General features: G+C 45.0%; 44 protein-coding genes and 5 pseudogenes. 15 read left to right on the top strand and 34 right to left on the bottom strand.

The annotated features are described in order from the left end of the window. The 10 genes and pseudogenes from D908_RS20325 to leuS form a co-directional block, all read right to left on the bottom strand. Positions 1-142, bottom strand: a pseudogene (locus D908_RS20325) (IS4/Tn5 family transposase DNA-binding protein); the annotation flags it as partial. A gap of 175 nt (positions 143-317) precedes the next feature. Then, positions 318-1,493, bottom strand: a complete 1,176-nt coding sequence (locus tag D908_RS17625; protein ID WP_000748298.1) for a serine hydrolase — start codon at positions 1,491-1,493, stop codon at positions 318-320. Between the two features lie 92 nt (positions 1,494-1,585). After that, entirely contained in the window at positions 1,586-2,377 is a 792-nt protein-coding gene (locus tag D908_RS17630; RefSeq protein ID WP_001080123.1) for a septal ring lytic transglycosylase RlpA family protein, read from the bottom strand. After that, positions 2,377-3,498: a peptidoglycan glycosyltransferase MrdB gene (gene mrdB / locus D908_RS17635; RefSeq protein ID WP_000781437.1), complete on the bottom strand. Its 1,122-nt coding sequence runs from the start codon at positions 3,496-3,498 to the stop codon at positions 2,377-2,379. The genes D908_RS17630 and mrdB overlap by 1 nt, the downstream gene beginning before the upstream one ends. Further along, on the bottom strand, positions 3,495-5,399 hold the full coding sequence (mrdA, locus tag D908_RS17640) for a penicillin-binding protein 2 (protein ID WP_005522307.1): 1,905 nt from the start codon (positions 5,397-5,399) through the stop codon (positions 3,495-3,497). Before mrdA ends, mrdB begins: the two co-directional genes overlap by 4 nt. 6 nt (positions 5,400-5,405) lie before the next feature. Next, positions 5,406-5,876, bottom strand: coding sequence for a 23S rRNA (pseudouridine(1915)-N(3))-methyltransferase RlmH (rlmH, locus tag D908_RS17645; protein ID WP_000701620.1), 471 nt, complete (start codon positions 5,874-5,876; stop codon positions 5,406-5,408). A 2-nt stretch (positions 5,877-5,878) separates the two neighbouring features. Further along, positions 5,879-6,196, bottom strand: a complete 318-nt coding sequence (gene rsfS / locus D908_RS17650; protein ID WP_001161140.1) for a ribosome silencing factor — start codon at positions 6,194-6,196, stop codon at positions 5,879-5,881. Positions 6,197-6,264: 68 nt separating this feature from the next. Further along, positions 6,265-7,293: a DNA polymerase III subunit delta gene (gene holA, locus D908_RS17655; RefSeq protein ID WP_005522304.1), complete on the bottom strand. Its 1,029-nt coding sequence runs from the start codon at positions 7,291-7,293 to the stop codon at positions 6,265-6,267. 5 nt (positions 7,294-7,298) lie between these two features. After that, complete coding sequence (locus tag D908_RS17660; protein WP_001246455.1) at positions 7,299-7,913, bottom strand: LPS-assembly lipoprotein LptE; 615 nt, start codon at positions 7,911-7,913, stop codon at positions 7,299-7,301. Positions 7,914-8,082: 169 nt separating this feature from the next. Beyond that, positions 8,083-10,659 carry a leucine--tRNA ligase gene (gene leuS / locus D908_RS17665; protein WP_005522287.1) on the bottom strand — a complete coding sequence of 859 codons (2,577 nt, stop codon included), beginning with the start codon at positions 10,657-10,659 and terminating at the stop codon, positions 8,083-8,085. A 129-nt stretch (positions 10,660-10,788) separates the two neighbouring features. On the opposite strand from leuS, the gene D908_RS17670 reads away from it, so the two are divergent. Continuing rightward, on the top strand, positions 10,789-11,259 hold the full coding sequence (locus tag D908_RS17670) for a zinc ribbon-containing protein (RefSeq protein WP_001125927.1): 471 nt from the start codon (positions 10,789-10,791) through the stop codon (positions 11,257-11,259). Between the two features lie 44 nt (positions 11,260-11,303). Here the strand turns inward: D908_RS17670 and lnt are convergent, their stop codons facing one another. The 5 genes from lnt to miaB form a co-directional block, all read right to left on the bottom strand. Further along, the gene (gene lnt / locus D908_RS17675) at positions 11,304-12,821 is read right to left on the bottom strand and encodes an apolipoprotein N-acyltransferase (protein ID WP_005522286.1); all 1,518 of its coding nucleotides are present in this window, start codon (positions 12,819-12,821) and stop codon (positions 11,304-11,306) included. Positions 12,822-12,862: 41 nt separating this feature from the next. Then, positions 12,863-13,738 carry a CNNM family magnesium/cobalt transport protein CorC gene (gene corC, locus D908_RS17680; protein ID WP_005522285.1) on the bottom strand — a complete coding sequence of 292 codons (876 nt, stop codon included), beginning with the start codon at positions 13,736-13,738 and terminating at the stop codon, positions 12,863-12,865. A gap of 69 nt (positions 13,739-13,807) precedes the next feature. Beyond that, positions 13,808-14,272, bottom strand: coding sequence for an rRNA maturation RNase YbeY (gene ybeY / locus D908_RS17685; protein WP_005522284.1), 465 nt, complete (start codon positions 14,270-14,272; stop codon positions 13,808-13,810). Then, on the bottom strand, positions 14,269-15,372 hold the full coding sequence (locus D908_RS17690; protein WP_000066200.1) for a PhoH family protein: 1,104 nt from the start codon (positions 15,370-15,372) through the stop codon (positions 14,269-14,271). The genes ybeY and D908_RS17690 overlap by 4 nt, the downstream gene beginning before the upstream one ends. Positions 15,373-15,439: 67 nt before the next feature. Beyond that, positions 15,440-16,864 (bottom strand): tRNA (N6-isopentenyl adenosine(37)-C2)-methylthiotransferase MiaB, encoded by a 1,425-nt coding sequence (gene miaB / locus D908_RS17695; RefSeq protein WP_000038551.1) that lies wholly within the window; start codon positions 16,862-16,864, stop codon positions 15,440-15,442. Positions 16,865-17,117: 253 nt separating this feature from the next. On the opposite strand from miaB, the gene D908_RS17700 reads away from it, so the two are divergent. Next, a complete protein-coding gene (locus D908_RS17700; RefSeq protein WP_005522283.1) occupies positions 17,118-18,284 on the top strand; it encodes a 2-octaprenyl-3-methyl-6-methoxy-1,4-benzoquinol hydroxylase in 1,167 nt (388 codons plus the stop codon). A gap of 98 nt (positions 18,285-18,382) precedes the next feature. Here the strand turns inward: D908_RS17700 and crr are convergent, their stop codons facing one another. The 5 genes from crr to cysZ form a co-directional block, all read right to left on the bottom strand. Next, positions 18,383-18,892, bottom strand: a complete 510-nt coding sequence (gene crr / locus D908_RS17705; protein WP_000522237.1) for a PTS glucose transporter subunit IIA — start codon at positions 18,890-18,892, stop codon at positions 18,383-18,385. Between the two features lie 108 nt (positions 18,893-19,000). After that, positions 19,001-20,722 (bottom strand): phosphoenolpyruvate-protein phosphotransferase PtsI, encoded by a 1,722-nt coding sequence (ptsI, locus tag D908_RS17710; protein WP_005522282.1) that lies wholly within the window; start codon positions 20,720-20,722, stop codon positions 19,001-19,003. Positions 20,723-20,856: 134 nt separating this feature from the next. Continuing rightward, entirely contained in the window at positions 20,857-21,114 is a 258-nt protein-coding gene (locus D908_RS17715; RefSeq protein WP_000273061.1) for an HPr family phosphocarrier protein, read from the bottom strand. Between the two features lie 295 nt (positions 21,115-21,409). Next, positions 21,410-22,378: a cysteine synthase A gene (gene cysK, locus D908_RS17720; RefSeq protein ID WP_005522281.1), complete on the bottom strand. Its 969-nt coding sequence runs from the start codon at positions 22,376-22,378 to the stop codon at positions 21,410-21,412. A gap of 126 nt (positions 22,379-22,504) precedes the next feature. Continuing rightward, positions 22,505-23,257, bottom strand: a complete 753-nt coding sequence (cysZ, locus tag D908_RS17725) for a sulfate transporter CysZ (protein WP_001167400.1) — start codon at positions 23,255-23,257, stop codon at positions 22,505-22,507. A gap of 228 nt (positions 23,258-23,485) precedes the next feature. On the opposite strand from cysZ, the pseudogene zipA reads away from it, so the two are divergent. The 5 genes and pseudogenes from zipA (at position 23,486) to cueR (ending at position 29,422) form a co-directional block, all read left to right on the top strand. Next, positions 23,486-24,344 (top strand): annotated as a pseudogene (zipA, locus tag D908_RS17730) (cell division protein ZipA). A gap of 136 nt (positions 24,345-24,480) precedes the next feature. Continuing rightward, the gene (ligA, locus tag D908_RS17735; RefSeq protein ID WP_005522279.1) at positions 24,481-26,493 is read left to right on the top strand and encodes an NAD-dependent DNA ligase LigA; all 2,013 of its coding nucleotides are present in this window, start codon (positions 24,481-24,483) and stop codon (positions 26,491-26,493) included. Between the two features lie 505 nt (positions 26,494-26,998). After that, positions 26,999-28,048, top strand: coding sequence for a chitoporin (gene chiP, locus D908_RS17740; protein WP_000359805.1), 1,050 nt, complete (start codon positions 26,999-27,001; stop codon positions 28,046-28,048). A gap of 75 nt (positions 28,049-28,123) precedes the next feature. Next, the gene (locus tag D908_RS17745; RefSeq protein ID WP_082320854.1) at positions 28,124-28,945 is read left to right on the top strand and encodes a DUF2057 domain-containing protein; all 822 of its coding nucleotides are present in this window, start codon (positions 28,124-28,126) and stop codon (positions 28,943-28,945) included. Positions 28,946-29,011: 66 nt separating this feature from the next. After that, positions 29,012-29,422 carry a Cu(I)-responsive transcriptional regulator gene (gene cueR, locus D908_RS17750; RefSeq protein ID WP_005522275.1) on the top strand — a complete coding sequence of 137 codons (411 nt, stop codon included), beginning with the start codon at positions 29,012-29,014 and terminating at the stop codon, positions 29,420-29,422. Positions 29,423-29,497: 75 nt separating this feature from the next. Here the strand turns inward: cueR and D908_RS17755 are convergent, their stop codons facing one another. The 5 genes and pseudogenes from D908_RS17755 to D908_RS17775 all read right to left on the bottom strand — a co-directional run bounded on the left by D908_RS17755 (position 29,498) and on the right by D908_RS17775 (position 34,167). After that, entirely contained in the window at positions 29,498-29,947 is a 450-nt protein-coding gene (locus D908_RS17755; protein ID WP_005522274.1) for an NfeD family protein, read from the bottom strand. Positions 29,948-29,954: 7 nt separating this feature from the next. Continuing rightward, entirely contained in the window at positions 29,955-30,875 is a 921-nt protein-coding gene (locus D908_RS17760; RefSeq protein ID WP_000963388.1) for an SPFH domain-containing protein, read from the bottom strand. Between the two features lie 265 nt (positions 30,876-31,140). Then, positions 31,141-31,994, bottom strand: a pseudogene (locus D908_RS17765) (co-chaperone YbbN). Between the two features lie 367 nt (positions 31,995-32,361). Beyond that, entirely contained in the window at positions 32,362-33,189 is an 828-nt protein-coding gene (locus D908_RS17770; protein ID WP_005522272.1) for an SDR family oxidoreductase, read from the bottom strand. A 63-nt stretch (positions 33,190-33,252) separates the two neighbouring features. After that, on the bottom strand, positions 33,253-34,167 hold the full coding sequence (locus tag D908_RS17775; RefSeq protein ID WP_005522271.1) for a TIGR01777 family oxidoreductase: 915 nt from the start codon (positions 34,165-34,167) through the stop codon (positions 33,253-33,255). 311 nt (positions 34,168-34,478) lie between these two features. Between D908_RS17775 and yfcE the strand changes: the two genes are divergently transcribed. Continuing rightward, positions 34,479-35,027: a phosphodiesterase gene (gene yfcE, locus D908_RS17780; RefSeq protein WP_005522270.1), complete on the top strand. Its 549-nt coding sequence runs from the start codon at positions 34,479-34,481 to the stop codon at positions 35,025-35,027. Positions 35,028-35,102: 75 nt separating this feature from the next. On the opposite strand, the gene D908_RS17785 is transcribed toward yfcE, so the two are convergent. The 4 genes and pseudogenes from D908_RS17785 to D908_RS23145 form a co-directional block, all read right to left on the bottom strand. Beyond that, on the bottom strand, positions 35,103-35,396 hold the full coding sequence (locus D908_RS17785; protein WP_005522269.1) for an Rdx family protein: 294 nt from the start codon (positions 35,394-35,396) through the stop codon (positions 35,103-35,105). Positions 35,397-35,490: 94 nt separating this feature from the next. After that, on the bottom strand, positions 35,491-36,012 hold the full coding sequence (locus D908_RS17790) for a regulatory protein ToxS (protein ID WP_001179927.1): 522 nt from the start codon (positions 36,010-36,012) through the stop codon (positions 35,491-35,493). Between the two features lie 9 nt (positions 36,013-36,021). Then, positions 36,022-36,369: pseudogene (locus D908_RS23150) on the bottom strand (transcriptional regulator); the annotation flags it as partial. Positions 36,370-36,506: 137 nt separating this feature from the next. Continuing rightward, a pseudogene (locus D908_RS23145) lies at positions 36,507-36,861 on the bottom strand (winged helix-turn-helix domain-containing protein); the annotation flags it as partial. A gap of 264 nt (positions 36,862-37,125) precedes the next feature. Here D908_RS23145 and htpG point away from each other — a divergent pair. From htpG to hemH, 3 genes are all read left to right on the top strand, one after another. Continuing rightward, positions 37,126-39,033 (top strand): molecular chaperone HtpG, encoded by a 1,908-nt coding sequence (htpG, locus tag D908_RS17800; protein WP_005522265.1) that lies wholly within the window; start codon positions 37,126-37,128, stop codon positions 39,031-39,033. A gap of 409 nt (positions 39,034-39,442) precedes the next feature. Next, on the top strand, positions 39,443-40,087 hold the full coding sequence (gene adk / locus D908_RS17805; RefSeq protein ID WP_001220225.1) for an adenylate kinase: 645 nt from the start codon (positions 39,443-39,445) through the stop codon (positions 40,085-40,087). 126 nt (positions 40,088-40,213) lie between these two features. After that, positions 40,214-41,182, top strand: a complete 969-nt coding sequence (gene hemH, locus D908_RS17810; protein WP_005522263.1) for a ferrochelatase — start codon at positions 40,214-40,216, stop codon at positions 41,180-41,182. A gap of 52 nt (positions 41,183-41,234) precedes the next feature. Here hemH and dtpA read toward each other — a convergent pair whose 3' ends face one another. Then, on the bottom strand, positions 41,235-42,716 hold the full coding sequence (gene dtpA / locus D908_RS17815; protein WP_000067592.1) for a dipeptide/tripeptide permease DtpA: 1,482 nt from the start codon (positions 42,714-42,716) through the stop codon (positions 41,235-41,237). 505 nt (positions 42,717-43,221) lie between these two features. Between dtpA and rfaH the strand changes: the two genes are divergently transcribed. Then, positions 43,222-43,719: a transcription/translation regulatory transformer protein RfaH gene (gene rfaH / locus D908_RS17820; RefSeq protein ID WP_005522260.1), complete on the top strand. Its 498-nt coding sequence runs from the start codon at positions 43,222-43,224 to the stop codon at positions 43,717-43,719. Positions 43,720-43,840: 121 nt separating this feature from the next. Here rfaH and asnB read toward each other — a convergent pair whose 3' ends face one another. From asnB to nagA, 4 genes are all read right to left on the bottom strand, one after another. Next, entirely contained in the window at positions 43,841-45,505 is a 1,665-nt protein-coding gene (asnB, locus tag D908_RS17825) for an asparagine synthase B (protein ID WP_000337018.1), read from the bottom strand. 195 nt (positions 45,506-45,700) lie between these two features. Then, positions 45,701-47,287 (bottom strand): cation:proton antiporter family protein, encoded by a 1,587-nt coding sequence (locus D908_RS17830; protein WP_005522256.1) that lies wholly within the window; start codon positions 47,285-47,287, stop codon positions 45,701-45,703. 94 nt (positions 47,288-47,381) lie between these two features. Next, positions 47,382-48,596, bottom strand: a complete 1,215-nt coding sequence (gene nagC / locus D908_RS17835; protein WP_005522254.1) for a DNA-binding transcriptional regulator NagC — start codon at positions 48,594-48,596, stop codon at positions 47,382-47,384. Between the two features lie 2 nt (positions 48,597-48,598). After that, on the bottom strand, positions 48,599-49,735 hold the full coding sequence (gene nagA / locus D908_RS17840) for an N-acetylglucosamine-6-phosphate deacetylase (RefSeq protein WP_005522252.1): 1,137 nt from the start codon (positions 49,733-49,735) through the stop codon (positions 48,599-48,601). Between the two features lie 482 nt (positions 49,736-50,217). Here nagA and nagE point away from each other — a divergent pair, with 482 nt between their 5' ends. The 3 genes from nagE to D908_RS17855 all read left to right on the top strand — a co-directional run. Next, positions 50,218-51,828 carry an N-acetylglucosamine-specific PTS transporter subunit IIBC gene (gene nagE / locus D908_RS17845; protein ID WP_005522250.1) on the top strand — a complete coding sequence of 537 codons (1,611 nt, stop codon included), beginning with the start codon at positions 50,218-50,220 and terminating at the stop codon, positions 51,826-51,828. Positions 51,829-52,027: 199 nt separating this feature from the next. Then, positions 52,028-53,698 carry a glutamine--tRNA ligase gene (gene glnS, locus D908_RS17850; RefSeq protein ID WP_001287122.1) on the top strand — a complete coding sequence of 557 codons (1,671 nt, stop codon included), beginning with the start codon at positions 52,028-52,030 and terminating at the stop codon, positions 53,696-53,698. Between the two features lie 226 nt (positions 53,699-53,924). After that, a partial coding sequence (locus D908_RS17855) for a FimV/HubP family polar landmark protein (RefSeq protein WP_005522247.1) occupies positions 53,925-57,057 on the top strand: 3,133 nt, incomplete at its 3' end.

The following is a 57,057-nucleotide window of genomic DNA, read 5'->3' as shown; positions in this document are numbered from 1 at the left end:
GGCTTGTGGCACAGATTTCCCCCGAATGAGCTGCCAGAGTTGCCGAGAGTTTAATCAAGCGGTTAACGCGTCGGCTATCACCTAAGTTGGCATGTTGAAAGACATGTTTAGCCCATTGTGCAGAGTTTGATATAAAGTTCATAGTGCTTGCCTGATGTTGTAATGAAGATCAGATCGACAACATCAAACAGAGTTCAAAAAAATCCCCCGTACTTGACGGGGGATTTGTGTATAAGAGACAGGCACAAAGCGGCTTTTCATCCTTTTCCTATTGGAAGCTATCACTTCAAATAGTTAGGTTAATATCAAGCGGTGAGTTAGAACCAACCTTTGAATAGAAGTACTAAATAGTCCCACAGACGGCTGAATAGGCTACCTTCTTCAACATCTTCTAGCGCCATCAATGGGTATTGAGCAATATCGTTGCCCGCTAATTGATAGTAGAGAGTACCGACCACATCGCCTTTTTTCAGCGGTGCTTTCAGCTCTTTCTCTAGTACAAAGCTTGCAGTGAGATCTTTCGCTTGGCCACGCGGTAATGTCACGTAAGTGTCTTTATCAACACCAAGTGCGATGGTGTCTTTGTCGCCCATCCAAATGGTTTCATTTACGAAAGTTTCGCCAGCTTTATGTGGAGCAACAGTTTCAAAGAAGCGGAAACCGTAACTCAGCAGTTTTTTGCTTTCTGCTTTACGAGCGTTTTCGTTATCTGTACCCATTACCACTGCGACTAAGCGCATGTTGCCTTCAGTCGCAGAGCTAACGAGGTTATAGCCTGCGCCGCTGGTGTGTCCGGTTTTAATACCATCCACATTCATGCTTTTATCCCACAGTAGGCCGTTACGGTTGTACTGGGTAATGCCGTTGTAAGTGAATTTTTGCTCAGAATAGATCGCATACTCTTCAGGCACATCGCGGATCAGCGCTTGACCAAGAAGAGCAAGATCATAAGGCGTCGAGTAAAGATTTGGATCATCTAAACCATGTGAGTTGGTGAAGTGTGAGTCTTTCATGCCCAGAGAGCTCGCCCAAGCATTCATCAAATCAACAAACGCATCTTCTGAACCGGCGACATGCTCGGCCATCGCAACACACGCATCATTTCCTGATTGAATGATGATGCCGCGGTTAAGGTCGCTCACTTTGACTGTGGTTCCGACTTCGATAAACATCTTTGATGAATCAGGGAAGTTTTTCGCCCAAGCATTTTTGCTGATTACTACATCATCATTGAGAGAGATGTTGCCACGCTTAACTTCTTGTCCAATCACATAGCTGGTCATCATTTTGGTCAAACTGGCAGGAGAGAGTTTCGTATTCATCTCTTTTTCTGCGAGTACTTTTCCTGAATGATAATCCATCAGTACATAGCCCTTGGCGGCGATTTGTGGTGCATCAGGTACCACAATAGGAGAGGCAAAGGCAGTGCTGCTTAATGTGATGGAGAGCGTAACAGAAGACGCTAACACGGATTTTAGGATTGATTTTTTCATGGTGAATGCTTAGTTCTACTTAAGTGTCCGTAATCTTAACAAAAATAAACGTCTCAAACCAGACCAGATATACTCAGGTCAGGTTTGAGTAGTCATTGAGAGCGTTTATTAATCGCTTTAATAAATGCGCTGTCGTAGCCCGCGGATTTTACTTGTTCAAGTAAAGTCTGCGTCAGGTCGTCGTCAGTAAATGGGCCTAGGAACAGGCGATGAGTACTATTTGTACTTTCTACGAAGCTAGGCGCCGATAAACTCTGACCTAAGTTCTGCGCCAAAGTTCGCACGCGTTCAATATGTTGTGACGAAACCACCTGAATCACGTATTCAAGCGCATTACTTTTGGGGCGAGGTTTAGCCGGCTTATCGACTGTGATGACTTCGATACGCACGTTTGCCGTACCTGCTTGAACGACACCAATCTTGTAAGCGGCGGCGTAACTCAGGTCAATGATTCGCCCGTCATGGAATGGTCCACGATCGTTCACTCGAACTATGGTCGACTTACCATTATCCGTATTGGTAACTTTGACATAACTCGGAATAGGGAGCGTTTTATGCGCTGCGGTCATGGAGTACATGTCATAAATCTCACCGTTTGAGGTGAGATGACCATGGAATTTTTTACCATACCAAGAGGCTTTTCCGGCTTCGGTGAACCCTTTTGGATTTTTAATGATGCGATAACTTTGGCCACGCAGATTGTAATCTTTATTACCCCCAAAGCTGTATGGCTCATACTGTGGATGGGCGTCTTCAATATGTTCGACAGACAGCGGTGTGTCCGGTGCTTGATCATCTGACATATCATAGCGACCACCAGAAGAGCTACAGCCAGCGAGGATCAAGACTGCACTCAGCAGTGTGTATAGATAAATTCGGTTCATTAAATCGTCTTCGAAAACGCTTTGCGGTGCGTATGGATGGACATCAAAATACCGAAACCGGCCATCAGTGTCACCATTGAGGTACCGCCATAGCTAATCAGAGGTAGTGGAACACCTACCACGGGTAAAATACCGCTCACCATACCGATGTTTACAAATACATAAACAAAGAAACTCAGTACGATACTGCCTGCCATCATGCGACCAAATGAGGTTTGCGCGTGAGCAGCGAGGTAAAGTCCGCGGCCAATAATAAATAAATACAGGCTCAGAAGAACCAGAATTCCGATCATACCCCATTCTTCGGCAATCACTGCAAAGATAAAGTCAGTATGTCGCTCGGGGAGGAATTCTAATTGGGATTGAGTACCGTGCAGCCAGCCTTTACCTGATAAACCACCAGAGCCAATCGCAATTTTACTTTGAATAATGTGGTAACCCGCACCTAGTGGATCGGATTCTGGGTCGAAAAGAGTGCGCACTCGCGTTTTCTGATATTCATGCATCAGGAAAAACCACAATACAGGCACAAACGCGCCCACAGCGACTGCAGCAGCAGTGATGAGCTTCCAACTGATACCAGCCAAGAAAATTACAAAAATTCCCGATGCTGCAATCAAAATTGAAGTGCCGAGGTCTGGCTGTTTCGCGATCAAAATCGTCGGGACAAACACCATGATGAGCGAAGCCGCTAAGGTTTTGAATGAAGGAGGTAGGGCATGTTTACCTATGTAGCGCGCCACCATTAGAGGTACGGCGAGTTTCAGTAACTCTGAAGGCTGAAAGCGGACAAAACCAAGATCCAGCCAGCGTTGTGCGCCTTTAGATATCTCACCAAACAACAATACACACACTAACAAAATCACACCGCAGAAGAACAATACAGGCGCGGCACTTTCGTAGGTGCGCGGTGGAATTTGCGCCAAAATTACCATGATGGCTAAAGCCATCGCCATACGCATGGCTTGACGATCCATCATGGCGAGGCTTTGACCACTTGCGCTATACATGACCACTAGGCCAAATCCCATCAGTGCAAGCACGCCTAACAGTAGAGGGAGGTCGATATGAAAACGCTCAAACAGCGCCCGGTTTTGCCCGGTTGCAGGATCCATCTTCATGGTTGCACTACCTCTTCTATTTTCTCTTCTTCTTTTTTACCCAAAATCACGTGGTCGAAAATTTGCCGTACGACTGGTCCACCATTACTGGAACCGCCGCCGCCGTTTTCCAGTACGAACGTGACGATCACTTTGGGATCTTTGACGGGCGCAAAGCCAGTAAACAGGGCATGGTCGTGTAAGTGCTCCGCCAATTCACTCGCATTGTATTTCTGGCCTTCGGCTAAACCAAATACTTGCGCAGTTCCTGATTTACCCGCAGTGTCATACGTCATGTTTTGGAAGGCGCGTCTTGCTGTACCTCTTGAGCCATGGTTCACCAGATACATACCTTGAATTGCCATATCCCAATATTTCTTAGGTACGCCCTCTATCGGAGGATAAGTGGTGTACTCCGTCTCTTTCTGGGTTGAAAATTGTTCACCATTATCAATGGTGGCACGCAGCAAATGGGGGGCAATCACTTTACCGTGATTGACCAACACTGAGGTGGCTTTGGCTATTTGCATCGGTGTCGCTGTCCAATAACCTTGACCGATCCCCACTGGAATGGTGTCACCTTGATACCAAGGCACTTTATGGCGAGCCATTTTCCATTCGCGAGTCGGCATATTGGCTTTGCTCTCTTCGTAAATATCAATACCCGTCAGATCACCAAAGCCAAAGCGCATCATCCAGCTGGAGAGTTTATCAATCCCCATGTCATAAGCGATTTGGTAGAAGAAGGTATCCACCGATTCTTCAAGAGATTTAATGATATCCACACGACCATGTCCCCAACGTAGCCAGTCGCGGAATGGACGAGTATCTGTGTTTGGGATGCGCCAATAACCCGGGTCATTACGTGTGGTATTTGGAGTAATGACGCCATCTTGTAACGCTGAAACCGCAATAAAGGGCTTGACGGTGGAGCCTGGTGGATAAATGCCGAGCGTGGTTCGATTCACCAAAGGGCGACGCTTATCATTGAGCAAATCGCTATAAGCTTTGCCAGAAATGCCATGCACAAACGCATTAGGGTCGTAGCTTGGACTAGACACCATCGCGAGTACGCCATTATCTTTCGGGTCTAGGGCGACCACCGAGCCGCGACGACCTTCCAATAGTTTATAGGCATAAAGCTGGAGATCGATATCTAGGTTAAGAACGATATCTTTACCCGGAATCGGTGGAACGTATTTGAGTGTGCGGATTACTCGTCCGCGGCTGTTCACTTCAACTTCTTGATACCCAGCCGTTCCGTGCAAAAGATCTTCGTAGTAGCGCTCAATGCCTAACTTGCCGATATCACGTGTGGCTTGGTAGTTGGCTTTTTTTCCTTCGCGATCCAGACGTTCTAAATCTTTGTCATTAATCCGTGATACATAACCGATTACGTGCGTCAGAACGTCACCGTATGGGTAATAACGCTTGAGGTTGGCAGCAACGGATACGCCGGGGAACTTATGTTGATTAACCGAAAATTTCGCAACATCCTCATCGGTTAACTGAGTGAGCAGAGGAACCGAATTAAAACGGCGAGTCTGTTTACGCTCTTTTTCAAATGCCGCAATTTTTTCTGGGCTGATCTCCAAAATTTTTTGTAAGCGCGCAATGGTATCTTCCATATTCGGCACTTTTTCTGGGATCACTTCTAAGTTGAAGACTGGACGGTTTTCAGCAAGGAGCATCCCATTGCGATCAAAAATTAGCCCACGGTTCGGTGCGATGGGTACTACTTTGATGCGGTTGTCGTTGGAGCGAGTTTTGTAATCCTGATACTGATTGATCTGGATGTTGTATAAGTTGGTGACCAGCAGCCCCATGCAGATCAAAATCGCTAAAAAAGAGACAATAGCGCGATTACGAAACAGGTGAGTTTCGGCTTGATGGTCACGGATAGGGGTGTGCTGGCGTAACATGGCACTCTATTCTCGATGATAAGGGTGGTTGGTGGTAATACTCCAAGCTCGGTATAAGCTTTCAGCCATAACCACTCTCACCAAAGGGTGAGGCAAGGTCAGCGGTGAAAGAGACCAGCTTTGGTCCGCCGCGGCTTTACAGGCAGGAGCAAGGCCTTCTGGACCACCAATCAGAATGGAAACATCACGTCCGTCGAGTTTCCAGCTCTCCAGTTGTACAGCGAGCTCTTCGGTATCCCAACGTTTGCCCGGAATATCGAGAGTGACGATTCGGTTGCCTTTCGGTACGGCGGCCAGCATTGCTTCGCCCTCTTTTTGCAGGATGCGTGCAATATCGGCATTTTTACCGCGCTTGCCTGCAGTAATTTCTACCAACTCCAGTGGCATATCATGCGGGAAACGGCGACGGTACTCTTGAAAGCCCTCTTCAACCCATTTAGGCATTTTGGTACCGACAGCGATCAGTTGAATCTTCACACTTAACCCCAGAGTTTTTCCAGTTGGTACAGCTCGCGTGGTGCTTCTTGCATCACATGCAACATCACTGAACCCATATCCAGAACTACCCATTCACCTTCATTTTCCCCGTTCATACCGAGCGGTTGCAGGCCAGAAAGTTTGGCTTCATTAGCTACATGATCAGCAATAGAGGCGACGTGTCTTTTTGATGTGCCGGTGCAGACAATCATATAATCCGTCACACTGGATTTGCCTTGTACATCAAGTGTGACGATATCGACTGCCTTCATGTCGTCGGCTTTGTCGGAAAGAAAGTCTTTAAGTGCTTCACCTTGCAAGAGAATGTCCTCTGAATGTCTTCAATAAAAAACAGCTTTCGCTTAAAACGGCGCAGTATATCACGCTTTTACTGTGGCAAAGGTACGTTTGCCTGAGGATTGCAGCATTCGAGGCTCAGTTGCTGCAAGATTGGCCAGACGGGCTGTTCATATTGAGTTTTTGCCAGAAGTTCAGCCTTGGCTAATATCCCAACCAACCGAAACAGTGCTGTACTGGGTAAGCGCTGCAAGGCAGCAGAGTAGAGTGGTCTTCGATTCTGCCAAACACGATAGCGATCAAATAGACTGCCGATGTTACCTAGCTGTTGGCGCTCTTGTTGCCATTTGAGCAGTTGAGTGAGTTCTTTTTGCGCCGTACGGATCAAAATAATTGGTTCGCTTTCTTCTAGCATTAACTGGCGAAGAATACGCTGCGCTCGGTTGGCTTTGCCTTCCAATAAGGCATCCATCCAATGATAGGGCGTGAAATGGTTATGACGGCTCAGTGACTCTTCCAAACGAACCAAAGTTAGCTGACCATCAGGGTAGAGGAGAGCCAGTTTCTCTAGACTTTGTGCTAAGGCAAAGAGGTTGCCTTCATGCCACTGCGCTAACATTTGCACCGCTTCTGCATCCGGTTTTAAACCGAGTGCAAAACAGCGCTGCTGAACAAACTGAGGTAAACGGCTCAGTTCAGGCGTGAGGCAATTGATCCAGCAAGCTTGCTGCGAAAGTGTTTTTAGCCAAGCTGCATTTTCTTGTGCCTTAGTCAGTTTTGGGCCAATCACTAGCAAGATAATATCTTGGTGAAGTTGACCTGCGAGTGAGCTTAGCTCTTTCGCCGCTTGTGCATTGATCCCTGATTCAGGGATCTCAATCTCAATCAGCTGACGAGACGAAAACAGACTCAGCGCCTGACAACAGTCATACACTGAACTCCAATCGAGCCCTGCATCAGCGCTAAATCTATGTTTCTCCAGAAAACCTTGTGCTTGCGCCGCTTTTTCGATGGCGGTTTTAGCTTCTTGGATCAGCAGTGGCTCATTACCGAATACGAGGTAAATCGGATAGAGAGTTTTGTGTAGTGATTCGGCCAGTTTTTCAGCGTAAATGCGCATCGAAACTACTCACTTTTGCCTTCTGTTGGTGCTGAAGCTGGGAGCTCTTGAGTATCAACTCGGTAGTCAGTCACTCCATCGCTTTCAATGCTTTCATCGTCTAAGGTTTTGCGTTCAAAATCCGCTTTCAGACGAGCCATTTGGCGCACAATTTGGCTGGCCGCCAGCTTGCGCATTTCATCTTCAATCATGTCGCGTTCGACAGATTTTGCCAGTGCAGTCAGTGGGTTATCCAAGTAGCTACGAGTCACGCTCGTAGTAAAGGTACGGCTGCCAAGATCAGGTACTGTGACTCGATAGCTTGCAACAAAGGTCAATTCAATTTCGGCAGCGCGCGTGTTTTGATACAGCGATAAAGTACGTTCGCCAGTGCTTTCACTCAGTAGATGTAGGTTTGGAAGATTTTCTGCCGGAGATTGCAGATCAATTTTATTTAGACGTAACTGACGATGAACCATACGGGTAAACGTGCTGTATTGGTCATAACTGGTCAGTGACATGCTAGAGAGTTCTTGTGGGATATCGTAATCACCTCGTAAGTGGAAGCCACAAGCCGTCAGTAAGCTTGTCATCAGAACCAATAGTGACCATTTCAAAGTAGGGAAAAGAGTGTTACGCATGGATGCTTTAGTCTCGTTATTAGGCAGAATACTTATCTCAGCTCACCAAGAGTTAACAACGCGATAAGCTGAGATAAGTAAACAGGGCGAACCCTGTTTACTGACATTAAAGTAAGCCATTAGTTCACAGGGTGTTCTAATGGCTTAGTGACTCATCAATAAAGAGGAGTTAGTTGGCTACGATATTCAGCAATTTGCCTGGTACGTAAATCACTTTACGCACGGTCAGACCATCAATGAACTTCTGCACGTTTTCATCTTGCATGCCCAACGCTTCAACTTGTTGTTGAGTAGCATCGGCCGCGACAGTGAGTTTACCGCGCAGTTTACCGTTGACTTGCAGCACGATCAGCTTTTCATCTTCCACCAGAGCGGCTTCATCGTAAGTCGGCCAGCTTGCAGTATCGATGTTGCTTTCACCCAGTGCTGCCCACATCTCAAAACAGATGTGCGGAGTGATTGGGTAGAGCATGAGCGTGATGGCTTTCAGTGCTTCGTCCAGAATCGCACGATCCTGCGCTTCCGTCATCGGCGCTTTAGTCAGCTTGTTCATTAGCTCCATGATCGCTGCAATCGCCGTGTTGAAAGTCTGGCGACGTGCTACGTCATCAGTCACTTTTGCGATGGTTTTGTGTACATCGCGGCGCAGTGCTTTTTGGTCTGCATTCAGTGCTGAAGCATCCAAAGCCGGAGCTTGGCCGAGCTCAGTGTGCTCACGTACCAGTTTCCATACACGACGCAGGAAGCGGTTTGCACCTTCAACGCCGGATTCTTGCCATTCCAGTGTCATGTCTGCTGGTGAAGCAAACATCATGAACAGACGTACTGTGTCAGCGCCGTACTTATCGACCATCTCTTGTGGATCGATACCGTTGTTTTTCGACTTAGACATTTTAATCATGCCTGAGTGTTCAACTTGTCGACCACTTGCATCAACCGCAGAAACGATACGGCCTTTGCCATCACGTTCCACTTTCACTTCGGTTGGTGATACCCACTCTTTACCACCTTTCTCATTGGTGTAGTAGAAGGCATCAGCCAGTACCATGCCTTGGCATAGCAGCTTTTTGAACGGCTCATCACTCTTCACATAACCCGCGTCACGCAGCAGTTTGTGGAAGAAACGTGAATAGAGCAGGTGCATACACGCGTGTTCAATACCACCGATGTATTGATCAACCGGCAGCCAATAGTTGGCTTTCTCTGGATCTAAGATGTCATCCGCTTGTGGTGAACAGTAACGTGCGTAGTACCACGATGACTCCATAAAGGTGTCGAAGGTATCGGTTTCACGCAGTGCTGGTTCACCGTTAAAGGTGGTTTTTGCCCACTCTTTATCAGCTTTGATTGGGCTAGTTACGCCATCCATCACTACATCTTCTGGCAGGATAACTGGCAGTTGGTCTGCTGGTACTGGGTGTACTTGGCCATCTTCAGTGGTCACCATAGGGATTGGTGCACCCCAGTAACGTTGACGAGACACGCCCCAGTCACGCAGACGGAAGTTAACGGTTTTCTTGCCTTTGCCTTCTGCTTCCAATTTCGCAGCAATTGCATTAAAGGCAGCTTGGAAATCCAAACCATCGAATTCGCCAGAAGCGAAAAGAACACCTTTTTCAGTGTAAGCCGCTTCAGATACATCCAGCTCGCTGCCATCGGCAGGTTTAATTACAGGGATGATGTCGAGGCCGTATTTGGTCGCGAACTCAAAGTCACGTTGGTCGTGCGCAGGCACTGCCATTACCGCGCCAGTACCGTAATCCATCAACACGAAGTTCGCGATGTAAATTGGTACTTCACGTCCGTTGAGGGGATGGATCGCGGTTAGCCCTGTCGCCATGCCTTTCTTTTCCATGGTCGCGATTTCAGCTTCTGCAACTTTGGTATTTTTACATTCATCGATGAAGGCGGCGAGTGCTGGGTTATTGGCTGCCGCTTTGGCCGCTAGAGGGTGACCTGCAGCGATACCCACATAAGTTACACCCATCAGGGTATCTGGACGTGTGGTGTAAACTTCAAGATCTGTGTTTTCACCTTTAACGGCAAATTTCAGTTCTACACCTTCAGAGCGGCCAATCCAGTTGCGCTGCATGGTTTTTACCATTTCAGGCCAACCGTCTAGGTTATCCAGATCGTCAAGCAACTCTTGTGCGTATGCGGTGATCTTAATAAACCACTGTGGGATCTCTTTTTGCTCAACGGGAGTGTCACAACGCCAGCAGCAACCGTCTTCAACTTGTTCGTTAGCAAGAACTGTTTGGTCGTTTGGACACCAGTTGACTGATGAGGTTTTTTTGTAAACTAGACCTTTTTCAAACAGCTTAGTGAAGAACTCTTGCTCCCAACGGTAGTACTCAGGGCGACAAGTGGCGAATTCACGATTCCAGTCATAACCAAAACCCAGTAATTTGAGCTGGTTTTTCATGTATTCGATGTTTTCGTAAGTCCAAGGTGCAGGCGCAGTATTGTTTTTTACCGCTGCGTTTTCTGCAGGCAGACCAAAAGCGTCCCAACCGATAGGTTGCAGTACGTTTTTGCCTTGCAGACGTTGGAAACGAGAGACTACATCACCGATGGTGTAGTTACGCACGTGACCCATATGCAGTCGGCCACTTGGGTACGGGAACATAGAAAGACAGTAGAATTTTTCTTTGTTTGGGTCTTCACTTACAACGAAGGTTTTGTTGTTGTCCCAGTGCTGTTGAACCTTGTGTTCAATATCTTGCGGGTTGTATTGCTCTTGCATCGATGACATCCATCTTGGAATTTGTGAGTTCAGTAGGAACGAAGTCTTTCGGTTCGGCATAGAATACAGAAAGCAGGGGTATACAACAATAGCTAATCCGGCAGCCATCAGGCTTGAGAGAGGTGAGAGATGCCAAAACAGAAAGCAAGTTATGAAGCCTTACTGGAAGAGGTAGTAGAAACGCTCAAACACAGCTCGAATGGGGTCAATGAGATCGTTGAATCATCAGCGAAATACGTGGATGCCGCGAATGATTTGACCAAGGATGAGCTGGCGTTAGTCTCTGCTTATGTGAAAGCGGATCTTAAAGAGTTCTCACAAAGCTTCGAGCAGAGCAAAAGCGGCCCGTTTTATCTGATGATCGCTAACTCAATCTGGCAGGGGTTACTGGATATTACCGATCGCACCAAAGTCGAGTGGGTAGAACTGTTTGCCGATTTAGAACACCAAGGTTTGTATCAAGCAGGTGAAATGATTGGTCTGGGCGTTTTGGTGTGTGATCAATGTGGTCATAAAACGGAGTTTAACCATCCAACAGAAATAGAGCCTTGCATCCAATGTGGCGGAAAAGCGTTTAGCCGCCAACCTCTCAAACCCTAGTTGGAATAAAAAACGGGAAGATGAACTTCCCGTTTTGCTTTCGCTTATTTTGTTCGACGTTGTCGCCAGAAAGCAAAAACAAGCGCTAAACCTACCCAAATATAGAGTGGAGCCGTGCCCCATTGGTAGTACGGGGTGCTACCACGAGTGGGTGTCACGGTTGCTTTTAGCACTCCTGTTTCAAATTGTGGCAACTGAGCTACGATGCGCCCGCGTTCGTCAGTGATGGCGGTAACACCATTGTTGGTGGAGCGGATCAGCGGTTTGCCCAACTCTAGTGAGCGCATGCGTGCAATTTCCATGTGCTGCAACGGGCCAATTGAGCGACCAAACCAAGCGTCATTGGAAAGTGTCAGCAGGAAGTCGGTGTCTGGTGTCACATTATCACGCACTTGTTCATTGAAAATGATTTCGTAACAGAGTGCCGCTGCAAACGCGAAACCTTTAGCAATCAAGTTAGGTTGGATATATGCCCCTTGGCTGAAGGATGACATCGGCAAATTAAAGAAAGGTGCCAATGGCCTTAAAATATCTTCAAAAGGCACAAATTCCCCAAAAGGCAGCAAGTGGTACTTATGGTAACGCTCGGTCGGGTCATAACGGTATTCGCCATGAGGGGTATCTCCGAGTGTTAACACACTATTAAAGAACTGCTTATCTTCACTTTGATTAATAATGCCTGTGATCACCGCGCTCTGATTCATCCGAGCCGCAGCATCGAGATTGTGCAGGAATGAAGAAATCTCATATTCAAAGGCAGGGATTGCTGCCTCAGGCCAAATGATGACATCCGCATTCCAATTTTCGCGGGTGAGGTCGGTGTATTTCATTATGGTTGGCCAGCGTTGGCTGGGGAGCCATTTCAACCCTTGCTCAATATTACCTTGTACCAAAGCCACAGTCGTTGCTCGCTCAGTTTGTGGCGTTACCCACTGCATCGCTTGTAGGCCATAACCTGTCGCATAAACGATGACTGGAATTACAGCAATCAACCAATGACGATTGAGTGCGGCATAAGCCAAACTGCCTGCACTGAAAATGAGCAACAAAGTAATGAGTTCAACGCCGCCAATCGGGGCAAAGTTGGCGAGTGGACTATCAATTTGGCTGTAGCCGAGCCAAAGCCAAGGAAATCCCGTCATCACCCAGCCGCGCAGCCAATCTGTAATTAGCCATAACGCAGGTGCAGCACATAGCCATTTGGTACGCGAGTTATGGGGGAAGAAGCGGTTGAGTAACCAACCGAAAAGACCCGGATAGAGTGCGAGATACCCCACCAGTAATACCATTAAAAACAGGCTGGCGATTTTGGGCATGCCACCAAATGTATCAATACTGACATGTACCCAACTAATACCTACAGCAAATTGCCCTAGTCCCCATGCAAAACCGATCAGAGCAGCTCGTTTAGTGCTTTGCTGGTTTAAGAGAAGGAGTAGGATAAATGGGCTGAATAAGGCCAAAGGCCAAAACTGATAAGGGGCAAAAGCCAGAGGAGTTATGACGCCAACAAAAGCGGCCGCAAGCGGCCGCATTAGGCGATGATGTAATAGAGTTTTCATCGTCTCTTTTCTTTTTCTCTTACTTGGTAAGAGGATGAGGATTACTCTTCCGCGGCTTGCGAAAGCGCTTCCAGATCGGGAACGGTAACTTGAAGAGCTACCACTCGGCGACTATCTGCCGCGGTCACTTTGAAGTTGTAGCCTGCAATGTCTACGACTTCCCCGCGTGCTGGTAAGTGGCCGAATGCCGTCATCACCAGTCCACCGACCGTATCCACTTCATCATCACTGAATTTTGTGCCGAAAGTGTGGTTAAAGTCTTCAATTGTGGCGAGCGCTTTCACCGAGAAGGTGTGTTTGCTCAGTTGGCGAATGTCTTTTTGCTCTTCGTCGTCGAATTCATCTTCGATGTCGCCGACGATCTCTTCCAGAATATCTTCAATGGTGACTAGGCCAGAAACGCCGCCAAACTCATCCACAACAATCGCCATATGGTAACGTTCTTCACGGAACTCTTTGAGCAGACGGTCAACCCGCTTACTTTCCGGAACCACGACCGCAGGACGGATCACTTCTTGGATATTGAATGGCGCACAGTTGGAGCCTAGATACTTGAGTAAGTCCTTCGCAAGTAGAATGCCTTCCACATGGTCTTTGTCTTCGCTGATCACAGGATAACGCGAGTGCTGCGCATCAGTCATGATGGCAACCAAAGCATCTAGGTTGTGAGTACGATCGATAGTGACCATTTGTGAGCGTGGGATCATGATATCGCGCACGCGCATTTCGGCGATTTCCATTACGCCTTCGAGCATGTCTCGGGTGTCATGGTCAATCAAGTCATTTACTTCAGAGTCGCGGATTACATCGACCAGCTCTTGGCGATCTTTCGGCTCTCCCTGAAAAAGTTGACTTAGGCGTTCAAAGAAGGACTTTCTACTCGGACCTTCCGAATTCTGAGAATTGTCTTCGTTCATTATGTCTCAATTCACTAACGCTATCAGAAGTGTGATAGCTCACATAGGCCTTATCTTAACGGATAAGGGTTACTCTTTTTCTGCCAGATACGGGTCAGTAAAGCCCATTTCTTGCATAATTTCGGTTTCAAGAGACTCCATCTCTTCTGCTTCATCATCCTCGATATGGTCATAACCTAGCAGATGCAGACTACCATGTACAACCATATGCGCCCAATGTGCTTGTAAAGGCTTATTTTGATCAATGGCTTCACGTTCAACCACTTGGCGGCAGATCACCAAATCACCGAGAAGATCCATTTCCATACCTGGAGGAGCTTCAAATGGGAAAGATAACACATTGGTCGGTTTATCTTTCCCGCGATAATTTAAATTTAGCGCATGGCTTTCCTCTTCATCCACAATGCGAATGGTCACTTCGGCTTGTGGCTGAAAAGGGGTGATTGTACGGGTTAACCACTGGGCAAAATCCGCTTCGGTTGGCAGTCCGTTTTCATCTTCGACTGCCAATTGCAAATCCAGTTCAATACTCATGACGGGTTAGGCTCATTATTGTGGCCAAGTGCCATTTCAGTTCGTTGCATTTCGAGCAATTTGCTTTCACGCTCTTCACGGCGGCGCTGCTCATACTCTTTACGCTCTTTTTGATCTTGTGCTTCCCACTTCTCATAAGCATTCACGATACGGGCAACCACTGGGTGGCGAACTACGTCGTCAGCTTGGAAGAAGTTAAAGCTGATTTCTTCGACTTCATTGAGTACTTCAATCGCATGGCGTAGGCCTGACTTCGCACCGCGCGGTAAGTCAATTTGCGTCACGTCACCAGTTATCACGGCGCGAGAGTTAAAGCCAATCCGCGTCAGGAACATTTTCATCTGCTCGACAGTGGTGTTTTGGCTTTCGTCGAGAATAATAAACGCATCGTTCAGTGTGCGGCCGCGCATGTAAGCAAGCGGAGCTACTTCAATCACGTTACGCTCAATCAGTTTTTCTACGCGCTCAAAACCGAGCATTTCGAACAGAGCATCGTAAAGCGGGCGCAAGTAGGGATCGACTTTTTGGCTCAGATCGCCTGGTAGAAAGCCAAGTTTTTCTCCCGCTTCAACCGCAGGACGAGTGAGCAGAATGCGGCGAATTTCTTGGCGCTCAAGCGCATCCACCGCAGCTGCAACCGCAAGGTAAGTTTTACCTGTACCCGCAGGGCCAACACCAAAGGTGATGTCGTGCGTCACCATATTCATCAAGTATTGAGCTTGATTCGGTGTACGAGGTTTGATCACGCCTTTTTTGGTTTTGACAAACACTTCTTTGCCGTGGGCAATGCTGGATTCGCTGTGCTGTTCAAGAACGCCGGATTCTTTGATCGCAAGATGAATTTGCTCAGGTTCAATATCGGCAATTTGGCCACGCACCGGAGCGGTTTCAACATACAATGTTTTGATAATATCGAGCGCAGCAGCGGCAGTATGGGCTTTACCCACAATGGTGAAGAAATTGCCACGGTAATTGATTTCGACTCCCAAGCGACGTTCTAGATGCTTGATGTTATCGTCGAAAGGGCCACATAAGCTGGCGAGTCGGTGGTTATCGGAAGGTTCCAGATTAATTTCTAAGGTTATGATTTTATTGCTCAAATTTGCCTCTCAGTATGTCAATAAATGTCCGATTTTGACCGGGCACTTATTGACAGTGTATACGAGATTAAGGAGTAAATGTAGCAACCCCAAGCTCATCCTCGCGGCGAGTCTTCGCTTTCATTTCTGATGGAGAGGTCGCAATACGCAGATTCATCTCTTGTTCGGTGCGTACCAATTCACCACGCAATGAGTTGGCGAACACATCGACAATCTTCACATCAACAAACTGACCGATCAGTTCTGGTGAACCTTCGAAGTTAACCACGCGGTTATTTTCGGTACGCCCACGTAGCTCCATCAAATCTTTCTTCGATGGACCTTCAACTAAAATACGTTGTTCAGTGCCCAGCATCAGGCGTGAGTAACGCATGGCTTGACTGTTGATCTGCTGCTGCAGTTCGTACAGGCGCTCCTTCTTCACCTCTTCCGAAAGATCGCATGGATAGTCGGCGGCTGGCGTGCCTGGGCGAGGAGAGAAGATAAAGCTAAAGCTCATATCGAAATCGACATCACGGATCAGCTTCATGGTGTCTTGGAAATCTTTGTCGGTTTCACCCGGGAAGCCAACGATAAAATCAGAGCTGATTTGAATATCAGGGCGAGCTTTACGCAGTTTACGGATGATGGACTTGTACTCAATGGCTGTGTGCGGGCGCTTCATCATAGTCAGAATGCGATCGCTACCACTTTGCACTGGTAAGTGCAGGAAGCTCACTAACTCTGGGGTGTCTTCGTACACCGCAATAATATCATCAGTAAATTCGAGTGGGTGGCTAGTGGTAAAGCGAATGCGGTCGATACCGTCAATCGTTGCTACCAGACGCAGTAACTCAGCAAAAGAGCAAATCTCACCATCATGAGTTGCACCACGGTAAGCGTTCACGTTTTGGCCAAGCAGGTTGACTTCACGCACACCTTGTTCCGCAAGTTGAGCAATTTCAAACAGCACATCATCCATTGGGCGGCTGACTTCTTCACCACGAGTGTAAGGCACTACGCAGTAAGTACAGTATTTTGAGCAACCTTCCATGATAGAAACAAAGGCAGTTGGGCCTTCCGCACGTGGCTCCGGCAGGCGATCGAACTTCTCAATCTCAGGGAAAGAGATATCCATTACTGGCGCTTCGCTGATTTGCGATTGTTTAATCATTTCTGGTAGGCGATGCAGCGTTTGTGGGCCAAAGATCACATCGACATAGGGCGCACGATCACGAATCGAATCGCCTTCTTGAGTCGCCACACAACCACCGACGCCGATCACTACGCCAGGTTTTTTGTCTTTCAGGGTTTTCCAACGACCAAGTTGGTGGAACACTTTTTCCTGAGCTTTTTCACGGATCGAACAGGTGTTTAGGAGTAAAACGTCTGCTTCCTCGGGTATTTCTGTCAGCTCATAGCCGTTTGCAGCATTAAGCAGGTCAGCCATTTTTGATGAATCGTACTCGTTCATCTGGCAGCCCCAAGTTTTAATTAGCAGTTTCTTACTCATCACACTTTCGCTCGTTCAATAGTTCTTCAATCATTTGAGCTTTAGCTCACATTCTAGCCGCCCTCTCGGCGGTAAGCGGCGTATTGTACTGCTTTAAAAACCGACTGACTAGTAATTGGCGGAATTCTCTTGTAACCCTTGTTGTGATTGACTTTTTACCTTATTACAAGCAGGGTTTTAGCGTAAAAAATGTCGCAATATTTCCCTCACTCCGTACAATGCCGTTTAGATAAGATGCTTGATGGGAAAGGGTATGAGCAGCAATAAATTTGATATCCTGGTAGTCGGTGGCGGTATGGTGGGTGCTGCGGCTGCACTTGGCTTTGCACGTCAAGGACGCAAGGTTGCGGTGATTGATTCAGGTGAGCCACAAGCTTTTGAGCCTAATCAAGCTATGGACGTCCGTGTGTCAGCGATTTCACAAACCTCGGTAGAACTGCTGGAAGAACTTGGAGCTTGGTCAAGTATTGTTGCCATGCGCGCTTGTCCCTATCGTCACCTAGAAACGTGGGAACACCCAGAATGTCGTACGCGTTTTTCCTGTGAGTCCTTGGATTTGCCACAATTAGGCTACATGGTGGAAAACCGAGTCATTCAATTAGCTTTGTGGCAGCAATTCGTAAATTACCCACAACTGACCTTGATGTGCCCAGATCAATTGGCTCAATTGGATGTGACCGAAGAGGGATGCCATGTCACTTTACAATCAGGTGCTGTACTTGAGTGTGATTGGGTGGTTGGTGCGGATGGCGCGAATTCACAGGTTCGTCAACTGGCACATATCGGGATCACGGCTTGGGATTATCGCCAGCACTGCATGTTAATTAATGTGCAAACTGAACAGATTCAGCAAGAAACGACGTGGCAGCAATTTTTCCCAACGGGGCCTCGCTCCTACTTGCCTTTGGGTGGTAATCAGGCGTCTTTGGTTTGGTATGACACACCGCAGCGCATTCGAAAACTGGCAGCATTAAACTCGGAACAATTGCGTGGCGAAATTCTTCAGCATTTTCCTGCTGAGCTAGGGAATATAAAGGTGTTGCAGCAGGGCTCTTTTCCGCTGACTCGACGTCACGCTCAGCAATATGTAAAAAATCGCTGTGTGCTGGTTGGTGATGCAGCACATACGATTAACCCGTTAGCAGGGCAGGGCGTGAATCTAGGTTTTAAAGATGTGGCCGTGTTGCTGGCGGAAACACAGGATCATGCGGTATTAAGTCAGACACAGTTTGAACGCTATGAGCGTCGTCGTCGTCCTGATAATCTGCTGATGCAAACGGGGATGGATCTGTTTTACAAAACCTTTAGCAACTCGTTCACGCCAGTTAGGTTTGTGCGTAATGTTGCACTTGCTTTAGCCGAGCGCTCTGGGCCACTAAAAACGCAAGTGCTGCGTTACGCTCTCGGTTTTTCAAACTAACCGTTCCCTTTTAGGCGGTATTGGCAATTTCCAAAAGGCTAGGCCGTAAAAACAAAAAACGCTGCACTGGGCAGCGTTTTTTACATCACACAAGTCGATTACTTGGTAACGCGTAGGATTGGAGTTTCACCTACGTTTACAGAACCAGAAAGTTTGTTCAGCTCTTTGATTTCATCCATGTTAGAAATAACAACTGGAGTCAGAGTTGATTTTGCTTTCTCTTCTAGCAGTGCCAAATCGAATTCGATAATAGTATCGCCGATTTTCACTGATTGGCCTTCTTCAGCGATACGCTTGAAGCCTTCGCCTTTCAGTTCAACAGTGTCGATGCCGAAGTGAACAAACAGCTCAACGCCGTCATCAGATTCGATAGAGAATGCGTGGTTAGTTTCGAAGATTTTACCGATAGTACCGTTAACAGGAGCTACCATCTTGTTACCAGCAGGCTTGATCGCGATACCGTCACCAACGATTTTTTCAGCGAACACAACATCTGGCACATCTTCGATGTTTACGATTTCACCAGAAAGAGGTGCGATAATGTCAATTGCACCAGCGTTAGCGCTGTCGTCAGAGACTAGCTTCTTAAGTTTGTCAAACAGACCCATTGTGTCATGCTCCTAACGTTTTAGATTTGTTCTGTCGAAGTATAGTATACCAATCGCCAGAGATAGACGACTATTTTCATCGCCTATCTCCTTGGTATCAACCAATAATTAAGCTTTTTCAGCGATGAATTTTTCTACGCAAGCTTCGATTTCTGCGGCGGTTGGCAGAGATAGAGCTTCTTCAGCCATCGCTTTAATTTCCGCATAATTGGTGTTACGGATCACTTTCTTCACTTTTGGAATGGAGATGCCACTCATAGAGAATTCATCCAGCCCCATACCCAACAGAAGCAGAGTTGCACGCTCATCACCCGCCAATTCACCACACATACCAGTCCATTTACCTTCAGCGTGAGAAGCATCAATCACTTGCTTGATCACAGTCAAAACAGCTGGAGAGAGTGGGTTATAGAGGTGAGAGATCATCTCGTTACCACGATCTACCGCTAGGGTGTATTGAGTTAAATCGTTAGTACCGATAGAGAAGAAAGACACTTCTTTTGCTAAGTGGTGTGCAATCGCTGCAGCAGCTGGTGTTTCCACCATCACACCGATCTCGATGTTTTCATCGAAAGCATGGCCTTCAGCACGCAGTTCAATTTTATATTCTTCAATCGCTTTTTTCAGTTCGCGGATTTCTTCAACGGAAATGATCATTGGGAACATTACGCGAAGTTTACCGTGAGCAGAAGCACGCAGAATACCGCGTAGCTGATCACGCAGAATTTCACGGCGATCTAAGCTGATACGCACTGCACGCCAGCCCAAGAATGGGTTCATCTCTTTTGGCAGATCCATATAAGGCAGATCTTTGTCGCCACCGATATCCATAGTTCGGATAATAACGGCTTGACCACTCATTGCTTCCGCGACTTCTTTGTAGGCTTGGTATTGCTCTTCTTCAGTCGGTAGAGCATCACGATCCATAAACAGGAATTCAGTTCGGTACAGACCTACACCTTCACCACCGTTACGGATGATGCCATCACAGTCTTTCACTGTGCCGATGTTGCCACACACTTCAACGCGGTGACCGTCTAAAGTTTCTGCAGGAAGATCCTTCAGCTTTGCCAGCTCTTCTTTTTCAGCAAGGAAAGCAGCTTTAACAGCTTTAGCTTCTTCAATTTGCGCTTCGGTTGGATTCACAATGATTTTGTTGTTCATTGCATCCAGAATCAGCATGTCGCCATTCTTCACTTTTTTGGTGATGTCATTGGTACCCACGATGGCTGGTAGTTCTAGCGAACGAGCCATAATTGAAGTGTGAGAAGTACGGCCACCGATATCACAAGCAAAACCAAGAACATAGTTCAGGTTAATTTGTGCAGTTTCAGAAGGAGTTAAGTCGTACGCCACTAGGATAACTTCTTGATCGATTTCGCTTAGAGAAACGATATGCATGCCTAGAGCGTTTTTTACAAAACGTGTACCGATATCACGAATGTCGGTAGCACGTTCTTTTAGGTATTCGTCGTCTAGTGACTCAAGCGCAGTGGCTTGTTCTTCGATAACGGTATGAATCGCGTTATCGGCAGACATTTTTTCTTTCTTGATGAGGGCTAAAATCTCTTCTTCTAGCTCTTCATCTTCAAGCAACATGATATGGCCTTCAAAGATGGCTTCTTTTTCTTCACCAAAAGTTTCAAGTGCTTTTTGTTTGATCACTTCCAACTGCGCAGAAGATTTATTACGCGCAGTGTAAAAGCGCTCAACTTCGGCTTCTACTTGATCGTCAGAAATGGTGTTTGTGTTTAGGACAATTTCATCTTCTTGAAGAAGTAATGCTTTACCAATCGCAATACCTGGAGATGCTAGAATGCCTGAAATCATAGCCTTACCTTAAACTGGTCAACTGTAAACGGGAGATTGGACAATTCGCTAACGGTAACGTGTAGCTTAATTCTCGGTTTATTTCCAACAAAGCCATTTTGCGTGAACAAAATGGCTTTGAAAGGAAGACCGGATTAGTGAAGTTGGTCCATCAGAGCAACTAGGTGCTCAACAGCTTCTTTCGCTTGAGGGCCTTCGGCAGAGATAGTAACTACAGTACCTTTTACCAGACCTAGCGTTTGCAGCTTGAATAGACTTTTCGCGCTTGCACTTTTACCGTTAGAAGTCACTGTGATGTCTGCATCAAAAGCTTTTGCTTCTTTTACAAACTGTGCAGCTGGACGAGTGTGAAGGCCGTTTTCTGCTGTGATTTCTACTTGCTTCTCGTACATGTTTTATACCCCAATGAGTTTATTTTTTGTAAGTTTGTTAACCAGATTTAGCTTAACCGGATAAGCCGCTTTGTGCTAGCACTGTCACAGGCTTTTCGTGTCAGAACTAAGACTGGTCAAAATTTATCAATTGCCTTTGCTATTTGTTGCAATTAAGCAATTGAGTGTAAACCGTAGACTTCTTTATTTTGAAGCTAAAAATAAAACATGCCGATATTACCAAAGGTGAGGCAGGGATCAACAAAAAAGCCCCTGACTGGGGCTTTTTTAAACGAAAAATTGATTTAACCACGTATTACTGCTGGTTTTCTTTTTCGGTAAAAATGCCAGCGAAAAGCGCCGTACTTAGGTAACGCTCACCAGAGCTTGGTAGAACGGTAACGATGGTTTTTCCTTCAAATTCAGGAAGTTGGGCTATTCTGTTTGCTGCCACAACTGCTGCGCCTGAAGAGATGCCAGCTAGAATGCCTTCTTCTTCCATCAGGCGACGAGCCATCTCAATCGCTTCTTCAGAAGTAACGCGTTCAACGCGGTCAATCAGGCTTAAATCTAAGTTTCCAGGGATAAAACCAGCACCGATACCTTGAATTTTATGCGGCGCAGGTTTGATTTCTTCACCGGCTAACGCTTGAGTAATGACAGGAGACTCTGTTGGTTCAACGGCAACAGAAACAATCGCTTTGCCTTTTGTACCTTTAATGTAGCGGCTAGTACCCGTTAATGTGCCACCAGTGCCCACACCTGCGACAAATACATCTACTTGACCTTCAGTTGCTTCCCAAATTTCAGGACCAGTCGTTTTCTCATGAATCTCAGGGTTAGCAGGGTTGTTAAACTGTTGCAGCAGCAGATATTTCTCTGGATTACTCGCAACAATTTCTTCTGCTTTGGCAATTGCACCTTTCATACCTTTGGCTGCTTCAGTAAGCTCTAAATTTGCACCAAGAGCTTTCAGTAGTTTACGACGCTCTAAACTCATCGATTCAGGCATAGTCAGAGTTAATTTATAGCCACGAGCTGCCGCAACGAAGGCTAAGGCAATTCCGGTATTTCCACTGGTGGGTTCAACTAACTCAACACCAGGCTTGAGTTTGCCTTGTTTCTCAGCTTCCCAAATCATGTTGGCGCCGATACGGCATTTAACACTGAAGCTTGGATTACGTGATTCGACTTTGGCAAGTACTTTGCCCTGTGACACTTTGTTTAGGCGGACAAGCGGGGTGTTACCAATAGTTAGAGAGTTGTCTTCGTAGATTTTGCTCATGGTGATGTTCCTTCATTCGTTACGCAGCGAGTGTTTGTGCGTGAATACTTAGTGAATATGAGCAGAGAATAAGTTCATATTCACTAAGGGAAAAGGATTAAAAAGTTATAAGTTATGTGGAGCTTGCTACCTGCGAACCGATGGATGTTGTGCTTTAAATTCCATCACCCACATTGCCGTCGCGCCGCATACGGCAACGGGAACTATAAAGAGGTTAACAATAGGAATGCTGGTAAAAAGTGCCACTAAAATACCAAAGCCATACGCTTTGCTTTGATTTTGTTTCAAAGTATTACGCATGTCATGGAAGGCAACTTTGTGATTGTCGAAAGGATAATCACAATACTGTATAGCTAGCATCCAAGCAGTGAAGATGAACCAAGCAAGCGGTCCGAGAGTTTGCCCGAGCGCTGGAATCAGCAACAAGAGAAATAAACCAAGTGCTTTGGGGAGTAAGTAGAGTATTTTTCGCCACTCACGGGCCAGTATGCGAGGTACATCTTTAACTAATGCCCATACACCTTCTTCACCGATACGTTCACCAGATAAGTATTGTTCTACTTTTTCAGCTAACAAACCATTGAAGGGGGAAGCAATAAAGTTTGCTAAGGTACTAAAAAAATAGGAGAAAGTGGCAAGTATAGTGAGAACCAGTATGGGCCAAAGTACATAGCTGAGCCATGACAGAAATGATGGAAGTTGTCCCATCCACTCAGTAATCCAAGTATCTAAATGGCTGAATAAGTAATACATGGCCCCGCCTACCAGCACGATGTTAGCTAGAAGTGGAAGAACAACGAAGCGGCGTATACCGGGAGTTAAAGCTAGACGCAGGCCGTAAAAGAAATAGCCGAATCCGGAACGTGAGCTGATCTGCATAAAAACGGTGTTCTCCTTGATTAACCGAGCGAAGATTGTACTTGATTGGTGCTGAAGTGAAATGACGAAACTGCAAAAAACGCGTCATCTTTTCAACTTCTCACATTAAGTTGTTCTAAATTCAACGAGAGTTTTGGTAAAGTACCCGACAAGCCAAAAACACACCCTGATAAACGTCCTGTCGGGCGCTAGAGCTCAGAACATCAAACGGGATACTGAGAGTTTAAGATGCAGGAATTGCGATTCGTATTGATAATTGTTGGCGCGTTGGCGATAGCTGCGTTGCTGTTTCATGGTCTATGGACCAGCAAAAAAGAGGGAAAATCTAAGTTTGGAGATAAACCTCTGCGACAAAATTGATGTTGAGAGTGATGAACCACCTTCACGAGCATTTGCGGCCGAGGATGATTTTGAAATCATTCGCAAGGAACGTAAAGAGCCGGATTTTGGCATCCCGAACCAGCAGCATGACCCTTTAATTGCTGATCTTGCTCCTCAAGATGATTTGGAAGAAGATGACGAAATTGAACAGCCTGTTTCTCATCAATCTAAGCCGACTCAGCCTACGGTAGAAATGCCACGAGTACAGACTTCGGTACAGACACCGATAACACAACCTACCGCGGATGTGGTGCCTACTATCGAAGAGCCAGAAGAAGAGCAGCTGGATGTGATTGTGCTTAATGTACACTGTTCTGGTAGTCAGCCCTTTATCGGAACTAAGCTATTCGATAGCATGCAACAAAATGGCTTGTTGTTTGGTGAGATGGATATTTTCCATCGTCATGCAGATCTATCGGGTACGGGTAAAATTTTATTTAGTGTGGCTAATATGATGCAACCAGGCACGCTAATGCACGATGATCCTGCGGATTTTTCAACGAAAGGTATCTCATTTTTCATGACATTGCCTTGCTTCGGGGATCCAGAGCAAAACTTCAAGCTGATGCTAAAAACTGCTCAGCAAATTGCTGACGATCTGGGTGGCCACGTATTAGATGATTCACGCAACTTAATGACTCCTAATCGTCTGGATATCTATCGCAAACAGATTCAACAATTTAAAGCTCGTACTACAAAAGCATAAGCTTGGTATTAAGAGCCGCAAATACCCAGTGTTTTACTGGGTATTTGATGAGTTGTGATAGATAAACCCAAAGATTTTTATAGTTACACTCAAAGGCTCCGTGCGGAGCCTTTTTTCATCATCCGAGAGATTTACGATGTCAAATGTAGAGCAACGATTAATTGAACTAAGACAAACCCTGCATGAGCATGGTGTCCGTTATTATGTAGAGGATGCTCCCACGATTCCGGATGCAGAATATGACCGCCTAATGCGCGAGCTGTTGGATTTAGAAGCTGCAAATCCGGAATTGATAACACCAGACTCCCCAAGTCTGCGTGTTGGTGGGCGTCCGCTAGATGGATTTGAGTCTGTCATACATGAAATTCCGATGCTTTCACTTGATAACGCTTTTGATGATGCTGAATTAGATAGCTTTTATCGTCGTATGACAGATCGTATTCCGGCAGTACAACAAAGTCATTTTTGCTGTGAGCCTAAATTAGATGGTTTGGCGGTGAGCTTACTGTATGAGAACGGAGTGTTGACTCGTGCTGCAACTCGAGGTGATGGTACAACTGGCGAAAATATCACAGAAAATGTGCGTACGATTAAATCGATCCCATTGCGTCTGCAAGGCTCAGATTTTCCTGTGCGTCTCGAAGTTCGTGGTGAAGTGTTTATGCCGAAAGCGGGGTTTGAAGCACTGAATGCTAGAGCTCTTAAAAAAGGTGAAAAGCAGTTTGTTAACCCTCGTAATGCGGCTGCAGGCAGCCTACGTCAATTAGATTCTAGAATTACTGCTCAGCGTCCATTGGCTTTTTATGCCTACAGTGTTGGGATCATCGACGGGGGAGAGTTAGCAACCAGTCACTATCAGCGTTTTTTACAACTCAAACGTTGGGGCTTGCCTATTTGTCCTGAAACTAAACCAGTGACTTCTCTCATTGAAGTGAAAGCTTTTTACCAAGATATCTTGCAGCGTCGCCAATCTTTGGCCTACGAAATTGATGGTGTTGTGATCAAAGTTGACGACATTCAATTGCAAGAGCGATTGGGTTTTGTTGCTAGAGCGCCGCGCTGGGCGATTGCCTATAAATTTCCAGCTCAAGAAGAGCTAACTCTTTTAAATGATGTCGAATTTCAAGTAGGGCGGACGGGGGCCATTACACCAGTGGCGAAGTTGGAGCCTGTCTTTGTCGGTGGGGTAACGGTAAGTAACGCAACTTTACACAACGCCGATGAGATTGAACGTTTAGGAGTAATGGTTGGTGATACGGTGGTGATCAGGCGTGCAGGTGACGTCATTCCACAGATCGTTTCTGTCGTTTTAGAGCGCCGACCTATAGATGCAAAACCAATTGTGTTCCCAGCTTGCTGCCCTGTTTGCCAATCTGAAATTGAGCGTATAGAAGGTGAAGCCGTTGCAAGATGTACTGGTGGATTAATTTGCCAAGCACAGCGCAAAGAGGCGTTGAAACATTTTGTATCCCGTAAAGCCATGGATGTTGATGGCTTGGGAGATAAAGTGATTGAGCAATTAGTTGATCGTGAAATGGTCAGTACACCGGCTGATTTGTTCCGTTTAAGAGCGGGAGAATTGACGATTCTCGAGCGAATGGGGCCAAAGTCAGCGCAGAACGTGATTGATGCCTTGAATAAAGCTAAACAGACTACTTTGCCAAGGTTTTTATACGCTCTGGGTATTCGCGAAGTGGGTGAGGCAACAGCTCTCAATCTGGCACAACATTTCTTAACTTTAGATGCAATTGCGCAGGCGAGTATGGATCAGTTGATTGAAGTACCTGATGTTGGGGGAGTGGTTGCGAGTCATTTACATGCTTTCTTTGCTCAGTCACGTAACCAACAAGTGATCGCAGAGTTGATTGAGTTAGGCATTACCTGGCCAGCTATGGCTGTGGCTTCATCGATCGCGGCTGATTCTGCCTTAGCGGGTAAAGTGGTGGTATTAACAGGAAGTTTTACACAACTATCACGTAATGATGCGAAAGCAGCACTTCAAGCTCTTGGAGCTAAAGTCACTGGGAGTGTATCGAAAAACACGGATATCGTTTTTGCTGGAGAAGCTGCGGGGTCCAAGTTAAGTAAAGCTGCTGAGTTAGGAATTCAAGTTTTAGATGAGCAAGCACTAATCGATTTCTTAAAGTAATTATTTAGATTGGTGTCTCATCGACGTATCCAAAAAATAGTTTGAACTTCTTGTTTATCGATAGTCTAAACCTCAGCTTCTGCTGGGGTTTATTTTTGAACAAAAACAACTCCCCATTTTTAATCAACTCACTCCTTTTTATTGTTTTAAAAAGTCATCATTCACTTTGTGTTTATTCGACGCATTTCAAAATAATAAAATCCGCATAAAAATATATTATTTATAATCAATTAGTTAGATAACTTATGCTTTTGATTTGATAATAATTCGATCTCGATCACTTACTCTCCAGAAGTTTGCCGTGGCTCATATTTTTTTAGATAAAAATTAAGTTCTGATTGATGTTTTTAAGGCGAGGGTTAGTCTACAGACATGGATACACAGTGAGTGTGCCAACAACTAAGAGAATCGATTTCGATACTCGAAAAGGAAATGAATTCTCCCTTCGGCGGCCAACTTAAGGGAGAAACTCAAAAACAGCTATATCCATTTTTAGGAGTTATCCATGGACAAAATGTTTAAACGTACTCTTCTGGGTGCAGCAGTAGCGATGGCGTCAACTGGTGCGTTTGCCGCATCTGAAACTGGTGCAATCGGTGTTCTGTCTGATTTCAACGTGCAAGCGTACGGTGTTGCAGCAATTTCTGCATTCTATCAAGAAGACAGCAATGGCTATGACTACGAAAACGAATCTCGTATCGGTTTCCGTGCTAGCAAAGATATGTTTGATAACGTGAACGTATTCATGCAAATCGAATCTGGCTACGTTGGTGAAGATGGTAAAGGTAACACACTAGGCGCTCGTGATACTTTCCTAGGTCTACAAGGCGACTGGGGTAAAATCCGTTTCGGTCGTATGCTGACTCCTCTGTATGAAATCGTTGACTGGCCATACTCTAACCCAGGTCTGGGTCGTGTATTTGACTGGGGCGGCGACGTTGCTGGTCACTATGATCGTAAAGGCGATATCGCACGTTACGACTCTCCAGCTTTCGGCGGCTTAACCTTTAACGTTTCTGTTGGCCGTGGTGATGTTGGTACAAAAGATTCTAACCACGTTGGCGCTGCAGTTCATTACAACGCAGCAGATATCGTAACTTTCCATGTTGGTTACGAAAACAACTCTAACTTCAAGTATGACTACACAACCAAAGATACAGCTGGTAAAGATGTTGATAATACATTCCTTACAGATGCAACAGCTTATATCGTAGGTTTTGAATTGCCTCTACCAGCTGGTTTTGGTCTAGCAGGTGCTTACAAGTACACTGAAGGTGCTTCTAAAACTGTGAAAGGTCAAGTTGGTGAGCAAGGTCAATACTCTCTGATCGGCCAATACTGGAACGGTCCTTGGGGCTTCAAAGTGGGCTATGCAGCTAACCTTGATTCTGAAGTTAACGGCGTAGAGCAAAACGACGAAGATGAAGTATTGTCTGCACAGCTGATGTACGTGAAGAATGGTTTCGTACCATACATCCGTGTTGGTCAGCATGATGCGTATGATTCAGCAGACAAGAAAGGATTCGTACGTGTAGGTCTGGAATACGGCTTCTAATTTACGTACCACGCCTTTCTTTAATGAAAACGCCGGCCTTGTGCCGGTGTTTTTACTCCATAAACAAGGACATAAATGATGAATTTATTTAAAACGACCATATTATTTTCAACCATTACCATGGCCGTTGGATGCAGTAATTTAGACAGTTCTAGTGTGTTCAATGATGTGGCAAAAAATGTCAAAGAAAGGCATAACTACGTTCAAGTTGTAGCAAAAGATATTACACCAGAAGCTAAAGCAACCTTAGGTCCTGATATTGTAAAATCTGAGCTGAGTTATGTCGGTAACTTTCCCAAAGCTGAAGGTGCAAACATTGAAAGTTCATATGTAAATATGAACGTCACTTATTTTAAAAGTTACGATCAATTTGAGACTGTGACTTATCCTACGCAGCAATTTAAAGTTGATACCTACCGTCCGTTAGCTGAAACTTGTACTGAACACTGTACGACAACACAATGGTTTAAGTTCCCATTATCTCAAGAATATATTCAACAATTGGATTCAGATTCGGTTGTTTTCACGCTTACCTCATCAACGGATAAAAACAAAGTAGAGTTTACTGTTCCTAAAGCTTACTTTTTGGCCGTTATTGATGAAGCAAAGTATGCTATGCAAGGGGCTACAGCCCAACCTGCAGCCGTTGTGGTTGCTCCAACCCAACCCACTATGCAGTCCACCTCTAAATCTTACGAAATGGTGCAATACTGGTTCGGTGAAGCGAATGCAACTGAACGAAAAGAATTTGCTAATTGGGCTTTTGTTAACCGTTCAGAGGTTACCCAAGCGATGGCCACACAAAGTAAGCCTGTAGAAATGATGGCTTATTGGTATGAAAAAGCAGATAAAACCGAAAAGTCGACGATTTTATCTTGGTTAATCAGCCAAGAATAATTGCATTTTTAGTGTTATAGAGGCATGGTCATTCCATGCCTTTTTCATTTATCGCAATAGCTTATTATGAACATTAGTCAGGTTGCCAAACTTACCGATCTTACTGCCAAGTCAATTCGTTTATACGAAGAGAAGGGCTTGATTGCATCGCCACTACGCTCTGAAAGTGGTTACCGTACTTACACTCAGCAGCATGTGGATGATTTGCTGCTGATTGCTCGCTGCCGAAGGGTGGGTTTTAGCTTGGATGAGTGCAAGGCAATGCTCACCTTAGCGAATGATCCACACCGAACTCGTGCTGCGGTACGAGCTCGTGCGCAAGAAAAGCTACAAGAGGTATCAAGTAAGCTTGCCGAGCTTACTATGATCCAGCAACAGCTAGAAGAATGGATTTCTCGCTGTCCCGGAGACGAAGGTAGTGATTGTCCGATCATTGAGCAGCTCAAAGGGCATTGCTGTTCTGAGGGAAAAAAATAAGACCCAACGGGGTCTTATTTTTTGATGGCAATTGTTTATGCCGATAGAGTGGTTGAGGTGTTAATCGTGAAGAGCCTAGATGGGGCGTACGATCAAGATTATTCCGTCTATCGCGATAACTGACACTCGGCTACCTTGCTCTAGATCTTGCTCACAACGAGCTGTCCAACGTGTATCCCCAAGAGAGATTTGAAATTCTCCCGCTGGAGTATCTTCCGTTATTTGGATAACACGACCGAGCAGCTGTTTGTCCTTCTGGTTGAGGTCGCGCTCGGCATCCTGCTTTTTATCTTGATTGAATTGGCGTCGCCACCACAACCAAGTCGTTACCAGTGAAAAACTGGCGAAGGCCAACCATTGTAGCTGCCAGCCCATTGGCATGACAGCGAGTAGCACGCCCACCAGTAAGGCTGATAGACCTAGCCACAGAAAGTAACCAGCAGTACCAAGTAGCTCAGCGGCGAGTAATATTAGACCGAAGGCTAACCAATGCCAGAAGTTCAATTGCGAGAGCAGTTCAATCACTTGTCACCTACTTGGTTTGTGAGGACTGTTTAAACATTTCTGCGATACCAGCCACGGAGCCCATTAAGCCCGTCGCTTCGAGTGGTAGCATGATGATTTTACCATTCTCAGCTTGACCAATGGCTTTTAGGGCGTCGGTATAGCCTTGAGCAATAAAGTAATTGACTGCTTGCATGTCACCTTGAGCAATTGCTTGCGATACCATTTCAGTGGCCTTAGCTTCCGCTTCTGCCGCTCGCTCACGTGCCTCTGCTTGCAAAATAGCAGCTTGTTTTTCACCTTCAGCACGTAAGATCTCTGATTGTTTTTGACCTTCAGCTTTGAGAATCTGAGCTTGACGAACACCTTCAGCTTCTAAAATTGCGGCGCGCTTTTCCCGCTCGGCTTTCATTTGAGCATTCATCGCTGCAGTCAAGTCTGCAGGTGGTTGAACGTCTTTGATCTCGATACGAGTGACTTTCACACCCCAAGGGTTCGTCGCATGGTCAACAATCGAGAGAAGTTTAGTGTTGATCATGTCACGTTGGCTGAGCATCTCATCTAACTCCATCGAACCCAAAACAGTCCGCATGTTCGTTAGAGTAAGATTACGAATCGCGTTTTCTAAATCATTGACTTCATAAGCGGCTTTAGCTGCATCAATCACCTGTACGAAACAGACGGCATCAATCACCACGTTGGCGTTATCTTTACTGATGACCTCTTGCGCGGGGATATCAAGTACGCGCTCCATCATGTTAATTTTACGTCCCACTTTATCGATAAAAGGGATGATGATATTGAGACCTGGCTTTAAAGTTAAGGTGTAGCGACCAAAGCGCTCCACCGTCCAGTTATTGCCTTGGGGAACGGTTTTCACCGCAGAAGAGATAAAAATTATCACCGCCAATACCAGTACTGCGATGGTGATCAGTGAATCAATAGCCATGACGTGTCCTTGTTTATTATTTGAGGGGTAGCGTTGATGGGTTTGCTGTGTCCCAATGAAAGAGGGAGACAAATGTTCAACCTAAGCTGATATTTCAACGCAATAAAATTCTCTCTTAATCTATGCTTGAGCACCAAATGAAGATTAAAAAATTACAGCTTCGCTCTAAAAAAAGGTCAATATTTCTTCTTATATTTCTCTCTGATAGAAATGGCGTTCCGGTTGAACGCCATTCTTGTTTAAGCTATTGGCTCTCTGTGAGGTGCTAATACAGAAGTGAGTAAAGCTTCTTACGGTACTGATTCGCTAGTGGGTTTCCTTGACCTAATGCGGTTAGGATATCCATAAAGGTTTTCTTCATTTCACCATCAAGGGTATTGAGGTTTTTGCTCAACCAAGACCAAAGTAAGCTGAGTGCTTCTTCATCTCTTTTTACTTGGTGATATTGCCTAGAGAGTTCCATTGCGACACTTGGTTCTGTGGTTCATCATGCCATTGCTGCTCAAGCGCCATAATTTCAGGGCTATTGGCGGCTTGCTGATGTAACTCAAGTTTCGCGAGTAAATTTTTGTAATCACCTTGCTGATATTCTAACGGTATAGCTGCAAGTTCAGCTTGCGCAGATTCTATTGCTCCAGTTTCAATATAGCAGCGAGCCAATGCCAGTTTTACCTCACCTTTGTTTCGCCATTCATCACTTAAAGAAAGGAGCAAAGGTAATGCTTCGCTGAATTGTGCTTGAGTGACTAAATCGAGCGCCTGCTGCATTAAACGTTCTTCATCACTTGGTAAGTGACGTTTCAGCATTTCCTCAATAGCTTCGATGGGTTGTGGTCCACCTAAGCCGTCAACCGGTTGGCCTTGGATAAACAGGGCAACCGTTGGGATAGCTTGAACACCAAATTGCGCTGCAATCGCTTGTTCTTCTTGGCAGTTGAGACGAGCAAGTACGAAAGCACCTTGATAGCGTTCTGTGAGTTGTTCAAGTGAAGGCAGCAGTTGAGCACTTTCATGACTGACAGGAGCCCAAAAATAGAAAAGCACAGGTGAAAGAGTCGAGTGCTGTAAGACTTGATGAAAATTGTGTTGAGAAACATCAATAATGTTCGAGGCTTGCATGGCAAATCCTTGGTTTGTCTGGCATATCGTTTGAGTAAACTATGGGGATGTTGGATGAAAAACTCAAGTATTTCGCTATTTCAACTCTTACACAGATATTAATGACGATACAAACAGAATCACCACCCGAAGGTGGTGATTCTGTTGCTCTTACGAGCCAGCAAGCAAAGGTGCTTAAAGTAGAATAAATAAGATCAGCGCAACACCGACACTGATCCAATTCCATTGGTTTAATGTCATTTTTTGTCGTACCACATGCAACGCTTGAATAATTTTGATGCTTTATTGCAAATTGTTGTGGGGTAAACCCCTAGTGCATGATGAAGTTTGCCATGCGATTGTTACCAAATAATGACAATTAACTAAATTATGCGGCTTTGAATAAAAGTTTATCTAACCACCGAGTTGGTAATAACCTCTTCAGCACGGCAAAAACCTTAGTTGGCGTAGTAATTCGGTAACGGATCTTTGGTTTAGTTGATTCAAGAGCATGGCAAAGTGGTGCAAGGCAAGCCTCTGGTGGTAAAACAAAACGATTGTTGGAGTGAGTTTTTGCCAAACGTTCAATTTGTTGCTCATAGGCTTGCCAATGTACACTTCGTTCTATTGAGATCCAGCGTTGAAATGCACGTAAGGCATTTGCTCGAAATTGAGTTTCAATAGGACCTGGTTCTAGTAAACTGATATGGATATTTGAGTCTTGTAATTCCAGCCGTAAGGTATCACTCCATCCCTCTAAAGCAAACTTTGAGGCATTGTAAGCACCACGATATTTCATCGCAGCAAAACCAAGGACTGAACTATTTTGGATGATACGACCGTAACCTTGGCGGCGGAAATGAGGGAGCAAACGAGTTGTGAGGTGGTGCCAACCAAAAAAATTGGTTTCAAATTGCTCTCGCATTGCTTTGACAGGTAAATCCTCTAAGGCTCCAGCTTGACCAAAGGCTCCATTATTGAATAAGGCATAAAGCTGTTGTTGAGAAAGTTCGAGAGCTTGTTCAACCGCTCTATCTATACTTGTTTCATCGGACAGATCCAGTTGTATACAAGTTAATCCTTCTTGGCGCAGACGTTCGACATCCTGCATATCACGGCAAGAGGCAATCACTTGATAGCCAAGCGACTGTAATTGTTTGGCTGCCATGTAGCCAATACCTGTTGAGCAGCCCGTGATTAAAATCGATTTTGTCATGTCTATCCTTTGTTTGTGTACACTGAGCCATTATTTGATCAATGGCGCAGCCGGAGTGATTGCTTACTGTGTTTGATTCAATAATTGGCTGAATGCGCGATCAATCCGTGAATAATAAAATTGGAACCCGAGATCAGTCAGCTTTTTAGGCTTGGCTCGAATGCTATCGAGCAGTAGTTCGGAGGCTTCTCCCAACAGTAATTTAATGAGCCACGGTGGCGTTTTTAAAATGTGGGGACGTTTTAACGCATTGGCTAATGTCTGGCTAAATTCAGCATTAGTAACGGGGTGAGGTGCACAGAGATTATAAGCACCGTGGGCATGCTCGGTTTCCAGCAAAAAGACAATCGCACGAACCATATCCAGCATATGAATCCATGGCATGTACTGCTGACCATCACCAATCGGCCCTCCTAAGCCAAGACGGTAGGGTGGTAGCATTTTTTTGAGTGCGCCACCTTCTGGAGCTAATACTATACCCGTTCGCAGTAGACAAACTCTGGTTTGATCTGAATGCGCTTTAAGTGCCAATTGCTCCCAGTCATGACAAACTTGGTGAGAGAAATGTTCGCTTCTGACTTGCAGGCTTTCGTCAAAAGCATGTGCTTGTTGGTCACCATAAAAGCCGACCGCGGAGCCACTTAAAAAAACGGCAGGTGGATGGGCGCTCGCATGAATTTTTTCCACTAACTGCTCTGTAATCGCTAATCGACTGTGTGCAATGCGTTTTTTCTGTGCCGGGCTCCATCGTTTATCCGCGATGGGTTCTCCTGCGAGATTGATGATGGCATCAATTTGGTTGAAATCAGACAACTCATCCAATGAATGAATAAACTGTAGATTCTGACTGGGGATATGGGCGAATCGCTGAGTGGCTTTGGGAATGTTACGAGTGAGAACAACCAGTTCATGGGTACTGAGTAATTTTATCAGCTCAAAGCCGATAAAACCGGTTCCTCCGGTGATCAAAATTCTCATAGTGACTCCTTGTGGCGAGTTGACTCGGTCATCGCTTGTATATGAGATTGGGACAATGAAGAGTTTAACGCGCTTTGTCAAACTTTCCCCATAACCAATCCATGAGTTTGCATATTAAGCGCCTCAACTTCTGATTTGAAGTTGTTACCGATTTTGGTGCGATCTTGCCCCCAATCAGCACATGCTGATTTCAGAGGAAATTATGTGCAGAAGATTTTGTTAGCACATTAACGAACTTATATTGCGAAACAGCAAGTGCATAGCAAGGATGAAAACCTTACAATCACCAAGTCTTTAAAGTGAGGTCAATCATGAAACTTTTTTTTGTTTCCGATCTGCATGGTTCTTTACCAGCTACCGAACAGGCGCTCGCGCTTTTCCAAGCTTCTGGTGCGCAATCACTGATTTTACTAGGTGATGTCTTAAACCATGGTCCACGAAACCCGATTCCTGAAGGATATAATCCTCCCGCTGTTGCGGAGCGATTAAATCACTTTGCTGAACAAATCATCGCTGTACGTGGTAATTGTGATAGCGAAGTGGATCAGATGTTGTTGCAATTCCCAATGATGAGCGATTACGCATGGGTTTTATTAAGCTCAGGGCAGCGTTTATTTTTAACTCACGGCCATCTTTACCATAGGGATAAATTACCTCCACTCAGGGAGGGGGATGTTTTAGTACATGGTCATACCCATATTCCAGTGGCGGAGCGGGTAGGAGCTGTTTGGATTGCGAATCCGGGGTCGATGACGTTTCCCCGCGGTAATTACCAACCGAGCTATGGTCTGTTGGAAGAGGGGGTAATGAAGGTGATTTCGGTTGAAGGCGAAATACTTGCTTGCTGCAATATTGCGTAGTTTAGAAACCCAATCTTTAGTGGAAGGCATAGAAAGCAGCCATAAATACAGGCTGCTTTTTATTTAGCGTTTAGATTAACTTTCTGTTGACGATGAACGATCTACGTGGCCGAGATCTCGTTCAGGATCAATCAAATCGCGAACTCGCTGTTTAAGTACTTTAGCTTCTGGAAATCCACCTTCTTTCTTGCGTTCCCAAATTTGCACACCATTACAAATGATCTCAAAGCGTCCACCTGTATCGGGATGAAGTGCCACATAGGCAATCTCTTCACTAAAGGTGTGTAATAACTCTTGGCTCAGCCAAGCTGCGCGTAGCATCCAATTACATTGGCGGCAGTAATAAATCTCAATCTGTGCTTTGTCCATGTTGATCTGTCCTTGTAATCACCACCAAGCCTAGATGTTCCTATCACTCATTCACTAAACACAAGATGTCGGTAAATGAGTGATAAGGTGAAGGTTAGGAGTTACTGAATAACACCGTTGAACCGTGATTTAAGCTGGTGAAGAGAATCGTTCTTTCGTTAACAATATCCACGCGACGGCTTTGTTGAGCATCCATTTTGAACAGTTGCGTAATAAGTTGCAGCTGCTCATCGGTGAAATCCTTGCTCTGATTGGATGAAATATCTTTAAACTGGATCGGAGTGACGAGCAGGTAGTTATCACTGATATCCCATTCACCTGATTCAGAGATATTGATCGTGCTTTCAGCGCTGTTTCCATCAGAATAAAGTTTGACGATAGAAACACGTAAATAAGTACCGTTTGGCAGATATTTCACATTCGAGCTGACATCAACACGGCTCAATGGACCCATTGCTGGACTGTTACTCTTGGTTTTGATCAATGAAACCATCTTCGATTGCCACTCTCGAGAGGTCAAAACCTGCTCAAGTTTTAGGTCGCTTCCCCAATACAACCAGCCACTGAAAACCAGAGAAATCAGCAAAATGCCAATGGCAATGTGTTTATTTTGCATAGAAAAATCCTATTCACACACTTTGACTGCATCAGTGGGGTTGGCCACAATGCGTAAGGTTATGTTTTCACCTGAGACTTCAGGGCTGTGAATGTAATTCAGCGTCAATTGATTGTTTTGTCCGCCAGTCGCAATCACTTCAACGGGTTTCAGCCCACCAGTGTGTTTTTCATTGTATTTCTTTACACACAGCTCTATAGAGGGTAACCAGTTTGATAGATCGGGATGATTAATAGGCATATTGACGGCTACATCATCAACAACAGTCAGCGGTTTGAATTTGGATTCACTTGGATTGGTTAGTAACAGCACCGCTAACGGAATCAACATCGCGATCAACAAAATCAGCCGAGTCCCCCAGCTATGAGTCGCTTTACTGGTGACTTTCTGAGACGTCGCTTTTGTCTGCCCGAGGTTGGATGAAGACGTCGAATTGGTTGATTCGGAAAAATCGATTCCAGCTTCCTGATGAGTTACCTCATCCATGTCGTTTTGAATCTCTTCTTCTACCGTTTCAACTCGGGTGATCAGTTGATAACCACGTTTAGGTACGGTTTTGACGTATTGTGGTGATTTTGTCGAATCTTTAAGCATTTTGCGCAATGTAGAAATTGCTTGCGTTAAGCTCGAGTCATCAACTTCAAAACCTTGCTCTCGCCATACAAAGTCATGCAAATCGTTGCGAGAAACCACCTCATTTGGACGCTGAGCAAGCAGCCAAAGAATTCGACTTTCGTTACTGCCTAATCGGATGATCTCTTCAGGAGTTTCCTTATCAATCAGGGAATTGCTTAAGGGATCAAAGGTAAATCTTTCAGCAAGAATGAATTTAGTACCAATATTACTCATCGATATCTTCTTTTGAGTTGTGTCCTAGTATGAACATCTGATAACCCAGCATTTCCCTGTCACAACGCTAAGACTTTACTGGCTTTTTTATCTTCTTTGATAAAAATATCGGGTTAGAATAATCCAATCTTGATCAAAAAACAGTGTTTTTATGACTTTTGACCTTGAATTTACATTTTTTGTCCATATCTCACTTGCACATCAAGGTAATTCCATTGAATCTCGATGGAACAATAGTTTGAAACAGAAGCAAACGGAGCGATTATGAGCGAAACAGCGACCACCAATAAAGAAACTCGTGGTTTTCAATCTGAAGTTAAACAACTGCTGCACCTGATGATTCACTCTTTGTATTCCAACAAAGAAATTTTTCTGCGTGAGTTGATTTCGAATGCATCTGATGCCGCTGATAAGTTGCGTTTTCAAGCGCTTTCTAATCCTGATCTCTATCAGGGAGATGCTGAATTAGGGGTAAAACTCTCGTTTGATCAAGAGAACAACACTCTGACCATCTCGGATAACGGTATTGGTATGAGCCGTGAAGATGTTATCGAGAATCTTGGTACTATCGCTAAATCTGGCACCGCTGAGTTTTTCTCAAAACTTTCCCAAGAGCAGTCCAAAAGCTCGCAATTGATTGGCCAATTTGGTGTGGGTTTCTACTCGGCGTTTATCGTGGCGGATGCGGTGACCGTTCGTACCCGTGCTGCAGGCTCAGCTCCTTCTGACGCCGTTCAGTGGTATTCAAAAGGAGAAGGTGAGTATACCCTCGAAACTATCAATAAAGAGTCTCGTGGAACGGATATCATTTTACATCTTCGTGAAGAGGGGAAAGAGTTCCTATCTGAATGGCGTCTAAGAGATGTGGTCTCCAAATACTCTGATCACATCGGTATTCCTGTTTATATTCAAACTGCAGAGCTTGATGAAGAAGGCAAAGCCACTGAAGAGATGAAGTGGGAGCAAATCAACAAGGCTCAAGCATTGTGGACTCGTGCTAAATCTGAGGTTTCCGAAGAAGAGTACAAAGAGTTCTACAAACATGTATCGCACGATTTTGCTGACCCACTGGTTTGGAGCCACAACAAGGTAGAAGGTAAGAACGATTACACGAGCTTGTTGTATATCCCTTCTAAAGCGCCTTGGGATCTGTTTAACCGTGAACATAAACATGGTTTGAAGCTCTATGTGCAGCGCGTGTTCATTATGGATGATGCGGCTCAGTTTATGCCGTCATACCTACGTTTTGTGCGTGGTTTGATTGACTCTAACGATCTGCCACTGAACGTGTCACGTGAAATTCTGCAAGATAACAAGATCACTCAGTCATTACGCCAAGCTTGTACTAAGCGCGTACTCACTATGCTTGAGCGTATGGCAAGCAATGATGCTGAAAACTACCAAAAATTCTGGAAAGAATTTGGCTTGGTAATGAAGGAAGGTCCTGCTGAAGATTTCGCTAACCGTGAAAAAATTGCTAGCTTGCTGCGTTTTGCATCTACTCATGTGGATTCAGCAGAGCAGGCGATCAGCCTTGCTTCTTACATCGAACGCATGAAAGAAGGGCAGGATAAGATTTACTACCTGACTGCTGATAGCTATACCGCTGCGAAAAACAGCCCTCACTTAGAGCAATTCAAGTCCAAAGGTATTGAAGTCATTCTGATGTTTGATCGCATCGATGAGTGGTTAATGAACTACCTGACAGAATTTGATGGCAAGACATTCCAATCCATCACTAAAGCAGGGCTTGATCTCAGCCAATTCGAAGATGAAACCGAAAAAGAGAAACACAAAGAAACTGAAGAGCAATTCAAGTCTGTCGTTGAACGTGTGAAAGAATACCTCGGTAGCCGAGTGAAAGAGGTGCGTACCACCTTCAAACTGGCTAACACACCTGCGGTTGTGGTTACTGACGACTATGAAATGGGTACTCAAATGGCTAAGTTGCTAGCAGCAGCTGGACAACCGGTGCCAGAGGTGAAATACATCCTCGAGATCAACCCAGAACATGCTCTGGTTAAACGCATGGCCGATGAAGCCGATGAGCAAACCTTTGGCCGTTGGGTTGAAGTGTTGTTGGGCCAAGCTATGCTCGCTGAGCGTGGTTCAATGGAAGATCCGTCACAATTCTTGAGTGCGGTGAACCAATTGTTAACACCAGCACAATAGACTTTTGTCGATTCTACTAAATCACTAAGCCCGCTTCGGCGGGCTTTTTATTGGGCGTAATAAGATTTTTTAACTGGAGATAACTGCGTTGCGCATGTTCGCTTACCTCAAGCACAACGTTTAATCATGTTCAGAGAATTCAGAGATTTGTTTATAAAAGTAGAGTAATCAGTTTGGATGTAGCCCGCCAGCGCACTTGTTTTCCTACAATCACATTCTTTAGTCTTAGTGCGGTATGCCAAACGATTTCTGTGATAGAATGCAGCACTTGAATGTGGTCATTAACGCGTGTATTTTTGCACGCCAGTTCGCTTCGCGGGCTGTTCTGTCTGTTATACCGAAACTTACCGTGAGTTTTTGCAAGCGCTGTGAGCTTCGGTATAAAAATCAATTAGTATGAGGATAAAACATGCGCATCATTCTTCTCGGTGCTCCGGGTGCAGGTAAAGGCACACAAGCTCAATTCATCATGGAAAAATTTGGTATTCCACAAATTTCTACCGGTGACATGCTACGTGCAGCCATCAAAGCGGGCACTGAGCTCGGTAAGCAAGCAAAAGCCGTGATCGATGCAGGACAATTGGTATCTGATGACATTATTTTAGGTCTGATCAAAGAGCGTATTGCTCAAGCGGATTGTGAGAAAGGTTTCCTGCTAGATGGTTTCCCTCGCACTATTCCACAAGCTGATGGCCTGAAAGAAATGGGTATCAATGTTGATTATGTAATTGAGTTTGACGTTGCGGATGACGTGATTGTTGAACGTATGGCGGGTCGTCGTGCTCACCTGCCTTCTGGTCGTACTTACCATGTGGTTTACAATCCGCCTAAAGTTGAAGGTAAAGACGATGTCACTGGTGAAGAGCTAGTGATCCGTGAAGATGACAAAGAAGAGACGGTACGTGCTCGTCTAAATGTTTATCACACCCAAACTGCTCCGCTGATCGAGTACTACGGTAAAGAAGCTGCAGCAGGCAAAACACAATATCTGAAGTTTGATGGTACTAAGCAAGTAAGCGAAGTCAGTGCAGACATCGCTAAAGCATTGGCGTAATCGCATCCAGATATTCTGATTGCATTGATAGGTGAAATAAAGCGGCAGTAGAGCCGCTTTTTTTTATAAACTTTTTGCCAGAAACATACGTAATAACGTTTTAGACAATGCATTTTGAAGGAAGCCATGAATAATCATAAAAGACTTGGCATTTTGCTTGCCAATTTAGGGACGCCAGAAGCGCCAACACCTCAAGCGGTAAAAGCTTTTTTAAGCCAATTTCTTCACGACCAGCGAGTGGTCGATATGAGTCGTTGGAAGTGGTGTCCTTTACTGCATTGCATTATTTTGCCAACACGCTCACCTAAAGTCGCCAAACTGTATCAATCCATCTGGTTGGAAGAAGGCTCACCACTTATGGTTTACTCTCTTCGTCAACGAGAAAAGCTTGCTGAGCTCACTCAATTGCCTGTTGAACTTGGCATGACCTATGGTGAACCTAGCTTGCTTGATGGTGTTAGAAAACTGCAGCAACAAGGTGTTGAGCAAATTGTCGTGTTGCCACTGTATCCTCAATATTCTGCAACCACGACTGCTGCGGTGTTTGACGGATTAGCAAAGGCATTTAACCGATTACCTGTAGTGCCAGAGCTGCATTTCATTCGTGATTACCACGATCACCCACTGTATATCGAAGCTCTGGCAGAGAGTGTTCGAGCTTCATGGCAGAAGTATGGACAGGGCGATATGCTGCTTTGCTCTTACCACGGTATTCCAAAGCGCTATGCGCAAAATGGTGATATTTATCCTGAGCATTGCCAAAGAACAACTCAATTGCTTGCTGAAGCACTTGGGTTACCCGCAGAGAGAGTGGTAATGAGTTACCAGTCTCAGTTTGGCAAGGAAGAGTGGCTGCAACCCTATACTGATAAAACCATGGAAGTGTTGCCGAGCAAAGGTGTGAAAAAACTGGATGTCATTTGCCCTGCATTTTCAGTGGATTGTTTAGAGACTCTAGAAGAGATTGCAGAGCAGAACCAAGAAATCTTCTTGCATAGTGGTGGAGAGAATTTTCACTACATACCATGTTTGAATGACAGCCAAAGCCATATTGCTTTAATGGCTGAGTTGATTAAGCCTTATCAAGCCTTATGAGCTGAGGAAACAAAAACAGCGCCTAATTAGGCGCTGTTTTTGTTGGAGAGTTCTATTGAGCTGCTAATTCTAGCTGTTCTGATTCACCGCGGCAGATTCGAGTCAGCTTAGGCGCGATCATAAAGGTTACGACAGCAATTCCGGTGGTGACATAACCGATTTGAGCAAATACGTCACCATAGATGAGTAGAGATTCAGTCGCACCAGAAACGTTAGCTGGAGTTGAGGTTAAACTAGCCACCCAACCTGCAATGACAGCGGCAGAAGCAGATGTAAGGAACCACATTCCCATCGCAAAACCCATCATACGCTGTGGTACTAACTGAGCCACCATAGCTAAGCCTAAGCCTGAAACCAAAAGTTCCCCGATAGATTGGAAAGCGTAGCTGGCGATAAGCCAGTTTGAGCTAATAATTCCTTGCTCATTAGCAAACAAAGTACCCCAACTCAACACCAAGAAAGAGAGAGCACATAACGCCATACCAAAAGCGAATTTGAAAGGCATTGCCAACTTATCGCCTAATTTTCCGTAAGTAGCGGCAAGAATTGGGCTGGCAATCATAATCCAGAATGGATTGAGTGCCTGAAATTGCTCGGGAGCCACTTCAAACCCCAAGATATGGTGCTCAACGTTATTGATGGCGAAAAAGTTCAGTGACGTCGGCATTTGGAAATAGAGCACAAAGAACACCACGCCTTGCAGCATTAAAATAAAGGCGACTAACATTTTGGCACGTTCGATGCCTGACATGCTGAACGCTTCTTTGAAATAGCAACCCAGAATAAAGAGGCCTGCAACCACCAGAATGCCATGTGCTAAGGTGAGGTTCTGTAATAGATAGCTACAAACAAAACTGGCAATGATTGAGCCTACTGCCACAAGAACCAGATACATTTTATTGACTGGAGCAAGATCGGCTGGAGAACCAGTACCTTTTAACATGCGTAAACAGAAAAGGAAGTTCACAACGGTGATGGCAAGGCCAACAGCACTTACACCAAATGCCATACCATAGCCCATTTTTACTGCCACTAGTGGAGTGATGATCATTGAGAAGAAGGAACCTAAATTGATCGCCATATAGTACATGGTGAAAGCACCATCTAAACGTGGATCATTTTCAGGATAGATTTTAGCGAGAAGGCTTGAAGGGTTGGCCTTAAATAAACCATTACCAACAGTAATGAAACCCATAGCAACGTAAATCAAGGTAGGGCCCACAAGTGGATGTTTTGCTGTTGAGAGCCCTAGTAGGACATAACCCACCATCATGACGATGGCACCAAGAGTGATAGCTCGCTTGGTGCCAATTACTTTATCGCCGATCCAACCACCGATTGCGACAAATCCGTAAACTAAAGCAGAGAAAGCACCGAAAAGAACGAAGGACGCGGACTCATCCATTCCCATGATTTTAACCATGTAGACGGTTAGGATGGCTTGCATGCCATAGAAGCCAAATCGCTCCCAAAATTCGATAGAAAAGATCAAATAGAAGGCGTTCGGTTGTTTAAAAATATTAAGGTTGGACATAAGCATTCCTGTATCATTGTGCAGTGCAAATGGTGAAATCTGTTGTTCAGAAATCAACCGTCAAACATTATTTTTATTCAACTCATCCATGAGAGATTTTTATTCGGCTGATACCTATACATTCAAAATAAATGCATATCAATAGAAGGCTTAAGGCTCTGTTGGTTGTAAGTGAATGTAACTTAATGAAAAGTAAAAAAACTTCGCAAAATGTATCTGTGATTTACTGTGCGAAAACTAATTTTTCATAAAAAATACTTGCCATGAAAGTCACCTAAACAATCTACACAGTTTTGAATTGTAAATTTATATGTATGATTAATTTGACAATATTGTTTTTTATGAAGGTAAATAGCCGAGCGTTTGTAGATGAAAAACATCACACATTAAGCAGAATTATTTACGAGCACTAAGGCTGAATTATTGATATGGAATTTAAGAGAGATTTCATCTTTGCAGATGGGGTGTGGTAGCATGCCAAAAAAAGTTGGCGAAATAAGAAAAAATGAAACGTTGGTATTTACTTTATTGTAAACGTGGCGAGCAGCAGCGCGCGAAGATGCATTTAGAAAACCAGGATGTTGAGTGCTTCTATCCGGAAGTATGCGTTGAAAAAATTCTACGAGGAAAGCGGCAAATGGTTCAGGAGCCACTTTTCCCGTCTTATATGTTTGTTCGCTTTGACTTTGAAGAGGGTCCCTCTTTTACTACGGTGCGTTCAACGCGTGGGGTTGTGGATTTTGTCCGATTAGGGCCACACCCGCGGGAATTACAAGGCGACTTAATCTATCAATTGAAGCAACTGGATTGTGAGCAACTGAAAGGGTCTGCAAGACAATTACCGGAAAAAGGGCAAACGGTTCGTGTCGCAAGAGGGCAGTTCGCTGGAGTTGAAGCGATCTATCAAGAGCCTGATGGTGATACTCGCTCAATCATGCTGGTTAAAATGATCAGCCAGCAAGTACCGATGAGTATTGAAAATACAGATTGGGAAATTACTTAAAACTGAGTCACTTGCCCAAGTCATTTTCCAATCATAAGAATGGCAAACATATCGATATGAAAAAGCCAGAGGCATAAACTCTGGCTTTTGCTTTTATTGGTTGCCGATATTACTCAAGCGTTTAGTAAGCTTGTTTGTGAACTGCTTTTACTGCACGACCAGATGGATCAATACAGTTTTTAAAGGATTCATCCCACTCTATCGCTTTAGCGGAAGAACACGCAACAGAAGGACCTCCAGGTACACAACGCGCCGCAGATTCTAGTGGGAACAGCTCTTCAAAAATTTCACGATACACATAGCCTTCTTTAGTCGTCGGTGTGTTGTACGGGAAGCGGAATTTGGCCGTTTCCATCTGTTGATCGCTGATTTTTGCCTCTGCTGTTGCTTTTAGTGTATCAATCCAGCCATAGCCTACGCCGTCAGAGAACTGCTCTTTTTGGCGCCATGCGATGGATTCTGGAAGATAGTGTTCAAAACATTCACGCAGGATGTGTTTTTCCATCTTGCCGTTGCCACACATTTTATCTGCAGGGTTGAGGCGCATCGCAACATCGATAAACTCTTTATCAAGGAAAGGAACTCGGCCTTCAACGCCCCATGCTGCGAGTGATTTGTTGGCTCGAGCACAGTCAAATAAGTTTAGTGCCAGTAGTTTACGAACGGTTTCTTCGTGAAACTCTTGGGCGTTTGGTGCTTTATGGAAGTAGAGGTAGCCACCGAAAATTTCGTCAGCTCCTTCGCCAGATAGTACCATCTTGATGCCCATGGCTTTAATTTTTCGCCCCATCAAGAACATTGGCGTTGATGCACGGATAGTCGTCACATCATAAGTTTCAATGTGGTAGATCACATCACGAATGGCATCGAGTCCTTCTTGGATTGTGTAGGTCATCTCATGGTGAACCGTACCGATTTTTCCTGCTACTTCACGAGCCGCTTTCAAATCGGGTGCACCTTCTAAGCCAATGGCGAAAGAGTGCAGTTGTGGCCACCAAGCCGCCGTTTTCTCATCATCTTCAATACGCATTGCTGCGAAGCGCTTTGCAATAGCTGATGTAATCGAAGAATCCAAACCACCAGAAAGAAGCACACCATAAGGTACGTCGGTCATGAGTTGGCGTTTTACCGCGGCTTCCAAAGCTTGTGTGAGCTCTTCTTTGCTGCTGACGTTGTCTTTAACTTCATCATAACTGTTCCAATCACGTACGTAGTAACGTGTCGGTGATTGATCTTTTGAGCTAAAGTAGCTGCCTGGAGGAAACTCACTCAATGTTTTGCAAACAGGAACAAGTGCTTTCATTTCTGATGCGACGTAGAAGTTGCCGTGTTCATCATGCCCCTGATAAAGAGGGATGATACCGATATGATCACGACCAATGAGATATTGATCTTTTTCCTCATCGTACAGAACGAAGGCAAAAATACCGTTCAATTCTTCAAGGAGATCAACACCTTTGTCACGATATAGAGCCAAGATGACTTCGCAATCAGAATCGGTTTGGAATTCATATTGACCTTCGTAACGCTCACGGATTTCTTTGTGGTTATAGATTTCACCATTCACCGCAAGGATGAGTTTACGATCTGGGCTGTAAAGTGGTTGAGCACCACTGTTCAGGCCAACGATGGCTAGACGTTCATGTGCCAAAATCGCTTTATCAGACGCGTAAATACCTGACCAGTCAGGGCCGCGGTGACGTAGCTTTTTCGACATTTCGAGGGCTACAGGTCTTAAAGTAGCTGCATCAGTTTTAATGTCTAAGATGCCAAAGATTGAGCACATATGAATTCCTTTTAAATGTTTTTTAATCTGTTGGACTTAATTTGCCATTCTGATTAAAAACTTCAACCCTTGTTTGTGTTTTATTTTAAACAAAAAGAATTTGATTAAATTTTTTCTACTTTAACTTGCATTTGTGTGAATGGATTTTAAAAAGTGACGAAAAAAGAAGCGATAGGGCGAAATTCGCCCTATTTTTTAGCGACGAGTAAAATTCGGTTTTAGCTGCTCACACACGTGGCGAGCAAAACCAGTACCCGCCTCACTGTATATGTTGAATGCAGCGTGAGCACCATGCTCAAGCAGGCTATCAATCTGATCCGGATACTCAGCAATAGCCGCAATCTGGCCTTGATAATTACGCTTGTGTAATTGCTCAAGAGCGATCTGGTTGGCTTGGTGATGAGGCATCGCTAATAGCACCAGTTTTACTTTACCTGTATCGAAAATACGCTCCCAAAAGTCCGGGTCAGTAGCATCACCTGAGATCACGTTGCGCCCTTCTTCACGATGGTTATTGGCTGCATCTTCGCGAATTTCAACGCCAAGACAGATATCACCATGACGTGCTCTCAATTCGTCATAGGCTCCGCGGCCGATGCGTCCCATACCTAAAATCAGTACTTGAGCTTCACCGGGATCAATCAGGCGATCACGAGTGTGCAGCGATTCTGCTGCTTGTTCTTTCAGCCATTTGGCTGAACGTTGGTAAATGGCGTGGCCTTTACGCTCTATCGGAGCAGCGATAATAAATGACAGAGGAACAGAAACAGCTAATGCGACCAGAATATCACCGTTAATCCATCCCATTTTGTACGCGAGGCCACCAACGATCAGACCAAACTCGCTAAAGTTAAATAATGATAGTGAGGTAAGTAATGACGTACGGACACGGAAATGGAACTGATGGATCACCCAGAAATAGAGGATGCCTTTAATTGGTAGCAGTAACAGTAATAACAGGGCAAGCATAATCCCTGTGGTTGTGGGTTGCGCTGAGAGTCCGATATTAAGGAAGAAGCAGACTAAGAATAGTTCCTTGAGATTAAATAATGCTTTGGAGAGTTCTGAAGCCTTGTGATGGCTAGCAAGCATCATACCTAAGATAAGTGCCCCGAGATCCGGCTTCATACCAACCAATTGGAATGACCCAGCACCAACAACCAGTGCAAAGAAGATGCCAAACAACACCAGCATTTCTCCGTGGCCAACCCAGTCGAGTAATTCATAAAAGAGTGGGCGCAATAAAGGCAGTACAAATAAGCCGATGGCGTACCACTCTGGTAGTTTTCCTGTTGATGCTGTTAGAAAAACAACGGCAAAAATATCCTGCATGACCAGGATGCCGATGGCTAAGGTGCCATAGGTAGCATTCATTTCTCCTTTCTCTTGCAATGATTTAACCGCAAAAACAGTACTGGAGAAGGAAAGGGCAAAACCGATCAGAATGAGTTTATCAAAGGACAGATCGGCAAGGCTATCAAGGCCCAACTGCTTGAAAATGAGTAATAAAAGAGTAAATAGGGCAGTAGACAGTATGTTATGTATAGTGGAACCCGCCCAGATCTCTTTGGCGAGTAGGGTTTTTACTTCAAGCTTTAAGCCGATAGTAAACAACAGCAGGGTTACACCCAAATCAGCGAGCAGAGAGATGGTGTCGTTGCTGCTAAATCCATAAGCGTTTAGTGCAAAACCCGCAATCAAAAAACCAACCAGTGGCGGCAAATGGCATTTTAGCGCGATAAAGCCTGCTAAAAATGCGGCAGAGAGAAGAATCAAATCCATGAGCTATGTTCTTAATTTAATAATAAAAAAACGGTGGTATCAAAATACCACCGTCATTATAGGTCAATCAGTTGCTTAAACTTAAATAAAATGCTTAGTCTTCAAGCAATTTTTGTAACAGAACCCCATTTAACATCGCTCGTTTGATCATGGCAAACGCGCCCATGGTGGGTTGCTTATAGACTTGTGAGGCCACGATAGGTAACTGTTGATGGAAAGTTTTCAATGATTGATTTTCTACGTTGCGTTGAATCGCTGGAAAAACAATTTCTTTAGCGGCGGTAATTTGCCCCGCAATGACAATCTTTTGTGGGTTGAATAAGTTTACGGTGATTGCAATTGCTTTACCTAGCTGATTTCCCACACGTACTAGAGCTTGTTTGGCGAGCTCATCCCCTGCATTAGCATGCTCACAAACATCATCAATCGTAATCGAGTCGAGACCAGAAAGTGAAGACTCATACCCTTGAGCGATGAGCTTTTTTACCCTTGAGATGATTGCTGGGTTGGTGGCTACGGTTTCTAAACAACCAAAGTTTCCACATTGGCACTGCTCACCGAGTGGATCAATTTGAATATGACCAATTTCACCGACGTTACGGTTGTAGCCTAGAAACACTTGTCCGTTAACTATGATCCCTGCACCAGTACCACGGTGGACACTGACTAAGATCGAATCTTGGCAATCTTGGCTTGCACCAAAGTAATGCTCTGCGAGAGCAATGCCACGTACGTCGTTACCTACGAAGCATTCAACATGGAATTCTTCGCGGATAGTTTCACCGAGAGGTAATTCGCTAATCGCAACATTTGGCATGTATTCAACAACGCCAGTCTCTGGGTTAACTAGACCTGGAAGGGCAACACCGATGGCAATTAATTGGTCAATGAGTGGGGTGTGTTGTTGAATAAACAGACGAATTTGCTTAATGAGGCTCGACATCAACACTTCTTGAGTGTTGTAGTGAAACTCGTGATGTTCATCCACTAATGAGTTGCCACCTAAGTCGTAGAGACTCAGTTGGATGTAATCACGGCCAATTCTAACCGCAATAGAGTGGAAGGGTTTGACCTCTGTGGTCAGCGAGATGGCTCGCCGACCGCCAGTAGACGCTTGTTGAGCGACTTCTTTGATCAAACCGCGTTCAAGCAGTTGGCGGGTAATTTTGGTAACACTAGCGGGTGCTAGTTGGCTAACATCGGCGACTTGGATTCGACTGATTGGCCCTTGCTGGTCAATCAAGCGGTAAACCGCCGCACTGTTTAGCTGCTTAACTAAATCTACGTTACCAATTTGTCCGCCATTCATTATTAATTCTGCTCGTATTGTCCGTTAACTACCGTCGCTTTAACGTTGAAGTCTCGATCAAAAACAGTCAGGTTGGCGATCATACCTTTCTTGATACGACCTAATTTATCATCAACACCAATTGCTTTGGCTGGATATAGAGTAGCCATTCGCAGAGCTTCGTCTAAAGCGATACCGACATGTTCAACCGTATTTTGAACTGCTTCGATCATTGTTAGGGCTGAACCGCCAAGTGTGCCATTTTCATCAACACATTTGCCATCTCGGTAATATACTTTCTTACCGACAAAAATAAAGTAATCCATTTCAGCGCCTGCAGGAGCTGTGGCATCGGTCACTAATACGAGTTTTTCACCCTTAATTTTGTGAGCAATTCGGATGTTCGCATAATCGACATGGAAGCCATCTGCGATGATGCCCGCATAGACATCTGGAGTATCATAAATCGCGCCAACCACACCAGGTTCACGGCCAACCATTGGCGTCATAGCATTGAACAAATGCGTTGCGAAAGTGATACCTGATTCGAAACTTTGGCGCGCTTCTGCGTAAGTAGCGTTAGTGTGGCCAATAGACACAACGATGCCTGCTTGAACCAGTTTTTCAATATGTTCAGGTTTATTGTTTTCCGGTGCTAGCGTTACCTTAGCAATGACATCACTATTCGCACAGATAGTGTCAATCATACTGTCATCCGAAGGACGAATGAAATCTACGCTGTGAATCCCTTTTTTCATCACATTGAGATATGGCCCCTCTAAATGCAGACCTAGTGATTGATTTGGGTATTGGCTTTGATATTCGCGAGCGGCAGCAATAGCTTGGCGCATGTTCTCATCAGATGAAGTGATCAGAGTTGGCAGGAAGCTAGTACAACCCGATTTCAAATTGGCTTTGTGCATGATATCGATGGTTTTTGCTGTGATTTCATCATTGAACATCACGCCACCACAACCATTCAGTTGTAAGTCGATAAAGCCTGGGCTGAGATTCGCGCCATTGAGGTCTACCACTTTGATGTCAGACGGTAAAGATTCGATTGGGCAAACCGTTTCAATTTTATCACCGTTGATGATGACTGCGTGTTTCACAAGCACGTCATTGCCTGTATAGATTTTGCAGTTAGTTAGCGCATACATAATCAGCTAATCCTCTTGTCGATATTCTTAGATTCATTTTAGCGACTCAACAAGGTTGCAACCAACGCGTAGGGTAGTTTCACTTAGCTGGTTCACTTCAATCAGGTCGCGAATTATCTTTTGTGCAAAAGGCCACAGCAACTGCGGCTAAAAATAAGTTTTTGGCCATTCCACTCTTCGAGGTGTTTAACCTAACGGGTTAAGGTAGAAACGCTATGTTCTACAGTGTAACACGACGGCTGTCTGACCAACAAACGCTGTGATATTAACGCTCAAAAGATGTTTTTTTACATCATAAAATAAGTTTTATGATCTGGCTAGCAAAATCATTTCGTTCTTGGAGGTGCGGGTGATTACGATCACAAATGATGAGGTTTTAATTTGCGGAGCAAAATTAATGGCATAAACTGACCTGGACTAAATTGGGCGGCTAAAAAAAAGTCTCCCAATAATATACAAAAATCCTATAGGGGGAACTTAAGGTGAATATTCTTGGATATGCGCAAAAGTTAGGTAAAGCATTGATGCTACCTATCGCAACGCTACCTGTAGCGGCGCTCTTACTTCGTTTGGGTCAGCCTGACCTATTAGGCATTCCATTCATGGCAGCAGCGGGCGATGCAATCTTCAGCCAACTGCCACTATTGTTTGGTTTAGGTATTGCAATCGGTCTGTCAAAAGATGGCTCTGGTGCTGCTGGTCTAGCAGGTGCTGTAGCGTATTTTGTTCTGACTGCAACAGCTAAAACGATTGATGCATCAATCAACATGTCATTCTTCGGCGGTATCTTCGCAGGTATCATCGCAGGCCACGCATATAACGCGTTCCATATGACTCGTCTGCCAGAATGGCTAGCATTCTTTGCTGGTAAGCGTTTGGTTCCAATCATGGCAGGTTTGTTTGCTTTGGTTGCAGGCGCGATCTCTGGTGTGATTTGGCCTTCAATTCAAGGTGGCCTTGATGCACTGGCTCACGCAGTATCAACTTCTGGTTCTCTTGGCCAATTTGTTTACGGTACTCTGAACCGTGCGCTGATCCCTGTTGGTCTGCACCATGTTCTGAATTCTTACTTCTGGTTCGGTATGGGTACATGTCAAGAGATCCTAGTTTCTGGTGCTCAAGCTGCTGGTCAAGCTCTGCCTGCTCTGGAAAAACTGTGTGTGGATCCTGCTCTAGCGAAAACTCTAGTTGTTGGTCAAGAGCATACTTTTGCGTTCAAGAATGCAGTAACTCCTGAAATCACAGCAGTGGTTAAAGAAGTTACTGAAGTCGTTAAATCTGGCGACCTACATCGTTTCTTCGGTGGCGATAAGAGCGCTGGGGTATTCATGAACGGCTTCTTCCCTGTGATGATGTTCGGTCTACCAGGTGCAGCACTCGCTATGTACCTAGCGGCTCCTGCTGAGCGTCGTAGCCAAGTTGGTGGTGCTCTGTTCTCTGTTGCATTCTGTTCATTCCTAACTGGTATCACAGAACCTCTAGAGTTCATGTTCGTATTCCTTGCACCAGCTCTGTATGCACTACACGCTGTGTTCACAGGTCTGTCACTGGTTGTTGCTAACATGTTTGGCACACTGCATGGCTTCGGTTTCTCTGCTGGTCTAATCGACTTCCTGCTGAACTGGGGTCTGGCAACTAAACCTGTAACTCTGTTCGTGATTGGTCTAGCGTTCTTTGCGCTATACTTCTTCACCTTCTCATTCGCTATCCGTGCGTTCAACCTGAAATCACCAGGTCGTGAAGACGAAGATGTAGCTACTGAGACTGATTCAGGTGAAGCGGCTAAAGGTGATTTGGCTCGCCAATACCTGAAAGCTCTGGGTGGTCATGAGAACCTGACTTCTATCGATGCATGTATCACTCGTCTACGTCTAACTCTGAAAGACCGCTCTGTTGCTGACGAAGTTGTTCTGAAGAAACTGGGTGCGAAAGGTGTAGTGAAACTGGGTGAAAATAACCTACAAGTTATCCTTGGCCCTCTAGCGGAAATCGTGGCTGGCGAAATGAAAGCGATTAGCCCGAAAGAAGATCTATCTGGCGTAAAACTGCTCAATAGTTCTCAAACCCTAGCCATAATCGAAGCCTTCGCGTAAGCGAAGGCTTTTTACTTATTTAGAACTGGCGATATAACCACCGAACCATAGAAATAATCGCAAGAAATCCATACTTTTTATTGTGCCAAACGAAAGAATTGTGGATGATTAGCGGCAATATTTTCTGTTTTCTAGCCTTTACTGCGTGAAATACAGAAACGCTTTCTGACAATACTAAATGAATTTTGAGGTGCTATAGATGAGTGAAGCTGAGGCTCGTCCATCGAACTTCATCCGCCAAATTATCGATAAAGATCTTGCGGATGGTAAACACACGACCGTGCATACTCGTTTCCCGCCGGAGCCGAATGGTTACCTGCACATCGGTCACGCCAAATCAATCTGTCTGAATTTTGGTATTGCTCAGGATTATCAGGGGCAGTGTAATCTGCGTTTTGATGATACCAACCCAGAAAAAGAAAACCTCGAATACGTTGAGTCAATCAAAAAAGATGTGACTTGGCTAGGTTTCGAGTGGTCAGGTGATGTTTGTTATTCATCAGACTATTTTGACAAGCTATATGAATACGCTATTGAGCTGATTCAAAAAGGCCTGGCGTATGTAGATGAGCTGACGCCTGAACAAATTCGTGAATACCGAGGCACATTGACCGAGCCAGGTAAACACAGCCCATACCGCGATCGTAGCGTAGAAGAAAACTTAGCACTGTTTGAAAAAATGCGTGCGGGTGAATTCGAAGAAGGTAAAGCTTGCCTGCGTGCAAAAATCGATATGGCATCGTCTTTTATCGTAATGCGCGATCCTGTTCTGTACCGTGTACGCTTTGCTGAGCACCATCAAACAGGTGACAAATGGTGCATCTACCCGATGTACGACTTTACCCATTGTATCTCGGACGCATTAGAGAATATTACGCACTCTATTTGTACTCTTGAGTTCCAAGATAACCGCCGTTTGTATGATTGGGTATTGGACAACATCACTATCCCATGTCACCCGCGTCAGTACGAATTCAGCCGCTTAAATCTCGAATATACCGTGATGTCTAAGCGTAAGTTGAACCAACTCGTGACCGAAAAATTGGTAACGGGTTGGGACGATCCACGCATGCCAACGATTTCTGGCCTACGTCGCCGTGGTTTTACCCCAAGTGCAATTCGCGAATTCTGTAAGCGTATTGGTGTGACCAAGCAAGAGAACATGATCGAGTACAGTGCACTTGAATCGTGCATTCGTGATGATCTGAATGAAAATGCACCACGCGCAATGGCCGTATTGGATCCCGTTAAAGTCGTGATTGAGAATTTCGCGGCGGATACTATGGAAACGCTAACTATTGCTAACCATCCAAATAAACCAGAGATGGGTGAGCGTGAAGTGCCATTCACTCGTGAGCTTTGGATTGAGCGTGAAGACTTCCGTGAAGAAGCTAATAAGAAATATAAGCGTCTTGTTCTGGGTAAAGAAGTGCGCCTGCGTGGTGCTTATGTAGTGAAAGCTGAGCGTATCGAGAAAGATGAGCAAGGCAATATCACTACTATTTTCTGCTCATACGATCCTGAAACTTTGGGTAAAAACCCAGCTGATGGTCGTAAAGTGAAAGGAGTGATTCACTGGGTATCAGCTGAAAAAGGTGTTCCAGCAGAATTCCGTCTCTACGAGCGTCTGTTTACTGTACCAAACCCAGGTGCGGCAGATAACTTTGCAGAAACTATTAACCCTGAATCATTGGTGAAAGTACAAGGTTACGTAGAACCAAGCCTTGTTGCTGCACAACCTGAATTTGGTTATCAATTTGAGCGCATGGGCTATTTCTGTGCGGATAACAAAGATTCAACACCACAAGCTTTGGTCTTTAACCGTACGGTTGGCCTGCGTGATAGTTGGGCAAAAATCGACGAAGAATAAGTCGAAAAGTGATCATTACTGATAAAGCCAGCCGTAGTGCTGGCTTTGTTTTTAGAGGCGTGAAAGCGGGGTTGCTTCACGCTAGGGCTGAAATTTGTGTGAGATTCCTGCGATTATTCTGGTCGTGACACATTTTTTGCCAGCTAGTCTATAGTTTTGCCGGATGGATCCGATATATTTAACAAATCTCCGTACTTCAAAATTTAAAGCACATACTGAGCCTTTTATGCGTCGATTTTTCCAACGACTTCTACTGCCAGTCGCAGTTATGGTCGTGACTCAGACTTCTTTCGTCAGTGCAGAAAGCATTCGTCTTGTTGGTCCTAATGGCCAAGTACAACCTACGCCTCAATACAGTGACAATATTGCCCGCAATGCAGCTAATAATGAGCCCGGAAAATTTTTTGGTCCGACGCCTGCGAACCAAACCTTGTGGTCGATCGCGACTCAACTAAGACCCTCACCGGCGGTCACTGTACAGCAAACCTTGTTGGCGATTTATCAACTAAATCCACAAGCGTTTGAAAACCAGAATATTCATACTCTGATCCCTGGTAGTACATTACGAATCCCATCGTTAGCGCAAATCAGCCGAAACAGTAATCAAGAAGCGGTCAGCATCATGGCCGCTCATCAAGCAAAACTAAACCAAACACCGGCTACACAACCGACTCCAGTGCGCCCCGTACCAGCCTCAAAGCCAACGCCTAAAGTGGAAGAGGTTGTTCAAACAAAACCAGATGTAGCCCCGCAGCCACAGGTCGAAGCAAAACCAGCTCCAGAAATAAGCAGTACAAGCAAACCAAGCAGCGCTACAGATACAGAAATGATGGCTCTCGAAGAGAAGAACCATCGCTTGCGTGTCATGCTATCTCAAGTGCAATCCGAAGTTAGTACGCTGAAACAAGAGCTGGGTGACGAGAATCGCATCCGTAGCGAAGTCGAGAAGTTACTGGATGAAGAACGTCGTAAAGCTGAAGAAGCACAACGACTCGCACCATCTGCATTGGATAATTTACTCTCCAACGGTTGGTTAGTCGCATTATTAGCTCTTATTCCGGGGTTACTGATTGCGATCGTGGTGCTATTACTACTAAACCGTCGCTCTGTCGCTCAACAAGATACGGCAAGTCAGTCTAATCTGAATGCTGAAATGCCAGCAGCAACTGCGGCTCCTGTTACTTTAGGACCTGAGCAGACTGATGATATTGGTGATGATCTGCTACTGGATGATGATCTATTCAGTACCGCAGACGAAAAAGATGAAAGCGAAGCTGATAAAGCTTTTTCAGATGATGATGACGTATTCGCTGATTTGAATGAAACCGATCTCGACTTCAACCTCGACGGGCAGGACAGTGAAGATCTGTTTGTTGGTATTGATGATGACGGCGATCTCGATACTGAATTTGATACTTTAGGTGAAAGTGCCAACGGCATCTCAGTCAATGGTGATGATAAAGCGCTCGGCCTTGAGGAAATGGAGCGCGCTCTTGATGACGTCACAACGGAAGAGGATACCGATGAACTCAGTTCCTTTGACTTGGCTGACGAAGATCAAATGTCAGAGGACGATATTGAAGCGCTGTTGGCTGGTGATGAAGAAAATGAACTACTTAGCGACGGTAAAGTGGATCAGTCACTGCTGGATGATTTATTGGCCAGTGAACTGGATGCGTTGGATGATGAGCCTGCTATTCAAGATGCAGAAACCTTGGATACTCTGCTCAATGATGAGCTGGATTCGCTAAGTGCAGAAAGTAACGATGAGTTCGATCTCAGTGGTGCTGGTGTAGCTGATGATCAAGACTTGGATGATCTATTCGCATCCATTGAAGAGCAAGCTGATCTTGAACACCTTGAAGCCAATTCGATAGATGAAACCGCGTTACTGGATGAAATACTCGCTGAACAAGATGCACCAGTGAGTGAAGATAGCACTGAGTTGCTAGACGAACTACTTGAAGATTTTGATAGCCCAGAAGCGGATGAGTTAGATGTTCAAACCGCTAATCTTGCTCAACCAGAAGAACCCATTTCAGATTTAGATCAGAATAGTACTCAATTGCTTGATGAAGTGTTGGGTGAACCAGTATCAACTGAAGACTTATCTAGCCTAGATCTTGACCAAAATAGCACAGAGCTGCTAGACGAATTGCTTGATGACCTTGATTTAGATGATGAATCTATTGAGGCAACTGAATTTTCAGTGGCACCAGAAAAGCTCAGTGTTGAAGATGGCACAGAACTTTTCGATGAATTACTTGAGATTGAGCAACAGGCTGAAAAACCAGAACTGTCTGTTGAAGATGAGTTTAATAGCGATAACTTTATCGACGACTTACTTAACTCTGCACCAGCGAAAGATCCCTTGCTGGAACCTCAACTGGATGAAACAGAATCCTTTGCCCAAACTGATGATTTTGATTTTAATCCTGAAATAGAAGGCAGCGCAGAGGAAGTTGAGGAAGAAGCACCGTTACAAAACGTGCTTCCAGCCAATGAGTTTGGCGTTCCTCAAGATAATGATTGGGTGTTCGAAGAGGAAGACGAGCAACCTGCCAGCTTGCCTGAAGGCAAATCCCAAAACTCTGTTGATCTCAGTGATGACGAACTCGCTTTATCAGAAACATCCAGTGATATTACAGCTGATGAGGTATTGGCAGAACTCGAACCGCAAGCCAATGATTTCGAACCGGTACATGAAAGCTCTAGTGCCAGTGAGGAAAGTGTAGAACTCGACAATGAGTTATTGGCTACCAATGATTTGGAACAGCCAGAGGTGGCAGAAGAGGGGGGGTTAACCAATCTTGAACCCACCTTACCTGCGGAGCAATTGATCGATACCGAGATGACTCCTGAGTCAGAGCCGCTTGCCGCAGAAGCAGTTGAAGAAGATGGATTACAAGTAGAGTCTGACGGTGTAGTAGATGATGACTTGCTTGCTGATTTTGCAAATGAATTGACTGCGGATACATCGGTTCTTGAAGATAGTATCGAACCTGAAAGTAATGAAGAGGACTTCGTTGCGCTGGATGAGCTCGAGCTACCCGAGTACACGGAAGAAAATGCGTTAGCCGATGCTGCGCAAGAGCCTGCTCCTGAATCTGAACTTGAACAGAATATCGAACCTGAAAGTGATGAAGAGGACTTCGTTGCGCTGGATGAACTCGAGCTACCCGAGTGCACGGAAGAAGATGCGTTAGCCGATGCTGCGCAAGAGCCTGCTTCGGAGTCTGAGCTTGAGCAGAGTATCGAGCCTGAAACTGATGAAGCCGATTTCGTCGCACTGGATGAGTTAGATCTTCCGGAGTTCACTGAAGAAGATGCGTTGGCGGATGCTGCGCAAGAGCCTGCTT

It is taken from the genome of Vibrio mimicus CAIM 602 (genome assembly GCF_000338875.1).
Taxonomy (GTDB): Bacteria; Pseudomonadota; Gammaproteobacteria; order Enterobacterales; family Vibrionaceae; genus Vibrio; species Vibrio mimicus.
The sequence above is the reverse complement of the archived record's forward strand: the minus strand, read 5'-3'. Positions and strand labels throughout refer to the sequence as shown.

Excerpts from the sequence above, each read along its gene's own strand:
- D908_RS17625 (WP_000748298.1), bottom strand. The coding sequence starts at position 1,493 with ATGAAAAAATCAATCCTAAAATCCGTGTTAGCGTCTTCTGTTACGCTC.
- D908_RS17630 (WP_001080123.1), bottom strand. The coding sequence starts at position 2,377 with ATGAACCGAATTTATCTATACACACTGCTGAGTGCAGTCTTGATCCTC.
- mrdB (WP_000781437.1), bottom strand. The coding sequence starts at position 3,498 with ATGAAGATGGATCCTGCAACCGGGCAAAACCGGGCGCTGTTTGAGCGT.
- mrdA (WP_005522307.1), bottom strand. The coding sequence starts at position 5,399 with ATGTTACGCCAGCACACCCCTATCCGTGACCATCAAGCCGAAACTCAC.
- holA (WP_005522304.1), bottom strand. The coding sequence starts at position 7,293 with ATGCGCATTTACGCTGAAAAACTGGCCGAATCACTACACAAAACTCTC.
- D908_RS17660 (WP_001246455.1), bottom strand. The coding sequence starts at position 7,913 with ATGCGTAACACTCTTTTCCCTACTTTGAAATGGTCACTATTGGTTCTG.
- leuS (WP_005522287.1), bottom strand. The coding sequence starts at position 10,659 with ATGCAAGAGCAATACAACCCGCAAGATATTGAACACAAGGTTCAACAG.
- D908_RS17670 (WP_001125927.1), top strand. The coding sequence starts at position 10,789 with ATGCCAAAACAGAAAGCAAGTTATGAAGCCTTACTGGAAGAGGTAGTA.
- lnt (WP_005522286.1), bottom strand. The coding sequence starts at position 12,821 with ATGAAAACTCTATTACATCATCGCCTAATGCGGCCGCTTGCGGCCGCT.
- corC (WP_005522285.1), bottom strand. The coding sequence starts at position 13,738 with ATGAACGAAGACAATTCTCAGAATTCGGAAGGTCCGAGTAGAAAGTCC.
- ybeY (WP_005522284.1), bottom strand. The coding sequence starts at position 14,272 with ATGAGTATTGAACTGGATTTGCAATTGGCAGTCGAAGATGAAAACGGA.
- miaB (WP_000038551.1), bottom strand. The coding sequence starts at position 16,864 with ATGAGTAAGAAACTGCTAATTAAAACTTGGGGCTGCCAGATGAACGAG.
- D908_RS17700 (WP_005522283.1), top strand. The coding sequence starts at position 17,118 with ATGAGCAGCAATAAATTTGATATCCTGGTAGTCGGTGGCGGTATGGTG.
- crr (WP_000522237.1), bottom strand. The coding sequence starts at position 18,892 with ATGGGTCTGTTTGACAAACTTAAGAAGCTAGTCTCTGACGACAGCGCT.
- ptsI (WP_005522282.1), bottom strand. The coding sequence starts at position 20,722 with ATGATTTCAGGCATTCTAGCATCTCCAGGTATTGCGATTGGTAAAGCA.
- D908_RS17715 (WP_000273061.1), bottom strand. The coding sequence starts at position 21,114 with ATGTACGAGAAGCAAGTAGAAATCACAGCAGAAAACGGCCTTCACACT.
- cysK (WP_005522281.1), bottom strand. The coding sequence starts at position 22,378 with ATGAGCAAAATCTACGAAGACAACTCTCTAACTATTGGTAACACCCCG.
- cysZ (WP_001167400.1), bottom strand. The coding sequence starts at position 23,257 with ATGCAGATCAGCTCACGTTCCGGATTCGGCTATTTCTTTTACGGCCTG.
- ligA (WP_005522279.1), top strand. The coding sequence starts at position 24,481 with ATGTCAAATGTAGAGCAACGATTAATTGAACTAAGACAAACCCTGCAT.
- chiP (WP_000359805.1), top strand. The coding sequence starts at position 26,999 with ATGGACAAAATGTTTAAACGTACTCTTCTGGGTGCAGCAGTAGCGATG.
- D908_RS17745 (WP_082320854.1), top strand. The coding sequence starts at position 28,124 with ATGATGAATTTATTTAAAACGACCATATTATTTTCAACCATTACCATG.
- cueR (WP_005522275.1), top strand. The coding sequence starts at position 29,012 with ATGAACATTAGTCAGGTTGCCAAACTTACCGATCTTACTGCCAAGTCA.
- D908_RS17760 (WP_000963388.1), bottom strand. The coding sequence starts at position 30,875 with ATGGCTATTGATTCACTGATCACCATCGCAGTACTGGTATTGGCGGTG.
- D908_RS17770 (WP_005522272.1), bottom strand. The coding sequence starts at position 33,189 with ATGACAAAATCGATTTTAATCACGGGCTGCTCAACAGGTATTGGCTAC.
- D908_RS17775 (WP_005522271.1), bottom strand. The coding sequence starts at position 34,167 with ATGAGAATTTTGATCACCGGAGGAACCGGTTTTATCGGCTTTGAGCTG.
- yfcE (WP_005522270.1), top strand. The coding sequence starts at position 34,479 with ATGAAACTTTTTTTTGTTTCCGATCTGCATGGTTCTTTACCAGCTACC.
- D908_RS17785 (WP_005522269.1), bottom strand. The coding sequence starts at position 35,396 with ATGGACAAAGCACAGATTGAGATTTATTACTGCCGCCAATGTAATTGG.
- D908_RS17790 (WP_001179927.1), bottom strand. The coding sequence starts at position 36,012 with ATGCAAAATAAACACATTGCCATTGGCATTTTGCTGATTTCTCTGGTT.
- htpG (WP_005522265.1), top strand. The coding sequence starts at position 37,126 with ATGAGCGAAACAGCGACCACCAATAAAGAAACTCGTGGTTTTCAATCT.
- adk (WP_001220225.1), top strand. The coding sequence starts at position 39,443 with ATGCGCATCATTCTTCTCGGTGCTCCGGGTGCAGGTAAAGGCACACAA.
- hemH (WP_005522263.1), top strand. The coding sequence starts at position 40,214 with ATGAATAATCATAAAAGACTTGGCATTTTGCTTGCCAATTTAGGGACG.
- dtpA (WP_000067592.1), bottom strand. The coding sequence starts at position 42,716 with ATGTCCAACCTTAATATTTTTAAACAACCGAACGCCTTCTATTTGATC.
- rfaH (WP_005522260.1), top strand. The coding sequence starts at position 43,222 with ATGAAACGTTGGTATTTACTTTATTGTAAACGTGGCGAGCAGCAGCGC.
- asnB (WP_000337018.1), bottom strand. The coding sequence starts at position 45,505 with ATGTGCTCAATCTTTGGCATCTTAGACATTAAAACTGATGCAGCTACT.
- D908_RS17830 (WP_005522256.1), bottom strand. The coding sequence starts at position 47,287 with ATGGATTTGATTCTTCTCTCTGCCGCATTTTTAGCAGGCTTTATCGCG.
- nagC (WP_005522254.1), bottom strand. The coding sequence starts at position 48,596 with ATGAATGGCGGACAAATTGGTAACGTAGATTTAGTTAAGCAGCTAAAC.
- nagA (WP_005522252.1), bottom strand. The coding sequence starts at position 49,735 with ATGTATGCGCTAACTAACTGCAAAATCTATACAGGCAATGACGTGCTT.
- glnS (WP_001287122.1), top strand. The coding sequence starts at position 52,028 with ATGAGTGAAGCTGAGGCTCGTCCATCGAACTTCATCCGCCAAATTATC.